Annotated in this window: 41 protein-coding genes (1 of these 41 running past the window's edge); 23 read left to right on the forward strand and 18 right to left on the reverse strand. The window is 65.3% G+C overall.

The genetic code is table 11. The features are described from left to right. From Q7C30_RS14530 to Q7C30_RS14540, 3 genes are all read left to right on the forward strand, one after another. A partial coding sequence (locus Q7C30_RS14530; RefSeq protein ID WP_317871895.1) for a non-ribosomal peptide synthetase occupies positions 1-5,812 on the forward strand: 5,812 nt, incomplete at its 5' end. Between the two features lie 71 nt (positions 5,813-5,883). Then, a complete protein-coding gene (macA, locus tag Q7C30_RS14535) occupies positions 5,884-7,041 on the forward strand; it encodes a macrolide transporter subunit MacA (RefSeq protein WP_317871896.1) in 1,158 nt (385 codons plus the stop codon). A gap of 8 nt (positions 7,042-7,049) precedes the next feature. Further along, a complete protein-coding gene (locus tag Q7C30_RS14540; RefSeq protein WP_317871968.1) occupies positions 7,050-9,050 on the forward strand; it encodes a MacB family efflux pump subunit in 2,001 nt (666 codons plus the stop codon). Between the two features lie 14 nt (positions 9,051-9,064). Here the strand turns inward: Q7C30_RS14540 and Q7C30_RS14545 are convergent, their stop codons facing one another. The 8 genes from Q7C30_RS14545 to metH all read right to left on the reverse strand — a co-directional run bounded on the left by Q7C30_RS14545 (position 9,065) and on the right by metH (position 22,573). Then, on the reverse strand, positions 9,065-9,730 hold the full coding sequence (locus Q7C30_RS14545; protein WP_317871897.1) for a LuxR C-terminal-related transcriptional regulator: 666 nt from the start codon (positions 9,728-9,730) through the stop codon (positions 9,065-9,067). A gap of 230 nt (positions 9,731-9,960) precedes the next feature. Continuing rightward, positions 9,961-11,376, reverse strand: coding sequence for a TolC family protein (locus tag Q7C30_RS14550; RefSeq protein WP_295483939.1), 1,416 nt, complete (start codon positions 11,374-11,376; stop codon positions 9,961-9,963). Further along, a complete protein-coding gene (locus Q7C30_RS14555; RefSeq protein WP_317871898.1) occupies positions 11,373-14,552 on the reverse strand; it encodes an efflux RND transporter permease subunit in 3,180 nt (1,059 codons plus the stop codon). Before Q7C30_RS14555 ends, Q7C30_RS14550 begins: the two co-directional genes overlap by 4 nt. A gap of 12 nt (positions 14,553-14,564) precedes the next feature. Beyond that, a complete protein-coding gene (gene mexE / locus Q7C30_RS14560; RefSeq protein ID WP_317871899.1) occupies positions 14,565-15,806 on the reverse strand; it encodes a multidrug efflux RND transporter periplasmic adaptor subunit MexE in 1,242 nt (413 codons plus the stop codon). A gap of 211 nt (positions 15,807-16,017) precedes the next feature. Next, on the reverse strand, positions 16,018-16,335 hold the full coding sequence (locus tag Q7C30_RS14565) for a DUF2388 domain-containing protein (protein WP_295483933.1): 318 nt from the start codon (positions 16,333-16,335) through the stop codon (positions 16,018-16,020). An 89-nt stretch (positions 16,336-16,424) separates the two neighbouring features. After that, positions 16,425-17,252 carry a formylglycine-generating enzyme family protein gene (locus Q7C30_RS14570; RefSeq protein ID WP_317871969.1) on the reverse strand — a complete coding sequence of 276 codons (828 nt, stop codon included), beginning with the start codon at positions 17,250-17,252 and terminating at the stop codon, positions 16,425-16,427. Positions 17,253-17,361: 109 nt separating this feature from the next. Then, positions 17,362-18,654: an aminotransferase class V-fold PLP-dependent enzyme gene (locus Q7C30_RS14575; RefSeq protein WP_317871900.1), complete on the reverse strand. Its 1,293-nt coding sequence runs from the start codon at positions 18,652-18,654 to the stop codon at positions 17,362-17,364. Between the two features lie 211 nt (positions 18,655-18,865). Further along, entirely contained in the window at positions 18,866-22,573 is a 3,708-nt protein-coding gene (gene metH, locus Q7C30_RS14580) for a methionine synthase (RefSeq protein WP_317871901.1), read from the reverse strand. 173 nt (positions 22,574-22,746) lie between these two features. Here metH and Q7C30_RS14585 point away from each other — a divergent pair, with 173 nt between their 5' ends. The 3 genes from Q7C30_RS14585 to nfuA all read left to right on the forward strand — a co-directional run bounded on the left by Q7C30_RS14585 (position 22,747) and on the right by nfuA (position 26,829). Further along, on the forward strand, positions 22,747-25,047 hold the full coding sequence (locus Q7C30_RS14585; RefSeq protein ID WP_116888425.1) for a fatty acid cis/trans isomerase: 2,301 nt from the start codon (positions 22,747-22,749) through the stop codon (positions 25,045-25,047). A 112-nt stretch (positions 25,048-25,159) separates the two neighbouring features. Then, positions 25,160-26,185 carry an acyltransferase gene (locus tag Q7C30_RS14590; RefSeq protein WP_029613565.1) on the forward strand — a complete coding sequence of 342 codons (1,026 nt, stop codon included), beginning with the start codon at positions 25,160-25,162 and terminating at the stop codon, positions 26,183-26,185. A 59-nt stretch (positions 26,186-26,244) separates the two neighbouring features. Continuing rightward, entirely contained in the window at positions 26,245-26,829 is a 585-nt protein-coding gene (gene nfuA, locus Q7C30_RS14595) for a Fe-S biogenesis protein NfuA (protein WP_029613566.1), read from the forward strand. Positions 26,830-26,896: 67 nt separating this feature from the next. Here nfuA and Q7C30_RS14600 read toward each other — a convergent pair whose 3' ends face one another. After that, the gene (locus Q7C30_RS14600) at positions 26,897-27,754 is read right to left on the reverse strand and encodes an SDR family oxidoreductase (RefSeq protein ID WP_317871902.1); all 858 of its coding nucleotides are present in this window, start codon (positions 27,752-27,754) and stop codon (positions 26,897-26,899) included. Positions 27,755-27,929: 175 nt separating this feature from the next. Here Q7C30_RS14600 and Q7C30_RS14605 point away from each other — a divergent pair, with 175 nt between their 5' ends. The 3 genes from Q7C30_RS14605 (at position 27,930) to Q7C30_RS14615 (ending at position 31,373) form a co-directional block, all read left to right on the forward strand. Beyond that, on the forward strand, positions 27,930-28,457 hold the full coding sequence (locus tag Q7C30_RS14605) for a hypothetical protein (RefSeq protein WP_317871903.1): 528 nt from the start codon (positions 27,930-27,932) through the stop codon (positions 28,455-28,457). 84 nt (positions 28,458-28,541) lie between these two features. Further along, positions 28,542-30,395 (forward strand): ABC transporter ATP-binding protein, encoded by a 1,854-nt coding sequence (locus Q7C30_RS14610; RefSeq protein ID WP_317871904.1) that lies wholly within the window; start codon positions 28,542-28,544, stop codon positions 30,393-30,395. A 33-nt stretch (positions 30,396-30,428) separates the two neighbouring features. Continuing rightward, entirely contained in the window at positions 30,429-31,373 is a 945-nt protein-coding gene (locus Q7C30_RS14615; RefSeq protein ID WP_317871905.1) for a LysR family transcriptional regulator, read from the forward strand. Between the two features lie 10 nt (positions 31,374-31,383). Here the strand turns inward: Q7C30_RS14615 and Q7C30_RS14620 are convergent, their stop codons facing one another. From Q7C30_RS14620 to Q7C30_RS14635, 4 genes are all read right to left on the reverse strand, one after another. Next, positions 31,384-32,568, reverse strand: coding sequence for an MFS transporter (locus Q7C30_RS14620; RefSeq protein WP_317871906.1), 1,185 nt, complete (start codon positions 32,566-32,568; stop codon positions 31,384-31,386). A gap of 104 nt (positions 32,569-32,672) precedes the next feature. Continuing rightward, entirely contained in the window at positions 32,673-33,926 is a 1,254-nt protein-coding gene (locus Q7C30_RS14625; RefSeq protein ID WP_317871907.1) for an arsenic transporter, read from the reverse strand. A gap of 7 nt (positions 33,927-33,933) precedes the next feature. Next, complete coding sequence (locus Q7C30_RS14630) at positions 33,934-35,184, reverse strand: MFS transporter (RefSeq protein WP_317871908.1); 1,251 nt, start codon at positions 35,182-35,184, stop codon at positions 33,934-33,936. A gap of 175 nt (positions 35,185-35,359) precedes the next feature. Further along, the gene (locus tag Q7C30_RS14635; RefSeq protein WP_317871909.1) at positions 35,360-36,130 is read right to left on the reverse strand and encodes an SDR family NAD(P)-dependent oxidoreductase; all 771 of its coding nucleotides are present in this window, start codon (positions 36,128-36,130) and stop codon (positions 35,360-35,362) included. A 120-nt stretch (positions 36,131-36,250) separates the two neighbouring features. Here Q7C30_RS14635 and Q7C30_RS14640 point away from each other — a divergent pair, with 120 nt between their 5' ends. The 4 genes from Q7C30_RS14640 to Q7C30_RS14655 all read left to right on the forward strand — a co-directional run bounded on the left by Q7C30_RS14640 (position 36,251) and on the right by Q7C30_RS14655 (position 40,617). Continuing rightward, entirely contained in the window at positions 36,251-36,556 is a 306-nt protein-coding gene (locus tag Q7C30_RS14640) for a DUF6482 family protein (RefSeq protein ID WP_029613572.1), read from the forward strand. Between the two features lie 200 nt (positions 36,557-36,756). After that, positions 36,757-37,476 carry a gluconate 2-dehydrogenase subunit 3 family protein gene (locus Q7C30_RS14645; RefSeq protein WP_317871910.1) on the forward strand — a complete coding sequence of 240 codons (720 nt, stop codon included), beginning with the start codon at positions 36,757-36,759 and terminating at the stop codon, positions 37,474-37,476. 37 nt (positions 37,477-37,513) lie between these two features. Next, entirely contained in the window at positions 37,514-39,283 is a 1,770-nt protein-coding gene (locus Q7C30_RS14650) for a GMC family oxidoreductase (RefSeq protein ID WP_295481810.1), read from the forward strand. Positions 39,284-39,294: 11 nt separating this feature from the next. After that, positions 39,295-40,617, forward strand: coding sequence for a cytochrome c (locus tag Q7C30_RS14655; protein ID WP_317871911.1), 1,323 nt, complete (start codon positions 39,295-39,297; stop codon positions 40,615-40,617). Positions 40,618-40,673: 56 nt separating this feature from the next. Here Q7C30_RS14655 and treS read toward each other — a convergent pair whose 3' ends face one another. Beyond that, positions 40,674-42,743, reverse strand: coding sequence for a maltose alpha-D-glucosyltransferase (gene treS / locus Q7C30_RS14660; protein WP_317871912.1), 2,070 nt, complete (start codon positions 42,741-42,743; stop codon positions 40,674-40,676). A 93-nt stretch (positions 42,744-42,836) separates the two neighbouring features. Beyond that, positions 42,837-43,931 carry a catalase family protein gene (locus tag Q7C30_RS14665; protein ID WP_317871913.1) on the reverse strand — a complete coding sequence of 365 codons (1,095 nt, stop codon included), beginning with the start codon at positions 43,929-43,931 and terminating at the stop codon, positions 42,837-42,839. Positions 43,932-44,144: 213 nt separating this feature from the next. Here Q7C30_RS14665 and pstS point away from each other — a divergent pair, with 213 nt between their 5' ends. From pstS to Q7C30_RS14695, 6 genes are all read left to right on the forward strand, one after another. Next, positions 44,145-45,173 carry a phosphate ABC transporter substrate-binding protein PstS gene (gene pstS, locus Q7C30_RS14670; RefSeq protein WP_039578172.1) on the forward strand — a complete coding sequence of 343 codons (1,029 nt, stop codon included), beginning with the start codon at positions 44,145-44,147 and terminating at the stop codon, positions 45,171-45,173. A 72-nt stretch (positions 45,174-45,245) separates the two neighbouring features. Next, positions 45,246-46,214 (forward strand): phosphate ABC transporter permease subunit PstC, encoded by a 969-nt coding sequence (pstC, locus tag Q7C30_RS14675; RefSeq protein WP_295481818.1) that lies wholly within the window; start codon positions 45,246-45,248, stop codon positions 46,212-46,214. After that, positions 46,211-47,104 carry a phosphate ABC transporter permease PstA gene (pstA, locus tag Q7C30_RS14680; protein WP_039578166.1) on the forward strand — a complete coding sequence of 298 codons (894 nt, stop codon included), beginning with the start codon at positions 46,211-46,213 and terminating at the stop codon, positions 47,102-47,104. Before pstC ends, pstA begins: the two co-directional genes overlap by 4 nt. Positions 47,105-47,178: 74 nt before the next feature. Continuing rightward, a complete protein-coding gene (gene pstB / locus Q7C30_RS14685; RefSeq protein ID WP_233630991.1) occupies positions 47,179-47,940 on the forward strand; it encodes a phosphate ABC transporter ATP-binding protein PstB in 762 nt (253 codons plus the stop codon). Between the two features lie 94 nt (positions 47,941-48,034). Then, positions 48,035-48,733, forward strand: a complete 699-nt coding sequence (locus Q7C30_RS14690; protein WP_295481819.1) for a hypothetical protein — start codon at positions 48,035-48,037, stop codon at positions 48,731-48,733. Beyond that, positions 48,733-49,341 (forward strand): hypothetical protein, encoded by a 609-nt coding sequence (locus Q7C30_RS14695; protein ID WP_317871914.1) that lies wholly within the window; start codon positions 48,733-48,735, stop codon positions 49,339-49,341. Before Q7C30_RS14690 ends, Q7C30_RS14695 begins: the two co-directional genes overlap by 1 nt. A gap of 22 nt (positions 49,342-49,363) precedes the next feature. Here Q7C30_RS14695 and Q7C30_RS14700 read toward each other — a convergent pair whose 3' ends face one another. The 3 genes from Q7C30_RS14700 to Q7C30_RS14710 all read right to left on the reverse strand — a co-directional run bounded on the left by Q7C30_RS14700 (position 49,364) and on the right by Q7C30_RS14710 (position 52,996). Then, complete coding sequence (locus Q7C30_RS14700; protein WP_317871915.1) at positions 49,364-50,497, reverse strand: MFS transporter; 1,134 nt, start codon at positions 50,495-50,497, stop codon at positions 49,364-49,366. Positions 50,498-50,564: 67 nt separating this feature from the next. Continuing rightward, a complete protein-coding gene (locus Q7C30_RS14705) occupies positions 50,565-51,056 on the reverse strand; it encodes a DUF1543 domain-containing protein (protein WP_317871916.1) in 492 nt (163 codons plus the stop codon). Beyond that, positions 51,041-52,996: an ATP-binding protein gene (locus Q7C30_RS14710; RefSeq protein WP_317871917.1), complete on the reverse strand. Its 1,956-nt coding sequence runs from the start codon at positions 52,994-52,996 to the stop codon at positions 51,041-51,043. Before Q7C30_RS14710 ends, Q7C30_RS14705 begins: the two co-directional genes overlap by 16 nt. Positions 52,997-53,233: 237 nt before the next feature. Here Q7C30_RS14710 and Q7C30_RS14715 point away from each other — a divergent pair, with 237 nt between their 5' ends. From Q7C30_RS14715 to Q7C30_RS14730, 4 genes are all read left to right on the forward strand, one after another. Next, a complete protein-coding gene (locus Q7C30_RS14715; protein WP_317871918.1) occupies positions 53,234-55,024 on the forward strand; it encodes a GGDEF and EAL domain-containing protein in 1,791 nt (596 codons plus the stop codon). Between the two features lie 87 nt (positions 55,025-55,111). Beyond that, positions 55,112-56,446 carry a PAS domain-containing methyl-accepting chemotaxis protein gene (locus tag Q7C30_RS14720; RefSeq protein WP_317871919.1) on the forward strand — a complete coding sequence of 445 codons (1,335 nt, stop codon included), beginning with the start codon at positions 55,112-55,114 and terminating at the stop codon, positions 56,444-56,446. A gap of 40 nt (positions 56,447-56,486) precedes the next feature. Further along, entirely contained in the window at positions 56,487-56,795 is a 309-nt protein-coding gene (locus tag Q7C30_RS14725) for a chorismate mutase (protein WP_317871920.1), read from the forward strand. An 87-nt stretch (positions 56,796-56,882) separates the two neighbouring features. Further along, positions 56,883-57,671 carry the 5' portion of an FdhF/YdeP family oxidoreductase gene (locus Q7C30_RS14730; protein ID WP_317871921.1) on the forward strand. It continues 1,566 nt past the right edge of the window, so 789 of the gene's 2,355 nt are visible here — the first part of the coding sequence; its start codon is at positions 56,883-56,885; its stop codon lies beyond the right edge, outside the window.

The following is a 57,671-nucleotide window of genomic DNA, read 5'->3' on the forward strand; positions in this document are numbered from 1 at the left end:
ACTGCCGAGTGTCGAGCTGCACAACCTGTACGGCCCGACCGAGGCGGCGGTGGACGTCAGCGCCTGGCACTGCGCCGAGCCGCTGGCGCAGACGCCGGACAACACGCCCATCGGCAAGCCCATCGCCAACACCACGCTGTACGTGCTCGATGCGCAAGGCCAGCCGGTTCCGCAAGGCGTGGCCGGCGAGCTGTACATCGGTGGCGTGCAGGTCGCCCGTGGCTACCTGAACCGCGACGACCTGAGCGCTGAACGCTTCATCGACGACCCGTTCGGCACCCGACCCGGCGCGCGCCTGTACCGCACCGGTGACCTGGCCCGGCATCTGGCCGACGGCACCCTGGAGTACCTGGGCCGCAACGACGACCAGGTGAAGATTCGCGGGTTGCGCATCGAGCTGGGCGAGATCCAGGCTTGCCTGACCCGTGTCGAGGGCGTCCAGGAGGCGGCCGTGCTGGCGCTGGACGTGCCGCCTTCGGGCAAGCGTCTGGTGGCCTACTACACCGGCGTCGAGCAGGACACCCAGGCGCTGCGCGCCGCGCTGTTGGGGCAACTCCCGGAGTTCATGGTGCCGGCGCAGTTCCTGCACCTGACGCGCCTGCCGTTGAGCCCCAACGGCAAGCTCGACCGCAAGGCGCTGCCGCAGCCCAAGGTCGAAGCCTTGCAGCAACAGGCCTATCACGCCCCGCAAGGGGCTGAAGAAACCCTGGTCGCTGAGCTGTGCGGTCAGTTGCTGGGGCTGGAACGTGTGGGGCGGCACGACAATTTCTTTACGCTGGGGGGCCATTCGCTGCTGGCGGTAACGCTGGTCGCCCGCCTGCGCGCGCGCGGCCTGGCGCTGGATATCCAGGCCCTGTTCAGCGCGCCGGACCTGGCGGCGCTGGCCGCCACGCTGCAGCCGCTGGAGCAGGTGCAGGTACCGGCCAACCGCATCGCCGCCGACTGCACCCGTATCACCCCGGAACTGCTGCCTTTGGTCACCCTGGAGCAGGAGGCGATCGAGCGGATCGTCGCCCAGGTCGAGGGCGGCTGCGCCAATGTCCAGGACATCTACCCGCTGGGACCGCTGCAGACCGGCATGCTCTTCCATCACTTGGCCCACGAGGGAGAAGCGGCCTATGTGTTGCAGGCCGAATTCCGCCTGGCCGACCGCAGTCGTCTGCAACGTCTGCACCAGGCTTTGGATCACGTGATCGCGCGGCACGACAGCCTGCGCAGTGCATTCCACTGGCAGGGCCTGGCCGAGCCGGTGCAGGTGGTCTGGCGCCACGCGCCGCTGCAGGTGGTGCAGGCGGGGGATATCGCCGATGTCCGCCAGTTCGACCTGGGCCGGGCGCCGCTGCTGCGCCTGGTGCACCGCACCGACCCGGACAGCGGGCGGATCGACGCGAGCCTGCTGTTCCATCACCTGGTCATGGACCATGTGGCCCTGGCACTGCTGCGCAGCGAACTGCAAGCCTGTCTGCTCGACCAGGCTCAGCAACTGCCGGCGGCCGTGCCCTATCGCAACTACATCGCCCAGTTGCAGCACAGCCACGATCCGGCACGCGCCGAGGCGTTCTTCCGTGAACAGTTGGCGGACATCGACGAACCGACGCTGGCCTATGGCGGCCACGCCCGCCCGCACTTGGACGCCGTGACCGAGCACCATCAGCGACTGGACGCTGCGTTGAGTCGCCGGGTGCGTGAGCTGGCGCGCCAGCAGGGCGTCAGCGCTGCCAGCCTGATGCACCTGGCCTGGGCCCAGGTGCTCGGGCAATTGAGCGGGCGCGACAGCGTGGTGTTCGGCACCGTGCTGCTGGGCCGGCTGCGCGGTGGCGAGGGGGCCGAGCGGGGCCTTGGCGTGTACATCAACACCTTGCCGCTGCGCCTGAACTTGGCCGGGCAATCGGCCCAGGCCGCGTTGCAGCAGGCCCATGCCCGTTTGACCGGGCTGCTCGCCCATGAGCAGGCGCCGCTGGCCCTGGCCCAGCGCTGCAGTGCGCTGCCCAACGGCGCGCCGCTGTTCAGCGCGTTGCTCAATTACCGGCATGGCACCCCGGCCGGCGCACACGACGACGAACGCGCGGCCTGGGACGGCATCGAGGTGGTGCAGGCGCAGGAGCGCAGCAACTATCCGTTGGCGGTGAGCATCGACGACTTTGGCGAAGGCTTCAGCCTGACGGCGCAGACCGAGCCCGGTATCGATGCGCGGCGCCTCTGCGGCTATCTGCAGCAGGGGCTCGAGGCGCTGTTGCAGGCGCTGGAAGGCGAGCGCCAGGCGGGGCTGGAACAGCTTTCGGTGGTGCCTGCCGACGAAGCGCAACGCCTGCGCGAACGCTTCAATGCCAGCGAACGCCGCTACCCCCGTGACCTGGCAGTGCACCGCCTGTTCGAGCAGCAGGTGGCGCGCCATCCGCTGGCCGTGGCGGCGCGCGAGCAGGACCGCAGCCTGACCTATGCCGAACTCAACGCCCAGGCCAATCGCCTGGCCCATTACCTGATCGAACAGGGCGTGGCGCCGGGTGACCACGTCGCGCTGCTGTTGCCGCGTTCGCTGGAACTGCTGCAAGCGCAGTTGGCCGTGGCCAAATGCGGGGCAGCCTATGTGCCGCTGGACATCCAGGCGCCCGCCGAGCGCCAGGGCTACATGGTGCAGGACTGCCAGGCCGTGGCGCTGATCTGTGCCAGCGACGCGCGCCTGGGCTACCGTGCCCGGCGCATCGACCTCGACCGGCTGGACCTTTCCGGCCAGCCGGAGCACAACCCCGGTCTGGCCCAGGGCGGCGACAGCGTGGCCTATGTGATGTACACCTCCGGTTCCACCGGGGCGCCGAAGGGCGTGCGCGTGGCCCATCGCGGCATCGTCCGCCTGGTGCTCGACGACGGCTACGCCGATTTCAGCGCCCAGGACCGTATTGCCTTCGCCGCCAACCCGGCCTTCGATGCCAGCACCGTGGAGGTCTGGGGCGCCTTGCTCAACGGCGGCCAGGTGCTGGTGATCGACCCGGACACGCTGCTCGACCCCGTGCGCCTGGGGCGTGCGCTGGACGAGGATGGAGCGACGGTGATGTTCGTCACCACCGCGCTGTTCAACCAGTACGTGCAGATGATCCCGGAGGTGCTGGCTGGGCTGCGGGTGCTGATGTGTGGTGGCGAGCGCGCCGACCCCGAGGCCTTCCGCAGCCTCTTGGCCCAGGCCCCGGCGTTGCGTCTGGTGCATTGCTACGGCCCCACCGAGACCACCACCTACGCCACCGCCGGACAGATCCGCGAGCTGCCGGCAGAGGCCGAGCAGGTGCCCATCGGCACGCCCATTGGTGGTACCCAGGTGCATGTGTTGGACGCCCATCGGCGCCCCGTACCACTGGGCGCGGTGGGCGAGTTGTACATCGGCGGCGACGGCGTGGCGCTGGGCTACCTGAACCGCCCCGAGCTCACCGCCGAACGCTTCCTTGACGATCCCTTCAGCGCGCGGCCTGGCGCGCGGCTGTACCGCACCGGCGATCTGGGCCGTTGGCGCGACGACGGCCAACTCGAATGCCTGGGGCGCAACGACGATCAGGTGAAGATCCGTGGCTTGCGCATCGAACTGGGCGAGATCGAACACCACCTGGCCCAGTGCCCCGGCATCAACGAGGTGGTGGTCATGGCGCAGGGGCTTGCCCCGGGCCAATCGGCGCGTCTGGTCGCCTGGTTCACGGTCCAGGACCCGAGCCTGGAGGTCGGCACCGTGCGCAGTTGGCTGCAGGCGCGTTTGCCCGCCTACATGCTGCCCTCGGCCTGGCTGCGGCTCGATGCACTGCCTTTGACCAACAACGGCAAGATCGACCGCAAGGCCTTGCCGCAGCCTTCGCCCCAGGACCTGCTGGAGAGCCTGTACCAGGCACCGGCCACGGCGCTGGAGCGGCAGTTGGCCGCGCTGTGGGCGCCGGTGCTGGAGGTCGAGCGGGTGGGGCGGCATGACAGCTTCTTCGACCTGGGCGGCCACTCGCTGTTGGCGATCCGCTTGATCGGCCTGCTGCGCGAGCAGGGGCTGACGGTGTCGCTGGCCGAGCTGTTCCAGCACCCCAGCGTGGCCGCCCTGGCGCAGCACCTGGACAGCGGCGAAGACGCAAACGTCGAGGCCTTGGTCTGCGTGCGTGCCGAGGGCCGCGAGCCTGCGCTGTTCCTGATTCACGAATTCAGCGGCATGGACTTCTACTTCCCGGTGCTGGGCCGCGCCCTGGACGGCGACTTCCCGATCTACGGCGTGCCGGGCCTTGCCTTGGGGCAGGCGCAGCCTGACACGCTGGAAGCCTTGGCCCGCGCGCAGATCGAGCGCATTCGCCAGGTACAGCCGCAGGGGCCGTACCGCCTGGCTGGCTGGTCCTTCGGCGGCCTGCTGGCCTATGAGATCGCCGCGCAACTGCTCGGGGCCGACCAGCCCGTCGAGTTTCTGGGCCTGATCGACACCTGGCAGCCGCGCTGGGTGGACCAAGGCAAGGCGCGCTGGCAGGGGGCACGGGTGCTGCAACGGCAGTTGCTGCTGCATTGCGCCGGCTACTGGCAGGGTCAGGGCGCCGAGGGCGCCGCGCAGTTGGCCCAGGTACAGGCGCTGGATGACGGGCAGGCGTCGTTCGCCGTGTTGCTGACGGCCTGCCGCGAGCAAGGCTTGCTCTATCCCGAGCTGGCCACGGCCGACGATGAGCAATTGCAGTGGTTCTTCGAACGCGAACTGGCCCATGCCCACGCCATGGCGCATTACCGTCCCGAAGCCTTGGGGATCGCCATCCATCTGTTCCAGGCCTGCGACAGCCGCCGTCACCATGGCGACGTGGCGCACTTGGGCTGGGACCGTACGGTGCCGGCGGGCCAGTTGCGCTGTATCGAAGTGCCGGGCGATCACCTGAGCATGATGCAGGCGCCGCACGTGCAGGCGCTCGGCTGCGCGCTGGGCGAAGCCTTGCAGGCCGCCCGTGGCGGCGAGTGTGCGCCATGGGCCGATGTCCAGCCGCTGGTGGCGATCCAGAGCGGGCAGAGCGGATACGCCCCGGTGTTCTGCCTGCCGGGTGCGGGCGACAGCGTCACCCGCTTCATCGGCCTGGCCGAAGCGCTGGGCAGCGAGTGGCCGGTGTACGGTCTGCAATCGCGCGGGCTGGACGCTGCCGCTCCGCCGCACAGCAGCATCGAGGCGGCGGCAGCCTGTCATGTGCGGGCCATCGAGGCGCTGCATCCGTACGGGCCGCTGAACCTGGTCGGGCATTCGTTCGGCGGCTGGGTGGCGCATGCCGTGGCGGTGCGTTTGCAGGCACAGGGGCGCGAGGTGCGCTCGCTGACCCTGATCGACAGCGAAGCGCCTGGCAGCGACAGCGTCTGTGGTCGGCCCTACACCGCCACGGCGGCGCTGCAACGGCTGATCGAGTCGCTGCAACTGTCCAGCGGGCGCGACTTGCAGCTCGACCGCGATGCCTTCGCCGCACTGGACGACGCGCAGCAACTGTCGACCTTGCACCAGGCCATGGTGCGGGTCGGCTTGATGCCCGCGCGGTCTTCGCTGCAGGCCCTGCAGGGCATCGCCCGCACGTTCGCCAGCGCGCTGCGCACCCCGTACCTGGCGCCGGGTGTCTACAGCGGCCCGGTGAGCCTGGTGCTGGTGGCCGACGCGACCCTGGATGCCGCCGGCAACCAGCGCGAGCAGGCCGCCATGCAGGCCGGCTGGCAGCGTGTACTGCCGCAATTGACGCTATGGCACGGCCCGGGCAACCACTACAGCATCCTCAAGACGCCCGAGGTATTCAGCCTGGCGGCCTGGTGGCATGACGGTCAGCGCTTGGTACGGGTGACTCCTTGATCGCGTCGGGGCCGGGCAGCCCCCGCGCTGCCCAGCCCCACGCCTGCATTGGCAATGGAAAACGAGTGCTTATGGACAAGAATGGATTTCGCAAGGTCGGCCTGGCCTGCGCTCTGGCCCTGGTGGCCGGCATCGCCCTGTACGCGGTGCAGGCGCCGGCCAAGGCGCCGCGCTACATCACCGCCACGGTCGAACGCGGCGACATCGAGAATGCGGTATTGGCCACGGGGGTGCTCGAAGGCATCCGCCAGGTGGATGTCGGCGCCCAGGTATCCGGGCAGTTGCGCTCGTTGAAGGTCAAGCTGGGCGACAAGGTGAGCAAGGGCCAGTGGCTGGCCGAGATCGACCCGCTGGTGCTGCGCAACACCCTGCGCCAGGCTCAGGTCGACGAGGAAAAGCTGCAGGCCGAGCGGCGCTCGACCTTGGCCCGGGTCAACCAGACGCGGCGCGTGTACGAGCGCTACCAGGCGCTGCAGGACGACGAGTCGATCTCGCGCCAGGACTTCGAGAACGCCGAGTCCGAGTATCAGGTGCAGCAGGCCACCCTCAACTCGCTGGACGCGCAGATCAAGAGCGCCCAGGTGCAGATCGACACGGCCAAGGTCAACCTGGACTACACCCGCATCAGCGCGCCGATCGACGGCGATGTGGTGGGCATCGTCACCCAGCAAGGGCAGACCGTGATCGCCCAGCAACTGGCGCCGGTGATCCTCAAGCTCGCCGACCTGGACACCATGACGGTCAAGGCGCAGGTCTCGGAAGCCGACGTGATCCACATCACGCCGGGGCAGCCGGTGTACTTCACCATCCTCGGCGAGGACCGCCGCTACTACGCCACCTTGCGCGGCACGGAACCGGCGCCGCAGAACTACCTGGAAAGCAGCGACCGCAGCGGCGGCGCCGCGCCCAAGCAGAACACCGCGGTGTTCTACAACGCGCTGTTCGAGGTGCCCAACCCCGACCATCGCTTGCGCATCGCCATGACCGCCCAGGTGCGCATCGTGCTGGCCACCGCCGAAGCGGTGCTCACCGTGCCGGTGGCGGCGCTCGGGCCGGGCGAGGGTGAGGGTCGCTTCGCCGTGCGTGTGCTCGATGACAAAGGTTTCGCCCAGGTGCGCCAGGTCCAGGCCGGGATCAACAACAACGTCAGGGTCGAGATCAAGCAAGGCCTGGCCGAAGGCGACCGGGTGGTGATCGGCGAGCCGATCGGCGATGCGGCGGGGGCGTGAGCATGAACATGAACGTCGCGCCCGGTGCGCAGCGCACACCCGTGCAGATCGCCGCGCAGCCGTTGCTGCGCCTGGAGGGCGTGAGCCGCCGTTTCATGGCGGGAGACCGCGAGTTTCTCGCCCTGCGCCACATCGACCTGGACATTCACGCCGGCGAGCTGGTGGCGATCATCGGCGCCTCCGGTTCGGGCAAGTCGACGCTGATGAACATCCTGGGGTGCCTCGACCACGCCAGCGCCGGTTCCTACCAGGTCGATGGTCAGGAAACCCGCGACATGGATGACGAGGCCCTGGCCGCGTTGCGCCGGGACCATTTCGGCTTCATTTTCCAGCGTTACCACCTGCTGCCGCACCTGGACGCGCTGCGCAACGTCGAGATTCCCGCGGTCTACGCCGGCACGCCTTCGGCGCAGCGTCACCAGCGCGCCGAAGAGCTGCTGCGGCGCTTGGGCCTGGGCGGGCACTTGAGTCATCGCCCCAGCCAACTGTCGGGCGGCCAGCAGCAGCGGGTGAGTATCTGTCGCGCCTTGATGAACGGTGGCGAAGTGATCCTTGCCGACGAGCCGACCGGGGCGCTGGACACCGCCAGCGGCAAGGAAGTGATGGCGATCCTGCTGGAACTGCACGGTGCCGGGCACACGGTGATCCTGGTGACCCACGATCCGAAGGTCGCGGCCCACGCCCAGCGGATCATCGAAGTGAGCGATGGGCAGATCGTCAGCGACCGGCGCAACCCGGCGCAGGCGGCGCCCGCTGCGGTGGCGGCCGAGCCCCAGCGCCAGGGCCGTCCGACGCGGCGTCTGGTGGCCAACCTGGGCCTGTTCCGCGAGGCCTTCAACATGGCCTGGATCGCCTTGGTCTCGCACCGCATGCGCACCTTGCTGACCATGCTTGGCATCGTCATCGGCATCACGTCGGTGGTGTCGATCTCGGCCATCGGCGAAGGCGCCAAGGGCTACGTGCTCAAGGACATCCAGGCGATCGGCAGCAACACCATCGACATCTATTCGGGGAGCAACTTCGGGGACAGTCGAGCCAAAAGCATCGAGACCTTGGTGCTCGGCGACGTGCAGGCGCTGAACCAGCTGTACTACGTCGACAGCGCCACCCCGGTGATCGGCCGCAGCCTGCTGGTGCGCTACCGCAACATCGACCTGGACGTGCAGCTCAACGGTGTCAGCGAGCGCTATTTCCAGGTGCGCAACATCGAGCTGGCCGCCGGCATCGCCTTCAGCGAGAGCGATGCCCGGCGCCAGGCCCAGGTCGTGGTGATCGACCACAACACGCGCCAGCGGCTGTTCGGCGCAGGCGTCGATCCGCTCGGTCAAGTGATTCTGATCGGCAACCTGCCGTGCACGGTGATCGGCGTGACCAAGGACACCAAGAACCTGTTCGCCGCCGGCAATGCGCTGAACGTCTGGGTGCCCTACGAGACCGCCGCCGGGCGGGTGCTCGGCCAGCGTCACCTGGACAGCATCAGCGTGCGGATCAAGGACGGCATTCCCAGCCAGCGGGTGGATCAGGAGGTCAACGCGCTGATGCTGCAGCGCCATGGCAGCAAGGATTTCTTCACCAACAACCTGGACAGCATCATGCAAACGGTGCAGAAGACCAGCCGCTCGCTGACCTTGCTGTTGTCGCTGATCGCGGTGATTTCGCTGGTGGTCGGTGGCATCGGGGTGATGAACATCATGCTGGTGTCGGTCACCGAGCGCACCCGTGAGATCGGCATCCGCATGGCGGTGGGGGCGCGGCAGTCGGATATCCGCCAGCAATTTTTGGTGGAGGCGGTGATGGTGTGTCTTTTTGGCGGGCTGGTGGGCATCGGCCTGTCGTATGGGATCGGCTACCTGTTCACGCTGTTCGTCCAGCAGTGGCAGATGGTCTTCTCACCGGCATCGATCGCCACGGCATTCGCCTGCTCCACCTTGATCGGCGTGCTGTTCGGCTTCGTACCGGCACGCAACGCGGCGCGCCTGGACCCCATCGAGGCGCTGGCGCGGGATTGAGTCGAGCATGGGCGTCAGTTCGCGGCCGGGCCTTGGGGGTCGGCCGCGTACATCCACTTCATCAGCGAGTGACGCCCGCCGATGCCCAGCTTGATCGCGGCGCGGCGCAGGTAGCTTTCCACGGTGTTGACCTTGAGCTGCAGGTGCTCGGCCTGCTGTGGCGCGGTGCGTCCTGCCAGCAGGCCCAGGCACACCTGCAATTCGCGGTTGGACAGGGTCAGGCCGGCCTGGTCGAGGCGTTCCTGGAAGCGCCGTTGCAGGTTGTCGGCGCTGTTGCGCTCGGCAAGGTTGGGCTGCAACGCTTCCAGGTGCTTGTGCAGCATGGGCAGCAGCAACGGCGAGATGTCCAGCAGGCGGTCGCGCTCGCAGGCCGAGAACGCCGCGTCGTCGGCGCGCAGCACGTGCAGTTCGTAGTGATAGTCGGGGGTACGCCGCACCAGGTGCAGACGCGCGGGGGCGACCAGTTCCAGCCCGTCCTGTTCGGCGCCGCTGAACACGGTTTCGCTGAGCAGGGTGGTGCTGTGGCCGTTGGCGCTGGAGGCCGGGCGTACCTGGCGGATGTGCGTGGCGTCGACGCTCAGGTGGGTTTGGATCAGGTCATGCAGCAGGCGCGGAAACTGGCGGCTGCCGGTGCTGGCAATGACTTTGCCGACTTGCGGGAAGAACAGGTGCGAATTCATCGTGGCATCCATGGGTGGGTGAATCGTCCTGGTGTTGCTGTCGGATAATAGCACATAGCTATCATTCCGATTGGCGTAGGTCGCTATCCTAGTACAACGATTCAGTGGGAGCCTTAACAAATGGCCGTGCTGGAGTGGCTGGATAAAAAGAGCCCCGCTGACCGAGGCCAGCGGGGCTAAGGGCTGGTGGAGATCCACCAAAGGAGTCGTTGCAGGCGCTGCCGGGGTCGTTACTTCACGCTGGCGACGGTCTCCGGCTGCCAGCCGCCCCCCAGGGCCTTGTAAATCGAGACGATGCCGCGGTACAGCTCCACTTCGCCCTGGGCCTGGGCGTCTTCGGCCGCCAGTTTTTCCCGTTCGGCATCGAGCAGCACCAGGTAATCGGCGGTGCCTTCGCGGTAGCGGATCGAGGCCAGCTCCGCCGCCTTGCGGCTGGCGTCGCTCTGGCGCATCAGCGACAGCAGGCGCTGCTGGCGCTTGCCGTAGTCGCTGAAGGCGTTCGACGATTCTTCCAGGGCCAGCAACACCTGCTGCTCATAGCTGGCCAGGGCACCCTCGGCGTCGGCCTTGGCGCCGCGCAGTCGCGCACGCACGCTGCCCAGGTCGAAAGCCGCCCAAGTGATGCTCGGGCCCAATGCCCAGGCGTTGGCTGCCGAAGCGCCGATCTGCGAACCGCGTCCGGCGGTGAAACCCAGGAAGCCGCTGAGGCTGACCCGGGGGAACAGGTCGGCGGTGGCCACGCCCACATCGGCGGTGGCGGCGGCGAGCTGGCGCTCGGCGCGGCGAATGTCCGGACGGCGGCGCAGCAGCTCGCCCGGATCACCCACCGGCAGGGCCTTGGCGATGGCCGGCAGTTGCCTGGGCGAGAGGTCCACGCTCAGGGCGTCCGGGCGCTGACCCAGCAGGGTGGCGATGCGGTTGCGGGCGCGCACCTGTTCGGCTTGCAGTTGCGGCACGCTGGCCTCGACCGCCGCCAGCCGCGCGTCGGCGCGGACCACGTCCAGCTCGTTGCCCACGCCGGTGTCGCGCAGGGTCACGGTGATGCGCCGCGAATCCTGCTGGGTCTGCAGGTTGGCCAGGGCGATGGTTTCGCGCAACTGGGCGCCACGCAGTTGACCATAGGCGTCGACCAGCTCGGCGATCAGGCTGACCTGCAACTGCTGCAGATCGGCAAGGGCTGCGTCTTCGCGGGCCGCGCTGGCCTCGATGCGCCGCTGGATGCGGCCGAACAGGTCGAGCTCCCAGGCCATGTCCAGGCCCAGGTCGTAGCGCTCTTGGTTGACCCGGCGATCAGTCTGACCCGGCACCTGGCCCTTGCCGATCTCGCTGCTGGCGCGGCTGGTGACCACCGGCAGGTCGTCGTTGTCGGCGTCCTCGCGGATCGCCCGCGCGGCCTTGAGTCGGGCGAAGGCCACGCGCAGGTCGCGGTTACCCTGCAGCGACGCCTGCACCAACTGGTCCAGGGTCGGGTCGTCGAACTGTTTCCACCAACGGCTTTCGAAGCGGCTGCGGTCCAGGGTCTGCGCCGCTGCGGCGCTGTCCAGCCGCGCCGGGGCGGTGTCCGGCGCGTGGTAGTCCGGGCCCACCGCACAGGCCGCCAGGGCCAGCGCCAGCAGGCTCGGGGTCAGGGGTTTGAGCAGGCTCATGCAGGATTCTCCAGGGTGTGCGCAGGCTCGGCGGTGCCAGCCTGACGGCGGGCGACCCGGCGGCGGATCAGGTTGAAGAACACCGGCGTCAGGAACAGGCCGAACACGGTCACCCCGATCATCCCCGAGAACACCGCCACGCCCATGGCATGGCGCATTTCGGCGCCGGCACCGGAGGAGAACACCAGCGGCACCACGCCCATGATGAAGGCGATGGAGGTCATCAGGATCGGCCGCAGACGCAGGCGGCAGGCTTCCAGGACCGCGGCCAGTGGGTCGAGGCCCTCGGCCTGTTTGTCCTTGGCGAACTCGACGATGAGGATGGCGTTCTTGCACGCCAGGCCCACCAGCACGATCAAGCCGATCTGGGTGAAGATGTTGTTGTCACCGCCGGAGATGATCACCCCAGTGATGGCCGACAGCAGGGTCATCGGCACGATCAGGATCACCGCCAGCGGCAGGCTCCAGCTTTCGTACTGCGCCGCCAGTACCAGGAACGCCAGCAGCACGCACAGCGGGAAGACGAACAACGCGGTGTTGCCGGCCAGGATCTGCTGGTAGGTCAGGTCAGTCCATTCGTAGGTCATGCCATTGGGCAATTCCTGCTTGAGCAGCTTCTCGATCGCCGCTTCGGCCTGACCCGAGCTGTAGCCGGGGGCTGCCGCGCCGTTGATCTCGGCGGTGATGAAGCCGTTGTAGTGCATGACCCGATCAGGCCCGGAGGTGTCGCTGACCTTGAGGAAGGTGGCCAGCGGAATCATCTCGCCCAGGTTGTTGCGCACCTTCAACTGGCCGATCTGCTCGGCGTCGAGGCGGAACTGTTGTTCGGCCTGGACGTTGACCTGATAGGTGCGACCGAAGCGGTTGAAGTCGTTGGTGTACAACGATCCCAGGTAGACCTGCAGGGTGTCGAAGATGTCGTTGATCGCCACCCCGTGGGTCTTGGCCTTTTCCCGGTCGATGGCGGCATCGACCTGCGGCACGTTGACCTGGTAGCTGGTGAACAGCCCGGCCAGTTCAGGCACCTCGCGGCTTTTGGCGATGATGTTCTGGGTTTCCTTGTACAGCGCCTCGTAGCCCAGGTTGCCGCGGTCCTCGATCTGCAGGCGGAAGCCGCCGATGGTGCCCAGGCCCTGAACCGGCGGCGGTGGGAAGATCGCGATGTAGGCGTCCTGGATGTCGGCGAACTGCGCGTTCAGCGCCGCAGCGATGGCACCGGCCGACTGGCTGGGGTCGCGACGCTCGTCGAACGGCTTGAGCGGGGTGAACACGATGCCGCTGTTGGGGCTGTTGGTGAAACCGTTGATCGACAGGCCCGGGAAGGCCACCGAGTCGGCCACGCCGGGTTGCTTGAGGGCAATCTCGCTCATGCGCTTGATCACCGCCTCGGTGCGGTCGAGGCTGGCAGCGTCGGGCAGTTGCGCGAAGGCCACCAGGTACTGCTTGTCCTGCGCCGGGACGAAGCCGGTCGGCGTCGAGGAGAAGCCCAGGTAGGTCAGGCCGATCAGGCCGGCGTAGACGAACAGGGCAATGCCGCTGGAGCGGATGACCCGGCGCACGCCGCCCACGTAGTGATGACTGGCGCGGTCGAAGAAGCGGTTGAAGGGGGCGAACAGCCAACTGCCCAGCAGCCGGTCGAGCACCCGCGAGAAACGGTCCTTCGGTGCGTGGTGCTCTTTGAGCAGCACGGCCGCCAGGGCCGGCGACAGGGTCAGCGAGTTGAACGCCGAGATCACCGTGGAGATAGCAATGGTCAGGGCGAACTGCTTGTAGAACTGACCGGTGAGGCCGGAGATGAATGCGGCCGGTACGAATACCGCGCACAGCACCAGGGCGGTGGCGATGATCGGCCCGGTGACCTCGCTCATGGCTTTCTGCGTGGCCTCCAGGGGCTTGAGGCCCAGGGCGATGTTGCGCTCGACGTTTTCAACCACGACGATGGCGTCGTCCACCACGATGCCGATGGCCAGCACCAGGCCGAACAGCGACAGGGCGTTGAGCGAAAAGCCGAACAGGTGCATCACTGCAAAGGTGCCGATCAGCGATACCGGCACCGCCATCAGCGGGATGATCGAGGCGCGCCAGGTCTGCAGGAACAGGATCACCACCAGCACCACCAGCACCAGGGCTTCGAACAGGGTGTGCACCACCGCTTCGATGGAGCCACGGACGAACACAGTGGGGTCGTAGACGATGCTGTAGTCCATGCCCTCGGGGAAGTCCTTCTTCAGCTCGGCCATCTTGGCCCGCACTTCGTCGGAGATCTCGATGGCGTTGGAGCCAGGGCGTTGGAAGATCGGGATGGCCACCGCCGGCTGGTTGTTCAGCAGCGAGCGCAGGGCGTATTGGCTGGAGCCCAGCTCGACCCGAGCGATGTCTTTCAGGCGGGTGATCTCGCCGTCGGCACCGGCACGGATGATGATGTTCTCGAACTCTTCCTCGCTGACCAGGCGGCCCTGGGTGTTGATCGACAGTTGGAAGCTGGTGGAGCCGGGCGCGGGCGGCGCGCCGAGCTGGCCGGCGGCGACCTGGCGGTTCTGCTCGCGGATCGCCGCGACCACGTCGCTGGCGGTGAGGTTGCGCGAGGCGGTCTTGTTCGGGTCGAGCCACACGCGCAGCGAGTAATCGCCCATGCCGAACAGTTGCACGTCGCCCACGCCGCCCAGGCGCGCCAACTCGTCCTTGATGTTGAGGATGGCGTAGTTGGACAGGTAGAGCATGTCGTAGCGCTGGTCCGGCGAGGTCAGGTGCACGACCATGGTCAGGTCGGGCGAGGCCTTGTCGACGGTGATGCCGATGCGTGTGACTTCCTCCGGCAGCTTGGGCTGGGTGCGGGTCACGCGGTTCTGTACCTGCACCTGGGCGTTGTCCAGGTCGGTGCCCAGGGCGAAGGTGATGGTCAGCGTGAGCTTGCCGTCGGCGGTGGATTGCGAGGACATGTACAGCATGTTCTCGACCCCGGTGATCGCCTGTTCAAGCGGCGCGGCGACGGTTTCGCCGATGACCTTGGGGTTGGCGCCGGGGAAGTTGGCGCGCACCACCACCGTGGGTGGCACCACTTCGGGGTATTCGCTGATCGGCAGTTGGAACAGCGAGATCGCACCGGCGATCAGCAGGACCAGCGACAGCACGGCGGCGAAGATCGGCCGGGTGATGAAGAATTTCGAGAAGTTCATGGGTGTAGTCCCTTAACCGCGCGGTGCCGGGGCACTGGCGACTTTCACGGTCGAGCCGGCCACGGCCGGTGCGCGGTTACTGGCTTGCAGCGCCTCACGCTGACGGGCGAGGGTGGCCAGGGTGTCGTCGCTGGCCATCGGCGTTTCCTGGGGCGTGACCGGCGAGCCGGGACGCACGCGCTGCAGGCCCTTGACGACGATGCGCTCGTCCTTGTTCAGGCCGCTGCGCACGATGCGCAGGCCTTCGAGCTTGGGCCCCAGTTCCACCGCGCGGTAGGTGGCCTTGTTGTCTTGGTCCATGACCAGCACGAATTTCTTGCCCAGGTCGGTGCCGACGGCTTCGTCGTTGATCAGCATGGCGTCGTACTGGGCGCTGCCGACCAGCTTCAAGCGGGCGTACAGGCCGGGGGTGAACTGGCCGTCGCGGTTGTCGAACACGGCGCGCCCACGGATGGTGCCGGTGCGTGGGTTGACCTGGTTGTCGACGAAGTTCATCTGGCCCAGGTGCGGGTTGCCGGCTTCGTTGGTCAGGCCCAGGTACACCGGGGTGCTCTGGCCGCGCTGGCCCTGGCGAGCGAGCTGGGTGTACTTGAGGTAGACGCGTTCGTCGGCGTCGAAATAGGCGTAGACCTTGTCGGTGGAGACCACGCTGGTCAGCGGCGTGACGTCAGCGGTGACGATGTTGCCGGCGGTGAACTCGGCGCGGCTGACGCGGCCACTGATTGGCGAGGTGACGCGGGTGAAACTCAGGTTCAGGCGGGCCAGGTCCAACTGCGCCTGAATGGCTTCGACCCCGGCACGCGCTTCGGCGGCGGCGCTGCTGCGCGACTCGGCCAGTTCGGCGGAGATGGCGTTGCTGTCGCGCAGGCGCTCGCCGCGACGGGCTTCGTTGGCGCTGCGGGTGGCACTGGCCTTGGCTTGTTGCAGTTGTGCTTCGAGGCGGCGGACTTCGGCCTGGAAGGGGCGCGGGTCGATCTGGAACAGCAGGTCGCCCTTGTTGACCTGGGCGCCTTCGGTGAAGGCGACGCGGTCGATCCGTCCGGAGACGCGCGGGCGCACCTCGACGGTTTCCGGCGCTTCCAGGCGGCCGGTGAATTCGTCCCATTCGTTGATCGGCTGCTCGATCACCTTGGCCACGCTGACGGTGGGCGCGGCGGGTGCTTGCGTGGCGTCAGGGGTCTTGCCGCAGGCGCTGATCACCGCCACTGCCAGGGCAGCGAGGGGAAGGCGCAGGGCCTTGAATGAAGGTTCCATGGAGAACTCCGCCAATGTAGGAATAGTGGGCGGATTCTGCGAGCGTCAGGCGGCGGTAACGAATCGAATGACTCGAAGGTCACTATCAAGCTGATTGATAGATTGGCTGAATGGATCGATAGCAGAGTGGCGAATGGGGCGGCAGGTCGAGTGCATCTGCGGTCTGACGCTGCTGTGCAGGAGCGGGCGAGCCCGCTCCTGGATAGGCGGGTTACTGTTCTGCCAGCAGGTCATCCTGCGACAGCAGCGCCTGGGCCAGCTCTTCGTCGCTGACCTGCAGGCCGGGATGACTTTGCCGCGCCCGCTGCAGCGCGGCGTCGACATAGACCCCACGGATCGCACCACCGCTGGCCACGAACGATGACAGTTCGTCGCGGGCAGGGATGATCCGTTTGTCGTCCTTGAAGGTGGAATACAGCGACGCCGAGACACCCGCCGAGGTCGCGACGTCGCGGCCATCGACGCGGGCCAGCGCCGAACCTGCGGGAATGCACAGCACCAGTGCCGGGACAAGCAGCGCGTAACGCATGATCAATCCTCCAGAAGCTTCACGGGATGTACTGCATGCACGTATGAGCGGCGCGTTCCCGGCACAGTTCGATTTTTTTGCAGGTGAGCTCAGCGCTCGCGCACCACACGGAAACCCAGCCAATCGCCGCGCAGGGTCGAACTGCGTTCGTTGCGGTTGCCGGAGCGCGAGAAGATCGGCGCCTCGGTGTAGTCGTTGCCGCGAATCACCCGACGGTCGGCGCATTCGCTGCTTTTGGTCTGCGGGCTGCCGTCGGTGGGCGCCGTGGCGTAGCTGTCGACGTAGCAGTCGCGGGTCCACTCGTAGACGTTGCCGTGACCGTCGTACACGCCGTAGGGATTGGGTGGGTAGCTACCGGCAGGCGAGGTGTAGGAGAAACCGTCCTTGGGACCGTAGGTGTTGGCGTGCTTGGCGATGCTGTACTCCTCGCCTTCATCGAAGGGGAAGGGGAACGGGCCGCTGCTGCCGCCGCGAACGGCATACTCGCGCTGGGCTTCGCTCTGCACCTTGTAGACGTGGCCGGTCTTCTTCGACAACCACGCGGCGTAGGCTTCGGCCTCATGGAAGTTCAGGCACACCGCTGGCTGCTTGTCGCCCTGGGGGTAGCGCGGCTTGCCGGCAATGCATTCGCGACCGGGGCGGGTGTCGCCGTTGGGCACCTGGTAACCGCTGCTGCGCAGGTAGGCCTTCCATTCGCCGTTCTGGACCTGGAAGCGGCTGACGGCGAAGGCTTTCTTGAACGTCACCTCGTGCAGCGGGCATTCGTCGGGCTGGTGCCCGAGTTCGTCATCGGGGGTGCCCATGGTGAAGGTGCCTGCTGGCAACACCACCATTTCCGGGCAATCCTTGCAGTCCTTGAACACCTTGCCTGGCTGAGCGGGGCTGGCGGCCAGGGCGCTGGCGGACAGGCCGGTCATCAGTACCAGGCCCAGGGCCAATGGCAGGGCGGACAGGGGGCGGGGAGGCTGTGGAGTCATCGCGGGTCTCGCTGTCTGAAGGGGGAAACGGGGCACGCCACAGGCGGGCCTACAGGCGTTTTTCGAGGATGGCCATGAAGCGGTCCAGTTCGCGCTCGTCGTTGAGCAGTCCCGGCGCGGTCCGCACCACCGGGCCGACGTCACGGTCCACGGCATCGGCGACCACCCGGTTGGCCATCAGGTAGGCCGCTACCTGGTCGCTGTCCTGGCCCTTGACCCGGAAGAAGCTGAAACCCGACGACAGGGCCGGGCGCTGCGGCGTGACCAGTTCGATGCCGGGCAAGGCCAGCAGGCGCTGCTTGAGGTCGCTGTTGAGCTGGTGAATGCGCGTTTGCACGTCCGCCTTGCCCAGTTGCAGGTGCAGGTTGAACGCTTCGTCCACGGCCCAGCGATGCTCGAAGGCGTGGTAGCCACCCGGGGTCATGCTGGTGGCGAAGTCGCTGTCCTGGGAGAAGGTGGGGATGATCGGCGTCAGGTGCTCGAGCGTTTGCGAGGCGGCGCAGATGATGCCGGTGCCGCGTGGGCCGAACAGCCATTTGTGGGTGCCGGCGATGAAGTAGTCGCAATGCATGGAGGGAAAGTCGAGGTCTTCCACGCCGAAGCCATGCACACCGTCGACCACGTAGAGAATGCGGTCCTTGTCGTCGCGATTGCGGTTACGCTCGGCGACCAGTTGGCCGATCTCGCCGATCGGGAGCTTGACGCCACTGCCGGACTGCACCCAGGTCATGCCCAGCACGCGGGTGTTGTCGCGAATGCCGGCAGCGATGTTGCCGAGGATTTCATCGGCGGACACGTTGGCGGGCTGATCGAACAGCGCAATGCGCCGCACCTGGGTGCCTTCGCGCTGGCTGCGGTAGGCCAGCACGTGTTTGGTAGCGTAGTGCTCATGGGGGGTGATGAGGATTTCCTGGTCCGGGCGCACCTGCAGGCCGCCGAAGATCAGGGTCAGGCCTTCGGTGGTGCTGCCGGTCAGGGCGATCTGGCCGGGACGGGCATTGAGGTAGCGACCGGCGGCTTGGCGTACCCGCGCTTCGTGCTGCCATACCTCTTCGCGATCCCAGTCCATGGCCAGCCCTGGATTGCGGTCCAGGTGGGCGCGGTAGCGGGCGATGGCCTCGGTCACCGGACGCGGGTGGGAGGTGATCAGGAAGTTGGAGAAGTGCAGGTAGTCGGGGTCCTGGTCGAACAACTGGCGCAGGCGCTGCCACTTGTCCTGGGTCTGGGGTTGGATGTGCGGCGGCGCGGTGGCGGCCTGGGCGCTGTGCTGCAGGGCGCTGCCGAGGGGTAGGGCTGCGGCCAACAGGCCGGCTTGCTTGAGAAAGGTTCGGCGGTCGTTCATGGCAGGGCGTGGCCCGAAGGCGCCGTGCGCGGGTGGGGGATGCAAAGGGGTCGTGTCATGGCCTTCTCGCGGCTCGCCATCGTCAGGGCAGGTGAGGTACCTGTTGTGAGGGATGGACGAGCCTGCGCGGAAGGAATTTAGGAGGGTGGTAGCGGCAAGCGGCAAGCGGCAAGCGGTGAGCGGTGAACCGCGAACCGCTGTGCCTACAGGATCAGGCCTCGTAGCCCAGGTTCGGTGCCAGCCAGCGTTCGCTGACGCTGATGTCCTGGCCTTTGCGAGCGCTGTAGCGCTCGATCTGGTCCTTTTCCACCTTGCCGACCGCGAAGTACTGCGCCTGCGGGTGGGCGAAATACCAGCCGCTGACGGCGGCCGCCGGGAACATGGCGAAGTGCTCGGTGAGGAACACGCCGCTGGGGCCGGTTTCGCCGATGGCGGTGCCGTCGAGCAGGCGGAACAGCGTGGCCTTCTCGGTGTGGTCCGGGCAGGCGGGGTAGCCCGGGGCCGGGCGGATACCGCTGTACTGCTCCTTGATCAGCGCCTCGTTGTCCAGTTGCTCGTCCTGGGCGTAGCCCCAGTACTGCTTGCGCACCCGGGCGTGCAGCCATTCGGCGCAGGCCTCGGCCAGGCGGTCGGCCAGGGCCTTGACCATGATCGAGCTGTAGTCGTCGCCCTTGTCTTGATAGGCCTTGGCCACTTCCTCGGCGCCGATGCCGGCGGTGGTGATGAAGCCACCGACATAGTCGGTGACGCCGCTGTCCTTCGGCGCGACGAAGTCGGCCAGCGACCAGTTCGGCTTGCCGTCGGGCTTGATGGTCTGTTGGCGCAGGTGGTGCAGGGTGGCCAGGGTCTGGCCGTGGTCGCCGTACACCTCGATGTCATCGTGCTCGACCTGGTTGGCCGGCCAGAAGCCGAACACCGCACGGGCGCTGATCAGTTGTTCGCTGATCAGCTTCTCGAGCATGTCGCGGGCGTCCTGGTACAGCGCCGTGGCGGCTTCGCCGACCACCTCGTCGGTGAGGATGCGCGGGAACTTGCCCGCCAGGTCCCAGGAAATGAAGAACGGCGTCCAGTCGATGTACTCGGCCAGTTCGCGCAGGTCGATGTCTTCCAGCACCTTGACGCCGGTGAAGGTAGGGACTGCCGGCTGGTAGGCGGCCCAGTCGTAGTGGGGCTTGGCGGCGATGGCCTGGTCGTAGCTCAGGCGTTCGGTGCGGGCGCTGCGGTTGGCGGTGCGCTCCCGCACTTCCACGTATTCCTGACGGGTCTTGTCGACGAAGGCGCCCTTGAGCTCCTTGGACAGCAACTGGGTGGCCACGCCCACGGCGCGCGAGGCGTCGGTGACGTAGATCACCGCGTCGTTGGCGTACTTGGGCTCGATCTTCACCGCCGTGTGGGCTTTGGAGGTGGTGGCGCCGCCGATCATCAGCGGCAGGTGGAAGTCCTGGCGCTGCATTTCGCGGGCTACGTGGACCATTTCGTCGAGCGACGGGGTGATCAGGCCGGACAAACCGATGATGTCGCACTTCTGCTCGCGGGCGGTCTGCAGGATCTTCTCGGCCGGCACCATCACGCCCAGGTCGACGATGTCATAGCCGTTGCAGCCGAGCACCACACCGACGATGTTCTTGCCGATGTCGTGCACGTCACCCTTGACCGTGGCCATGAGGATCTTGCCCTTGGCCTCGGGCTTGTCGCCTTTTTCGGCTTCGATGAACGGAATCAGGTGCGCCACCGCCTGCTTCATCACCCGCGCCGACTTGACCACTTGCGGCAGGAACATCTTGCCGGCGCCGAACAGATCGCCGACCACGTTCATGCCGCTCATCAGCGGTCCTTCGATGACCTCGATCGGCCGCGTGGCCAACTGCCGGCATTCCTCGGTGTCTTCGACGATGTAGGCGGTGATGCCCTTGACCAGCGCGTGTTCCAGGCGCTTGTCCACCGGCATCGAGCGCCACTCTTCGTTTTCCACTTCCTTGGTGGCGCCGCCGCCTTTGTAGTCGTCGGCGATGGCCAGCAGGGCGTCGGTGCCCTCGGGGGTGCGATTGAGCACCACGTCCTCGACCTTCTCGCGCAGCGCGGCGGGGATCTCGTCGTAGATCTCCAGTTGACCGGCGTTGACGATGCCCATGGTCAGACCGTTCTGAATGGCGTGGTAGAGGAACACCGAGTGGATCGCTTCGCGTACCGGGTTGTTGCCACGGAAGGAGAACGACACGTTGGACACGCCGCCCGAACTCAGCGCGTGGGGCAGGTGGTCGCGGATGTAGGCGCAGGCTTCGATGAAGTCCACGGCGTAGTTGTTGTGTTCCTCGATGCCGGTGGCGACGGCGAAGATGTTCGGGTCGAAGATGATGTCTTCGGGCGGGAAGCCCACCTCGTTGACCAGGATGTCGTAGCTGCGCTGGCAGATTTCCCGCTTGCGCGCGGCGGTGTCGGCCTGGCCGACCTCGTCGAAGGCCATCACCACCACGGCGGCGCCGTAGCGTTTGCACAAGTTGGCGTGATGCTTGAATTGCTCGACGCCTTCCTTCATCGAGATCGAGTTGACGATACCCTTGCCCTGGATGCACTTCAGGCCCGCTTCGATCACCTCCCACTTCGAGGAGTCGATCATGATCGGCACGCGGGAGATGTCCGGCTCGCCGGCGATCAGGTTGAGGAAGCGCACCATGGCCGCCTGGGAGTCGAGCATCCCTTCGTCCATGTTGATGTCGATCACCTGGGCGCCGGCCTCGACCTGCTGCAGCGCCACTTCCAGGGCTTCGGTGTAGTTCTCTTCGCGGATCAGCCGGGCGAACTTGGCGGAACCAGTGATGTTCGTGCGCTCGCCGACGTTGACGAACAGCGACTGGCGATCGATGGTGAACGGTTCCAGGCCCGACAGCCGGCAGGCCTTGGGAATGTCAGGGATGGCCCGTGGCGGGTACTTGGCCACGGCCTCGGCGATGGCCTGGATATGGCCTGGGGTGGTGCCGCAGCAGCCGCCGATGATATTGAGGAAGCCACTGGCGGCGAACTCCTCGACCACCGCCGCCATTTCCGCCGGGGTTTCGTCGTACTCGCCGAAGGCGTTGGGCAGGCCGGCGTTGGGGTGGGCGGACACCTGGGTGTCGGCCTTGGCCGAGAGCTCTTCCAGATAGGGGCGCAGGTCCTTGGCGCCGAGTGCGCAGTTCAGGCCTACCGAAATAGGCTTGGCGTGGCGTACCGAGTTCCAGAAGGCTTCGGTGGTCTGCCCGGACAGGGTGCGGCCGGAGGCGTCGGTGATGGTGCCGGAGATCATGATCGGCAATTCGACCCGATCTTCCTCGAACACCTGCTGCACGGCGAAGATCGCGGCCTTGGCGTTGAGCGTGTCGAAGATGGTTTCGATCAGGATCAGGTCCGCGCCGCCTTCGATCAGACCGCGGGTGGCCTCGGTGTAGTTGAGCACCAGTTCGTCGAAGGTGACGTTGCGATAGCCTGGGTCGTTGACGTCCGGGGAAATCGAGCAGGTGCGGCTGGTGGGGCCGAGCACGCCCGCGACGAAACGTGGGCGGTCCGGGGTTTCCAGGGTCTTGGCGTCCGCCACCTGGCGGGCGATGCGCGCGCCTTCGACGTTGAGCTCGTAGACCAGCGCTTCCATGCCGTAGTCGGCCTGGGACACCTGGGTGGCGTTGAAGGTGTTGGTCTCGAGAATATCGGCGCCGGCGTCCAGGTACGCCTTCTCGATGGCGGCGATCACCTGGGGCTGGGTCAGCAGCAGCAGGTCGTTGTTGCCCTTAACATCGCTTGGCCAATCGGCGAAGCGCGTGCCACGATAGTCCTTTTCCTCCAGACGATAGCTCTGGATCATGGTACCCATACCGCCGTCCAGAATCAGGATACGCTCCTTCAGTGCGTGCTGAAGTGCTTGGAGACGAGCGCTGCGGTCGGGCATGAGAACTAACCTGGTCGGACGAAGATCGGAAGTGCGGGATAATAACAAAGCTGCACGGATTTTAGGTGCATCGGCCAATTGCATGAATTTGATTCATGTTGGCGATGCCAGGCGCAGACCCGTTGGAAACACAGACAATCGTGACAGCTCTCAAGAACCAGGACACTGCGCACATGGTGCAACGTTTTATCGCCGCTTCCTTTGCCTTGCTGCTCGGTGGCGCCGCATGGGCCCAAGCCCCTCAATCGAGCCCGAGCATTTCCTACACCCGGGACATCCAGCCGATCTTTACCCAGAAGTGCGTGGCTTGCCACGCCTGCAACGATGCCGCCTGCCAGCTCAATCTGGGCAGCGCCGAGGGCGTGCAGCGCGGCGCCTCGAAGGTGCCGGTGTACCAGGGCGAGCGCAGCGAGGCGGTGCCGACCACGCGGTTGTTCTACGACGCCCAGGGTGAAGAGGCCTGGCGCAAGAAGGGTTTCTACTCGGTGCTCGACGCCCAGGGCAGCCAGGCGGCGCTGATGGCGCGGATGCTCGAGCTGGGCCACAAGACCCCACTCACGCCCAATGCCAAGTTGCCGGACGAGATCGTCCTGGGCCTGGAGCGCAACAACATGTGTCCGCTGCCCCACGAGTTCGACGCCTACGCTGGCGCCCATCCCAAGGAGGGCATGCCGTTGGCGGTCACCGGGCTCACCGATCAGGAACACCAGACCCTGCAGCGCTGGCTCGCCGCCGGCGCGCCGGTGGAGTACCAGCCGATCCAGCCAAGCGCCAGCGAGGCCAGCCAGATCGCCGAGTGGGAGGCACTGCTCAACCGCCCAGGCGCCAGCGAAGCGCTGGTCGGTCGCTGGCTGTACGAGCACCTGTTCCTGGCGCACATCTATTTCACCGGCGGCGAGCCGGGTCACTTCTTCCAGTGGGTGCGTTCGCGCACGCCCAGTGGCCAGCCGGTGGACCTGATCGCCACGCGGCGGCCCAACGATCCGCCGGGTAGCGATTTCTACTACCGATTGATGCCGGTGCAGGGCGTGATCGTGCACAAGACCCACATCACCTACCCGATGGGTCCGCAGAAGCTCAAGCGCGTCAAGCAGCTGTTCTACAGCGGTGATTGGCAGACCACTTCGTTGCCAGGCTATGGCCCGCAGCGCCGCGCCAATCCGTTCGAGACCTTCGAAGCGATCCCAGCGGTGGCGCGCTACCAATTCATGCTCGACAACGCCGAATACTTCGTGCGCACCTTCATCCGCGGCCCGGTCTGCCGTGGGCAGATCGCCACCGACGTGATCCGCGACAACTTCTGGGCGCTGTTCCAGGAGCCGGCCCACGACCGCTACGTCACCGACGCGGTGTACCGTGGCCAGGCGACACCGCTGCTGGCCATGCCTGGACAGATCGACGACGTCGGCAGCGTGTTGAGCCTGTGGCGCGCTTACCGCAACAAGCGCAACGACTACGAAACCCTGCGCCGCGAGGCCTATGCCGAAATGCCGCCACCGAGTTGGTCGACGCTGTGGGCCGGCAATGACAACGCCTTGCTGAGCATCTTCCGCCACTTCGACAGCGCCTCGGTGAGCAAGGGCCTGATCGGCGATGTGCCGACCACCATGTGGCTGTTCGACTACCCGCTGCTCGAGCGCACCTATTACCAGTTGGCGGTCAACTTCGACGTGTTCGGCAACGTTTCGCACCAGTTGCAGACGCGCCTGTACTTCGACCTGATCCGCAATGGCGCCGAGGTCAATTTCCTGCGCCTGATGCCCGCCGAGAAGCGCGGGGCGATCCTCGACGATTGGTACCAGAACAGCGGCAAGGTGAAGATGTGGCTGGATTACACCGACATCGACACCGACACGCCCAGCGGGCTGCAATTGGACAAGCACCACGCCGAACGCGATTTCGGCCTCAAGCTGCTGCAACGCACCGCCAGCCTCAACGCGGCCCCCGACCCGATCAACCGCTGCACCGGGGCCTATTGCTCGCGGCCGCAGATGAACGCGCAGTTCCGTGACGTCGAGCAGTCGCTCAGCCGCCTGGTGTCGCGTCCGGCGGCCGGGCTCAAGGTGATCGGCCAACTGCCCGAGGCGACCTTGCTGCGCATCGAAGGGCAGGGCGGTCAGCGCCAGGTCTACAGCCTGCTGCGCAACCGCGCCCACAGCAATGTCGCGTTCCTGCTCGGCGAGGCCTACCGCTACCAGCCGGGTCTGGATACCTTGACCCTGTACCCGGGCGTGCTGAGCAGTTACCCCAACTTCATGTTCAACATTCCGGCCAGTGAGGTGGCGGCATTCGTTGACGCCATGGAAGCGGCGCGCGACGACACCGGCAAGTTCGAGCGCATCGTCGAGCGCTGGGGCATTCGCCGCAGCCATCCGCAGTTCTGGCAGTACTTTCATGACCTGAGCACCTTCATCGAGGAAACCGATCCGGTCGAAGCCGGGGTACTGGACATGAACCGCTACGAGAACCTCTGATCGGACCTTTCCGGGTCGACTGTGGTCGGACAGGTGGGTGGCCCGGCCGTGGCAGCAGCTCAGCGCGCTGCCACGGCCGGGCCTGAATGCACCGACAATCGCAGGACAACCCATGCTGTATTCGCTTCAGGCGCTGCGCGCGTTCGCCGCCTGGGTGGTGGTCTGCCACCACTTCATGCAGATCTTCTTCGACTTCCATGCCGACGGCCCCGTGGGCCGCCTGCTCGCCGAGCGCGGTGCGGTGGGCGTGGACATCTTCTTCGTCATCAGTGGTCTGGTGATCTACCTCTCGACCCGCGACAAAGACATCGCGCCCCGCGAATTCCTCCTCAACCGCGTGCTGCGCATCGTCCCGGCCTACTGGTTCTACACCTTGCTCATGGCCGTGATGCTGCTGGCGGCCAGCCGCTGGATGCCGCATCAGGTGTTCGACTGGCAGCATCTGCTGCTGTCGCTGTTGTTCGTGCCGTCCGAAAACCCCGGTGGCTATGGCCTCTATCCAACGCTCAACGTCGGCTGGACGCTGAACTTCGAGATGTTCTTCTACCTGCTGTTCGGCCTGGCCTTTCTGGTGCGCCAGCGCCATCACCTGATTCTGGTCACCGCTGCGTTGCTGCTGGTCAGTGAAGTGCTCGGCCGTCTCGGCGTGCTCAGCCGCTTCTACAACAACGACATCATCTACGAGTTCGTGCTGGGGATCGGGCTGGGTGTGCTGTACCGCCGTGGTTTGATTCGCGAGGGACTCTGGCTGCCTTTGGCGGTGCTGGTGGCGGCCGGCTTCGCGTTGTATCGGCTCGACGCCTCGCAACGCCTGCTGCACTGGGGCTTGCCCAGTGCCATGGTGGTGCTGGCGTTCATCGCCCTGGAGCCGTACTTTCGCGGTAACCGGGTGCTCAAGGCGCTGGGCGATTGTTCCTACTCGGTGTACCTGATCCACGTGCTGGTGCTCTGGGCCGGCTGGTTCGTCAGCCAGCGCCTGGCGCTGAACCCGTACCTGGTGTTCGCCGTCTGCGTGCCGGCCATCGGCTTGCTGTCGTGGTTCAGTTACCAGTGGCTGGAGTGCGGCCTGTACCGGCGATTGAAGGCGCAGTTCGCCACGAACCAGGCTGCACCGGCGCTATCCCGAGTCAAATACTAGGACTTTGTCCGATGCCGGGCTTTGGCGTACACTGCACGGCAAGTCTGTGAGGAACTTCCATGAGCGCTATAACCATTACCGACGCCGCCCATGATTATCTGGCCGATCTGCTTTCCAAGCAGAACACGCCCGGGATCGGCATCCGCGTCTTCATCACCCAGCCGGGCACCCAGTACGCCGAGACCTGCATCGCGTATTGCAAGCCGGGCGAAGAGAAGCCTGACGACACCGCCGTGGGTCTGAAGAGCTTCACCGCTTACATCGATGCCGTCAGCGAGCCGTTTCTCGAAGACGCGCTGGTGGACTACGCCACCGATCGCATGGGCGGGCAACTGACCATCAAGGCGCCAAACGCCAAGGTGCCGATGGTCAACGAAGACAGCCCGCTCAACGAGCGCATCAACTACTACCTGCAGACCGAGATCAATCCGGGGCTGGCCAGCCACGGGGGGCAGGTGAGCCTGATCGACGTGGTCGAGGACGGTATCGCCGTGTTGCAATTCGGCGGCGGTTGCCAGGGCTGCGGCCAGGCCGACGTGACGCTCAAGGACGGTATCGAGCGCACGCTGCTCGAGCGCGTGCCGGAGCTGAAAGGCGTACGCGATGTGACTGACCACAGTCAGAAAGAGAACGCCTACTACTGAGTCCAGTGGAAGGCGTGACGCATTGGGGCCGCATTGTGCGGCCCCAATCGCATTCAGTGCAAAGCCCTCACAGGATCGGCTTGCCGCCGGTCACCGCATAGCGCGACCCGGAAATGTAGCTGCTCTCGTCCGAGCCCAGCAGCACATAGATCGGCGCCACCTCTACCGGCTGTCCCGGCCGTCCCAGCGGCGTTTTCGAGCCGAAGTTGCGCACCGCCTCATCCGGCATGGTCGCGGGGATCAAGGGTGTCCAGATCGGGCCTGGCGCCACGCTGTTGACCCGGATGCCCTGCGGGCCGAGCATCTGCGCCAGCCCCGCACTGAAATTGGCGATGGCGCCTTTGGTGGTGGCATAGGCCAGTAGGCTTGGCGACGGGTCGTCGGAGTTCACCGAACTGGTGTTGATGATCGAACTGCCGCGCGGCATGGACGGCAGCGCCGCCTTGCAGATGCGGAAGATGGCGGTGATGTTGATGTCGAACGTCTTCACCCACTCCTCGTCGTCGATTTCGTCGAGGGTTTCATGCGACATCTGGAACGCCGCGTTGTTGACCAGAATGTCGATGCGCCCGAACTGCCCGACGGTTTTGCTGACGATGTCGTGGCAGTGCTGTTTCTGCGCCAGATCGCCCGCCAGCAACAGGCACTGACGACCTTCGGCCTCCACCCATTTGGCGGTGTCCTTGGCGTCTTCGTGCTCGTTAAGGTAGGCAATGGCCACATCGGCGCCCTCGCGGGCATAGGCGATGGCCACCGCCCGGCCGATGCCGCTGTCACCCCCGGTTATCAGCGCCTTCTTACCCGTCAGCCGACCGCTGCCGGTGTATGACTGTTCGCCGCAATCGGGTACGGGGTCCATGATCTTCTGGCTGCCGGGCACGGTCTGCGGCTGCGAGGCGAACGGTGGGGTGGGGAAGTTGCGCATGGCGGTCACTCCTGCTGAAGGAAAAGGTCTCTTTGCCTATGAAGCGAGCCAGTGCTCAGGGTTGGAACGGATCTACGCCTGCCACGACAGACGGTCGGCGGGCGATTGATCTGAATCTTTCTCGCGCGCCTGTCTCTATCCTCTATCGAGTCACACAACGATCAGGAGCGATCGCGTGCCACGCATCATCACCCCCGCCACCCCCGAGCATGAAATCTCCAGCGAGCGCGAAGCACGGATGTTCGGCTCGCCGAAAGAGCGCCTGGATTTCTATCGCCGGGAAATCCAGTACGAGACCACCATCCTGGCCAACCGCACCGACGCCTACCTCACCGCGCAATCCTTCCTGGTCATCGCCTTCGTCTCTGCCATGAGCAACCTCAACGAGCGCTGGGGGCAGATGTTCACGTTGCTGGTGCCGCCCTTCCTGGCGCTGCTGGGCGTGCTCAGTTCGCTCAACGCCTGGCCGGGGATCCATGCCGCCTACAAGATCATCGACCACTGGCAGCTCAAGCAGAGCAATCTACTGCGCAGCGAACCGCTGATGGGCCTGGCCTACGACGAGTCGCCGCTGTTCGCCGAGGCCGAGACCTCACGGGCGTCGCATCGCAAGTCGCTGCTGTTTTCCCTGCGCACGCCGTGGATCTTCCTGGCGTTCTGGGTGATTTTGGGCGGTTACGCGCTGTTCATTCAGCTGGGTTGACGGACCGCCTTCACATTTCACTTACAGTCAGCACGGCCGTCCATCTGGCAGAATCCCTTCCTTTTCCTGTGTCTGGAGACCTTCATGCTGCGTGTACTCGAACGCTGGCTTGACCCTTTCCCGCCCGACGAGGCCCCGCCACCGCCCATGGGGCTGGCGCGCTTCATGTGGGCCTGCACCCGCGGCGCGCGCGGCTACATCGTCGCCCTGGCACTGCTGAGCGCCGCGGTGTCGGTGTATGAAGCCTGGCTGTTCGCCTTTCTCGGACAAGTGGTGGACCTGCTGGCCAAATGGCAGGTCGGCGAAGCCGTAACCGCCGAGGAGACTCGCGTGCTGTGGGGCGTTGGCGCCGTATTGGTGATCAGCATCGCGCTGGTGGCCGCACGCACCATGGTCCAGCACCAGGTCCTGGCGATCAATTTGCCTCTGCGCCTGCGGTGGGATTTCCACCGTCTGATGCTTCGCCAGAGTCTGTCGTTCTTTTCCGATGAATTCTCCGGGCGGGTAACCACCAAGGTGATGCAGACCGCCCTGGCGGTGCGCGAGGTGCTGTTCACCTTGATCGAGATCCTGCCGGGTATCGGGGTGTACTTCGTGGCGATCATCGCCTTGGCGGGCGGCTTCGCGCCCAAGCTGATGCTGCCGTTCGTGGCCTGGTTGCTGCTGTTCGGACTGACCATGCTGTACTTCGTGCCGCGCCTGGGCAAAGTGGGGCAGGAGCAGGCCAACGCCCGCTCGTCCATGACCGGGCGGGTGTCGGACGCCTACACCAACATCACCACGGTCAAGCTGTTCTCCCATTCCAAGCGCGAGGCGCATTTCGCCCGGGCGGCGATGGAAGACTTCAAGCACACCGGTTTCCGACAGATGCGCCTGGTCAGCCAGTTCGAGATCGCCAATCAGGCGCTGGTGGTCGGTTTGATCTTGAGTGCTGGCGGCTATGCCCTGTGGCTCTGGCACCAGGGCCAGGTTGGCGCCGGTGCGGTGGCAGCGATCACCGCCATGGCGCTGCGCATCAATGGCATGTCGCACTGGATCATGTGGCAGATGACCTCGCTGTTCGAGAGCATCGGCACCGTGCAGGACGGCATGGCCACCCTGGCCACCGGTCCCAAGGTGCAGGACGCGCCCGGTGCCGGTGTGCTGCAGACCCAGGGCGGAGCCGTGAGCTTCGACAACGTGCACTTCAACTACAACGGCGAACGTCAGGTGCTCGATGGCCTGAGCCTGGAGATCCAGGCCGGCGAGAAGATCGGCCTGGTGGGCCGCTCCGGGGCCGGCAAGTCGACCTTGATCAACCTGCTGCTGCGGTTCCACGACGTCGACCGAGGACAGATCCGCATCGACGGCCAGGATATCGCCCAGGTCACCCAGGACAGCTTGCGCAGTGCCATCGGCATGGTCACCCAGGACACCTCGCTGTTGCACCGCTCGATTCGCGACAACATCGCCTACGGCCGGCCTGACGCCACCGAGGCGCAGATTCGCCAGGCCGCCGTCGACGCCCAGGCCGATGACTTCATCCGCCAGCTCAGCGACCGCCAGGGCCATACCGGCTACGACACCCTGGTCGGCGAGCGTGGCATCAAGCTCTCCGGCGGCCAGCGCCAGCGCGTGGCGATCGCGCGGGTCATGCTCAAGAACGCGCCGATCCTGCTGCTCGACGAAGCCACCAGCGCGCTGGACTCGGAGGTGGAAGTGGCCATCCAGGAAAGCCTCGACGAGATGATGCAGGGCAAGACAGTGATCGCCATCGCCCACCGCTTGTCGACCATCGCTGCGATGGACCGGCTGATCGTGATGGACGAAGGGCGCATCATCGAGCAGGGCACCCATGCCGAGCTGCTGGCGCGCAACGGCACCTACGCCCGGCTTTGGCAGCATCAGAGCGGAGGCTTCCTCGGCGAAGACCAGGGTGTGCTGGAGGCCGCCGAATGAGCCAGAGCCGGTCGTCTACGCAAGGACCTGCCCATGCACACCTCTGAGCGGCTCAAAGGCCTCGACGTGTTCGTCGCGGTGGCCGAGTGCGCCAGCTTCACTGCGGCGGCAGAGCGCTTGAACCTCACCGCCTCGGCGGTCAGCAAGAGCGTGGCGCGCCTGGAGGCACGGTTGGGCGTGCGGTTGTTCGAGCGGACCACCCGCACCCTGGCACTGACTGAGGCCGGGGTGACCTTCCAGCGCACCTGCACCCGCGTGTTGGCCGAGCTGGAGGACGTGGAGTCGGCGTTGCTCAACGACAGCGAAACGCCGCAGGGTAGGGTACGCATCGACTTGCCGGCGTCTTTCGGACGCCTGCACGTGCTGCCGCTGATCCTGGATTTTCTGCACCTGTTTCCCAAGGTCGATCCGCATGTGTCCTTCACCGACCGTTTCGTCGATCCGGTGGCCGAAGGCATCGACATCGTGGTGCGTATCGGTGGTCCCGATGCCTGGCCAGCCAGCCTCGGGCACCAGTTCCTCGGTGCGCAGCGCCTGGTGTTCTGCGCCGCACCCCGGTATCTGCAACGCCATGGCGAGCCCCGCGACCAGGCCCAATTGCACGACCATGCCTGCGTGGTCTATGGCCAGCGTGATGGCGGTGTCGGGCCCTGGTACCTCAAGGGCCGCGAGGCCGGGGACATCGAACGACGCAGCATGCCTTCGCGCATCGCCGTCGGCGATGGCGAAGGCGAGGTGGCGGCCGTGCTGGCGGGGCTCGGCATCGCCCAGTTGCCCACCTGGCTGACCCAACGGCACATGGAGCAAGGCAGCGTGGTGGAGGTGTTGCCTGAACTGTCCACCGATGGCTTGCCGATCAACCTGGTCTGGTTGAAAAGCCGGGAAAACCTGCCCAAGGTCCGCGCCCTGCTCGACTACCTGGCGCCGCGCCTGTGCGCCCACGGTAGACGGCCTGCGCCGCCTGATACGGCACAATGAGCGCTGCCGGTCAGGGCGCGAGCCGCCGAACCACCGCCAACAGCACCAAGGCCAGCAGCGCGACGCAGGCGGCCACGTAGCCCAGGTAGTCGGTGCCCAGGTGCGTCAGGGTCAGCCCGCCGATGATTGCGCCCAGGCCGATGCCGGCATTGGCCGCCGACACGTTGCTGGTGCCCGCCAGGGCCTTGGCCTGCGACACGCACGCCATCACCCGCACCTGACAGATGGGGTACAGCGCGGTGTTGGCGATGCCCCACAGCCCCAGCACGGCGCACAGCAGCACGGTGGAGTGGGCGACGGGAACCAACGCTGCCATGCCCAGCGCCAGCAGGATCAGGAACAGCCGTGTGGCATTGAGCGGCGAGCGATCGACGAGCTTGCCGCCGATCCAGTTGCCGATCAGCCCCACCGCACCGAAGCCCATCAACCACCAGCCGACCTGCGCGGGCGGCACGCCAGCCACGCGCTCCAGTAGATCGGCCAGGTAGGTGTAGCCGATGAACATCGCCGTGAAAACCACCACCGACAGCAGCACATTGCCCACGAAATAGGCGTCCTTGAAGATCGTCGCCTGCTGGCGCAGGTCCAGTTTCGCCGTGCGGGCGACCTGGGGCATCAGCCACCACAGGGCCACGGCCATCAGCAACGACAGCCCGGCCAGCACCCAGAACGCCCCGCGCCAGCCGATCAGCGTGGAGGCGACCGTGCCCAGCGGAATGCCCAGCAGCATGGCCGCCGAGATGCCCAGGTATACCCTGGCAACCGCGCGCCCGGCGTGCTGTTTTCCGGCCAGATGCCCGGCGGTTTCGCTCGCCGTGCCCCAGAACACCGGCAGCGCCATGGCCGGCACGATGCGGGCGATGGCCAGCACGGTGAAGTTTTGCGCCACGGCGGCCAAGGCGTTGGTCGCCGCGAACAGGCACAGGATCGCGATGAACAGGCGCTTGCGGTCGAGGTGGGAGAGCGCGGCGGTCAGGGGCGGACCGAGCAGCATGACGGTGAAGGCGAACAGGGTGACCAGTTGCCCGGCGGCTGAAACCGACAGATCCAGATCGCGCGCGATCTGCGGCAGCAAGCCGACGATGAGGAATTCAGTGGTGACAATCAGAAAAGCCGAGAAGGCCAGGATCGCGATGCTGATCCCGGTCTTCTGCGTGGAGGGTGCTGCCAGAGGGGGCGTTTGGTAGACGGACATGATCGGGCTCTATGTAAAGGCCGATCAGTCTATTCGTTAATCCATTTCCCTTTTCTGGCATTAATTCCCGGAACTGATGAACTGAATTCACTAATTAGCCCTCGCTACAACGTCAGTGCCAGCAGTGCCGCCAGCAGTGCTGGCGGCATGACTACCATGCCCAGGCGCAGGAACTGCCAGGCGCCGACCTGTTCGCCTTCACGGCGAATGGCGACCAGCCACAGCAGGGTGGCCAGCGAGCCGGTGATCGACAGGTTCGGCCCCAGGTCCACGCCAATCAGCAGCGCTGCGGTGGTCTGCACCGGCAGTTCGGCAAGGTGCCCCATGGAGCCGGCGATCAGCCCGGTGGGCAGGTTGTTCATCAGGTTGCTGGCGATTGCCACGCCAATGCCGGCGGCCCAACTTGCCTGGGTCGGTGCGTCGTGAGCCAGCGCCGCCAAGGACTGGGCCAACTGACGGATCACGCCGGTCTGGGCCACGGCTTCGACCAGCACGAACAAGCCCGCCACCAGAGGCAGGACGCCCCAGGCCACATGCCGCAGTACCGGCATCGGGCTGCGCCGCTGGCTCAGGTGGATCAGGGCGGTGGTCGCCACCCCGGCACAGAACGTCGGCAGGCCCAGCGGTGTATCCAGGGCTGAAGCCAACAACAGCAGCGCGCCCGTCAGCACGATGCCGAGCGCGCACAGGCGCGCGCCCCGCGACAGCGGTTGCGGGTCGATGCTCAGCGCCAGTGGCTGGCTGATCTGCCGGCGCTGGGTCAGGCGCAGGGCCAGGTAAGTCAGCACGATGGCCGCCAATGACGGCAGGCTGAACTGACGCAACCAGTCCAGCAGCGGCGGCATCTGGCTGCCGAACACCACCAGGTTGGCCGGGTTGGAGATCGGCAGCACGAAACTGGCGGCGTTGGCGATGAACGCGCAGATGAACAGGTAGGGCAGGGGATTGGCTTTCGCTGCCTTGCACGCTGCATACACGGCAGGGGTGAGCACCACGGCGGTGGCGTCGTTGGACAGGAACACGGTGACCAGGGTGCCGACCAGGAACACCAGGTCGAACAGGCGCTGGCCCGAGCCGCGCGCGTGCACCACGGCATAGCGGGCCAACCAGTCGAACAGCCCTTCCTGGCGCGCCAGTTCGGCCAACACCATCATGCCGATGAGGAACAGATAGACGTCGCCACCTTCGGCTACGGCGTGCAGCGCGGCGGGTAGCGGAATCAGCCCCAGCACGGTCAGCAGCAGCGCACCGCCCAGTGCCCAGACGTATTCGGGGATGCGCCATGGGCGCAGGATGACGCCGCCGGTGGCCAGCGCGGCCACCGTCCAGATGATCAAGGTGCTTGTAGAAAAACTCATCGGTCGTTCAGTTTCCAGCGGGGGTCGGCATGACCGTCGGCGTATCGCTCGAACGGGGGTGGGTTTCCGGCAGGGCCACCAGCACCAGCACGAAGGCCACGGCGGCGATTCCGGCCAGGGTCAGAAAGGCCGCATCATAGCCTGAGGACTGCACCACCAGGCCAGCGATGCCGGGGCTCAACGCTGCGCCCAGGCCAAAGATCGCGGTCAAGGCGCCGAGGCTGACGTTGAAGCGGCCGGTGCCCTCGGTCAGGTCCTTGACGATGATCGGGAACAGCGCGCCGAAAATCCCGGCACCAATGCCGTCGAGCAGTTGCACCCCGACCAGCCAGAACGGATTGTCCGAGACCACGTACAGCGCACCGCGCAGCGGCAGAATCAGGAAGCCCACTAGCAGAAATGGCTTGCGTCCCCAGTGCTCGGCCTTGGCGCCCACCAGCAGCGCCATCGGCACCATCACCAGTTGTGCGGCGACGATGCAGGCCGAGGTCAAGGGCGTGGCCAGGCGCAGGTCCACCTGCGACAGCTTCTGGCTCACCAGCGGCAGCATGGCTGCGTTGGCCAGGTGGAACAACGCGCAGCACACGGCGAACAGCAGCAGGGTACGGTTGTGCAAGAGCAGCTTGAAGCCGGCGGGCGCAGCGTCCCCGGCTGGCCCGTGGCCCAACCCCCGCGCCACCTGGTGATCGATCGCCGCTGCCGGAATGCGGCTCACGGCGATGACACTGGCCACCGTCATCACTGCCATCAGGTAGAACACCACCACCGGCCCGTACAGATAGGCCAGCCCCCCCGCCAGCAGCGCCGAGAAGGCGTTGCCGGCATGGTTGAACGATTCGTTGCGCCCCATGCGCCGGGTGAATGCCTTGGGCCCGGTGATGCCCAGAGAAATGGCAGCGATGGCCGGTGCGAACACCGAGCCGGCCAGGGCGCTGATGGTCTGGGTCAGGGCCACCAGGCTGAACGAGGCCATCAGCGGCAGCAGCAGGCAACTGCCGGTCACCAGCAGGGCCGCGATCACCACCACCGCCCGTTTGGCCGGGGTGCGGTCGATCAGCGCTCCGGCTGGGGTCTGCGCCACCAGCGCGGCGATCCCGGCCAGGCTCATCACCAGGCCGATGCTCGCAGGCTGCCATTGGTGCACGGCCAGCAGGTAAATCGCCAGGTAGGGGCCCAGGCCGTCACGGACATCGGCGAGGAAGAAGTTCAGCCAGTCCAGGCCGCGTTGGTGCGAAGCGAGAGGGATGTGGTTGTCCAAGATGGCATCTCGATGAGGCCCAAGAGCAGGACACGGGCCGCGCGAGCGGCGGCGCCGTGAGTCGGTGCAAACGAAGTGAACCCAGGTGGTCGATGAGTGGGGTGGCCGTCGGCTCCTGATCAGGCAGTCTCTGAGCACAATGACTGTGGCGTCAGGCGATAGGTTCCAGGCCCGCTCACCACTCGATCGGCTGCCCGTCCCAGGCCAGGAACGCACCGTTGTGCGCAGGGCCGTGACGGGCGACCAGGTCCAGCAGGCGCTCGGCCGTGAAGGCCGGTTCGAACAGTCGCTCTGCCGGCACATTGGCTTGGAAGGGCTGGGACAGGTCGGTGTCGGTGGTGCCGGGGTGCAGCATCAGCACCGTCGACAGCGGATTCAGTCGCCGCAACTCGATGCTCGCGGTGCGCAGCAGTTGATTCAGCGCCGCCTTGCTGGCCCGGTAGCTGTACCAACCGCCGAGGTGATTGTCGCCGATGGAGCCGACCCGCGCCGAGAGTGCGGCAAAGGTGGCCGGATGCTTGCGCAGCAGTGGCGCGAGGTGCTTGAGCAACAGGATCGGCGCGAAGCTGTTGCTGAGAAACGCCGCCTGCAGGCTAGCCAGGTCCAACTGCGCCAGTGACTTTTCGGGCCGGGCCGGCGCCTCATGCAGGACGCCCAGGGTGCACAGCACCAGGTGCAGATGGCTGCACTGCTGGCGCAGGGCGCTGGCCAGGTCGGCCAGTGCCGACTCGTCACGGGCATCGCAGTCCAGCAGCACCAGGCGGCCAGGGTGTTGTTGCGCCAGCGTCTGAAGCGCCTGGCTGGCGGAGGCTCGACGCGATACCGCGAATACCCGTTCGACATCGCTGCGTGCCAGCAGGCGTTGGCACAGCGCGAGACCGATGCCGCGACTAGCGCCGCAGACCAGCACCTGACCTGGACCTGGCAGCTCTGCAATCAATGCCATCTTCGACTCCTGTCGATCTCATGAGATTTTGGGAATTAATCGGGCTGAGCTTGTACAAATAATCAAGCGTGTACAACTTTGCACGCTGATCATCCTAGACCGATAGGCGTGCGAGGTCCCATGAACATTCAGCAACTGAACGAGATGGCCGCGGCCGGCCGCATCAACGAACTGGAAGTGCTGTCCCTGGAAGGCGGCTTCTACGTGCTGCGTGCGTTCACCGGCGACGGCCCGCTGTCGCTGCACGACGAACACGGCGAGGTGATGCGCCTGCGCTCTACCACCGAAGTACGCCAGGTGCTGGCCGATACCCCGACGCTGCCGTGCTGGCTGGTGCAACACGTGGTTCACGACGAAATGTGCGGCTTGCGCGACGGCCCGCTGGCGCCGCTGCGGGTGCCGCTGTCGATGGATCGTCCGTGGTGATGGCAAATGGCTGACAGCTTGGCGGAACGATGTCGCACGTAAGCGGGTCCACTTTGGGTAACATTTTGTAACTCGACGCGCCAGGGCCTGTATCCCTGCCGCGCGTTATCCAACGCCTGCACGCTGCAATTCGTTTTCGTGCCCCTGCTTGGAGCAGGCCGGCACAGCGATGCTGAGTGCTTGGTCACAGGTGGAAACCAATGTTGTCAGCCAAACAATCTTCACGCCGCAAGTTCCTGCTGTCGTCCTTGATCGCCTTGCCGGCGCTAGGCGTCACCGTCAAGGGCCTGAGCGCGGCGCTGGCCGCCGAGATGATCGCGCCGAGCCTTGAGCGCTATTCCCCGACCTTTTTCAGCCGCAGTGAGTGGACCTTTCTGCTGGCTGCCTGCGACCGCCTGATCCCCGCCGACGGCCGTGGTCCCGGCGCATTGGAAACCAATGTACCGATCTTCATCGACCAGCAACTGGCAGCGGGCCTGGGCAGCGAGGTCTACCTGCAAGGCCCCTTCGAGCCCCAGGCGCCGGCGACGTTAGGCTATCAGTTGCCCTACACCCTGCAGGAGATTTTCCACAAAGGCATTTCTGCCGTGGAGCACGCTTCGCTGGTGAACTATGGCCATCCCTTTGCGCTGTTGTCGCTGGGCGCGCAGGAGCAGACGTTGCATCGCCTGCAGGCGGGCGAGATCGACTTCGCCGAGCACGGCGAGCCGTTGATGAGCAGCACGTTGTTCTTCAACGAGCTGCTCAACCTGACCCGCCAGGGCTGGCTGGCCGACCCGATCTATGGCGGCAACAAGGGCATGAAAGCCTGGGTCGCCATCGGATTCCCAGGCGCGCGGGCCAGCTATCTGGAGTGGGTGGCGCAGCACGAAGTGGTCTACCCGCTCGGGCCGGTGAGCCTGACGGGAGAGCGGGCATGAGCTGGGTTTCCGACGTTTTCGCAAGCAAGGGGTGTGCATGGCAACGCTAACCAATGACGAAGTCGACGTGGCTGTGGTCGGCCTGGGCTGGACCGGCTCGCTGATGAGCATCGAACTGGCCCAGGCCGGCCTCAAGGTACGCGCCTTCGAGCGTGGCGAGGACCGCCGCAATGCCGATTTCAGCTATCCCAAGCCGGCCGATCAGTATGCCTATGGGGTGCGCAACAAGATCATGCTCGCACCCAAGGATGGCGCGCTGACGGTGCGCCACAACCTGCAAGGCACCGCGTTGCCCACCCGCCAGTGGGGCGCTTTCGTGCCGGGCACTGGGGTCGGCGGCTCTGGTCTGCACTGGACTGGCGTGCTGATCCGACCCACGCCGACCGACCTCAAGCTCAAGACCTACGCCGATCAAGCCTACGCTCCAGGTGTGCTGCCCGCCGACATGCAGATCCAGGATTACCCCTTCACCTGGGAAGAGATCGAGCCGTTCCTCGACCGTTTCGACAAGATCTGTGGCCTGTCGGGCAACACCGGCAACCTCGGCGGGCAGATCATGGTCGGCGGCGACCCGTTCGAGGGACCGCGCTCCAGTCCTTTTCCACTGCCGGCGCTCGAGGACACGCTGAACAACACGATGTTCGCCCAAGCGGCGCGCACGTTGGGTTACCACCCATTCCCCAACCCGTCGGCCAATGTCTCGCGGGCCTGGAAGAACCCCTACGGCAATCAGATCGCGCCATGCAATTACTGCGGGTTCTGCAGCAAGTACCCGTGCCTGAACTACTCCAAGGCCTCGCCGCAGACCGCCGTGCTCGATGCACTCAAGCGCATGGACAATTTCGATTACCGGGTCAACGCCAATGTACTGCGGGTCGAACTGCACCCTGATGGCAAGACGGCCCGTGGCATCACTTACATCGACGGCCAAGGCAATGAAGTGTTCCAGCCTGCGCGGATCGTGGTGTTGGCCGCGTTCCAGTTCGTCAATGTGCGGCTGATGCTGCTGTCGGGTATCGGCAAGCCCTATGATCCGATCAGCGGCGAAGGCGTCATAGGTCGTAACTATGCGTACCTCAGCGTCGGCGACACCACCTTGTTCTTCAAAGGCCGGCGCTTCAACCCCTTCGCCACCGCCGGGGCCACCGGGCAGATGTTCAACGACATCTCTCCGGGCAACTTCGACGGGCCGGGCCTGGGCATCATCGGCGGCGCCAAGATCCACAGTTCCCAAGCCACCGGTGCGCCGATCGGCACCGCGCTGCCGGCCGGCACGCCGCAGTGGGGGCAGGCCTGGAAGGAAGGCATGCAGGACTGGTACGGGCACTCGATGAAGGTCAGCATTTCCACCGGCTGCATGTCCTACCGAGGCCACTACGTCGACCTCGACCCGACCTACAAAGACCCTTGGGGTCAGCCGCTGCTGCGTATCACCTTCGACTGGAAGCCCAACGAGCTGAAGTTGCAGCAGTACCTGCGCGGCATCGTTCGCGACATCACCCGCGAATTGGGACCTGACAGCTACAGCGAGAACTTCCTCGGCATGGATGACCACTGGGACATCACCAAGTACGTCTCCACCCACAACGTCGGCGGTGCGGTGATGGGCGACTCGCCACGCACCAGCGCGCTGAACCGCTATCTGCAGAGTTGGGACGTGCACAACGTGTTCGTGCCTGGCGGCAATGCCTTCCCGCAGAACTTCCAGGCCAATCCGACGGCGCTGATCGGGGCGTTGACGCTGTTTTCGGCCCAGGCCATCAAGGATCAGTACTTGAAGAACCCCGGCCCGTTGGTGCAGGCATGAGGGGGGCAGCGATGAAACACCGCAAGCGCTCGTGGCTGCTCAAGTTGCTGGTGCTGGTCCTGGTGGCGGCATGCCTGGCCTGGCTGCTGGCCGTCTGGCTGAACCGTGTGGGCGATGCCCAGGCGCAGATGAACGTGGCCGTCACGCCTGAGCTGATCGAGCAGGGCGCCTACCTGGCCAGGGTCGGCGACTGCGTGGCCTGCCACACGGCCCGCGAGGGCGGCAAAGCCTTCGCTGGAGGGCTGGGTATCGCGTCGCCGATCGGTACGCTGTACTCGACCAACATCACGCCAGACAAGCGTACCGGGATCGGTGACTGGACCTACGGTGAGTTCGAGCGCGCGTTGCGTCGCGGTGTCGGTCACGACGGCAGTGCGCTGTACCCGGCCATGCCGTATCCGTCTTACGCCAGGATCACCGATGCCGACACGCAGGCGCTCTATGCCTACTTCATGCAAGGCGTGCCAGCGGTCGAGCAGGCCAACAAGGCCAACGCTGTGCCCTGGCCGCTGTCGATCCGTTGGCCTCTGGCCTATTGGCGTGCACTGTTCGCACCCGCGCCGACGCCTGAAACGCCGGTTAGCGAACCGCGCGACATCGCCCGCGGTGCTTACCTGGTGCAGGGACTGGGCCACTGCGGTTCCTGCCACACGCCGCGTGCGCTGACCCTTCAGGAAAAGGCCTTGGACGAACGCTCACCTGTGTACCTCTCCGGCACCCAGCTCAACGGCTGGAATGTGCCAGCGTTGCGCGGCCTGCCGCACTGGAGCACGCAGGAACTGGTCGACTACCTGGGCACCGGGCGCAATGCCAAGGCCGCGGTGGCCGGCGAAATGACCGACGTCATCCTGCACAGCACCTCGCACATGAGCGACACCGACCTGCAGGCCATGGCGGCGTACCTCAAGTCGCTGGCGCCGACTGACACCGCATCTGGGCAGGACAATGAGGCGCGCAGTGCACAGACGGCGGCCAAGCTCACGGCGGCCAAGGATCTGACCCTGGGCGAGCGCCTTTACCTGGACAACTGCAACGCCTGCCACTTCGTCTCCGGCCGAGGTGCCGAGCAGGTGTTCCCGCGTCTGGACGGCGCCACCGTGGTGAATGCCCAAAGCCCGCAGGCGCTGATCCAGGTCATTCTTCAAGGCGCCAGCACCCCTTCGACCGCCCGAGCGCCTTCGGTGCTGCCGATGCCAGGCTTCGCCGAGCGACTCGACGACCAGGAGGTGGCGGAGTTGGCGTCGTTCCTGCGTCAGGGCTGGTCCAACCAAGCGGCGGCGGTCAGCGCTGATGAGGTGCGTGAAATCCGCCAGGCCATCAGCGCGAAGCCATGATGCAGTAGGGATGGGCAGCCCCGGCAATCGTTGCCTGCGGGGCTGCCAGCGCGACTTCAGGCGTGGTGGCCGCTGCTGTTGACGATACGCAGGCACAAGGCTTCGAACGGATCGAGGTTGATCAGCAGCTTGCCGTCCTCATCCAGGTCGCCTTCGACGGTTTCGTTGATCATGTCCACCACTGGGCCGGGATGGAAACCGGTCAGTTGCAAGGTTTCGCTGATGGGCTCGGCGCCGAAGTTCAACGCGCTGATCTGGGTGCCACGGCCCGCCGGCAACTCATGGACCATCACCAGCAAGCCGGGGCTGCTGACCTCGGGCACCAACACCTGGCGGCTGGCCGCGATGCCGTAGGCCTGACGCACGGCCAACAGCTTCTTGACCTGACTGGCGAACGAATCCGGGCGCTGCAACTGCTCATCCAGGCTGCCATACAGGCTGCGGGCGCGTGGCATGCCGCGCACTGAGGCCTGTGCGTCTGGATTCAGCCCCGCCAGGTCGTAGCCGCCCCGGTGAATCCAGCGCGTGTCGCCATCGCCCATGCGTTCGGCCACCGCTTCGGCGGGCAAGGGCAGGGCGCCGACCATGTCCCAGCCGGACACTGCCACCACCCCCGGCTGCATGGCGTTGTACATCACCAGCAACAGGTGCACCCGCTGGATCCGTTCGATATCGGCCGCGCCGATCTGCTCCAGGTCGCGAATCCCCAGTGCTGCGGTAATCAGGCTGACGGTGGTGCAGGAAATGCCGTTGGTGACGAAGCGCAGGTTGTAGGGCGCATGCTCGCCGGAGGCGCGTTCGTAGATCTCTTCGCGAATGTGCTCGCGCAACACGCTGCCAGGCAGGGTCTGGCCCTTGTACAGGTACATGTCATGAGCGTGCAGGGTCCAGAAATGCACCAGTTCGGCGGTCAGTTCGTCGTGGTTCTGCAAGGCGTGGATCAAGGAGGCCGGGTCGATGCCGAACGCGTGCATCTCCTTGAGCATCAGGCGCAGGAATTCGGTGTCGCCGGTGAGCAGCGCGTGCTGGTAGGCCGGGCGAGTGACGAAGTCATAAGACAAGTCGGCGCCGCCCTTGGACATCTGCGCGATGTCGTCCAGGGTCAGGTTCAGCTCCTGGAAGCTGAAGCCGCCGGCCTTGCGGATCATGCCGCCGATCAGTTGGTTGCCGGTCAGCGACAGCGGATGGCTTTCGGACCAGGCAGTGCCTTCAGCGCGAATCTCCACGCCGAGGAAGCCATTGGCATCCAGGCGCAGGCCGCGTGCGCCGAGGCAATCGAGCGCGTGCAGGGCGTCACCGATGATCATCTGCTGGGCCGCGAAGGTGGGGTCCAGCCAGTTCAACGACGGCTGGCCTTCCTTGAAATAGTGCAGATAAACCCAGCGTCGGGTCTTGCCATCCACCCCGACGATGGGCGGCGTGGCGCTCCAGTCGGTCTCCTTGACGCCGGGTTCGAAGAAGATCACCCGCTGCAACTGACCGACGATGTAATGGCGCTGCTTGAGTTCATCGCAAACGGCCGGCAGCAGGTTGACCGCGTCACGGCCCGGCGGCACGTCGGGCAGTAGCGGCCAGTCTTCTTCGCGAATCTCGACCATGTGGTAGAGACCGGGATAGCTGCCATGCCCCAGCTCGGCCAGGCGGAAGTCCGCGCCTTTGCCGGTGTGCGAGGGAATCAGGTCGTCGATGGTCACCGCATTGTGCGCGGCGGCCAGTCGGCTCATCTGCACCAGTTCCTGCTCGGTGCCGTACAACGGGTCGATATCGAAGCTGATGCGGTCGAAGTTGCCGTCGATGCTGGGGGTGGTCTGCCGAGCGCTGATACCGCCTGACTGCTTGATCGGGCCGGTGTGAATGCCCTGGATGCCGATTTCGGACAGGCGCTTCCACAGGGCTTCGTGGCCCAGGGCGGACAGCACGCTGCTACCCTCCGGGGCAATGATGGCGTCGGGGTAGACCGTCAGCCACACCGAGGCGATTTCGCTGGCGCGGCGCGGCTGGGCTTCGGCGTAGGGGTTCTGCCACAGCCGCGACTGGCCGGCATAGAGGCGGGCGCGCTGCTGAGAGGCTTGCAGCATCGAGCGCTCTTCCAGCCACTGGATGTAGGCATCATCGGGTCGGGTCATGCAAGGTTCCTCGGCGGCGTCCATGGGCAGTTTTTATGACGGCCCAGGACGCCAATCGTTCGTTCCGACCGCGTGTGCCGATCCAGTCGGACGCTAGCCTTTGGGCTCGTGGATCGGGCAACCGTTGTGACGAGCGCGGAACGCCGACGACATTTCATAAGAGGGCTTGCGCACGCGCATCACGCCGCCCAGTGGGCGGTGCGCGGCCAAGCCGTGCCAGGGGCTGAACGCCATCCCGTCGTCGATCGTCCTGACCTTGTCGTCGGACCAGGCGAACTGCGGTTTCACCTCGACGCGCGCGACCGTCACGTAGGGGCTGAGGTCTTCCGGCCACTCTACCGAGGCGTCTTCGATCGGCATCTTTTCCAGGTCGGTGGCCAATTGCACCCGCAGCTCCCACTCCCCGCCTTGTTGCTCGAAGTAGCGGGTCACGGCCGAGCGCAGACCGTTGGGATCACCGTCGAAGTCCAGGTGTTGGTCGGTCAGTGCGGTGAGCGCCGGGGACACCGGCACCAATGCCAGCTTGGCGTAGTGGTCGCCATACAGCAGCGGCGCCACGGTGGTGAAGGTTTCGCCAAGGATATGGGTCTGCGGATGCCCGCCCAGGCTCTTGAGCGTGCCGCTCTCGCCGCCCAGCGCCTCGATCACCGCCTCGGTGCCACGCAAGACGGCCGACATCACTTCTTTGGTGCGCGGCATCTTGTCGGTGGTCTTGGCCAGCAGTTTCAAGGTCTTGAGGAACTGCTTGGGCGTGGCGGCGGTGAAGGCCTTGGCGTTCTGCATGACGAAGTCCTGCGTGATGTCGCCTTCGCTGCCCGGCAGGCGCGGGCCCTCCACGCCGACCAGCTTGATCGCCAGGCCGCGTGGGGTAGAGACCTTGTCGTCGAGAATGTCGCCCGGATTGGTGGACAGGCGCAGGTACACCGGCAGCGTGCCGGGCTTGGCGAAGGCGCCCTGGGCCAGGTGCGGCGGCAGATTGTCGAGCACGGTCAGGGTGCCTTGCAGCAGGCCGTGGCCCTTGGCGTGGACGCTGCGGTCGGCGTGGCCGCGGTCCTCGAAGGTCTTCTGCATGATCGACCTCAGGGTGTCGGCCAGTTCCTGGCTGGTCTGCGCCTCGTCGTCGGGGATCTGCTCGAAGCCGGGCTCGAAGCGCAGCGGTGTGGAGGAAGCGGGGGCTTGGTCGGTCATCGAGATTCTCCAGGTCAGGACAGAGGGCATCACGGGCCCTTGGCGCTCTTTTTCGGTGCCTGAAGAGGGGACTGCGGCGGGGTTGCACAGGTTCGCATTGCAGGCATTTCGCCACGACCAACGGCGATGACCAGCAACTCTGCCATTCAATAGTCACAAAGTTGTCACACAGCTGCTGCACAGTGTCCCGGCCATCACACGGAGCGCTTTTCCATGATACGCCTGATGAAATCTGCTGCACTCGCCGTTGCGGTCTCGCTCAGCGCCACTTCGACCTTCGCTGCAGAGAACGTCCGCCTGACAGGTTCCGGCGCCAGCTTCCCGGCCCCGATCTACCTGACCTGGTTCAAGGATTTCAGCAAGAAGACCGACGGCGTCACCGTCGACTACCAGTCAAAAGGTAGCGGTGCCGGTGTCCAGGACTTCCTGAACAAGACCGTCGATTTCGCCGCCAGCGACTCGGCCATGAAAGACGAAGAAATTGCCAAGGTGGCAGAAGGCGTGCAGTTGCTGCCGATGACCGCAGGCGAGATCGTCCTGGCCTACAACCTGCCGGGCAACCCCAAGGGCTTGAAGCTGCCGCGCGAGGTCTACTCGGACATCTTCCTGGGCAAGATCACCCAGTGGAACGATCCGAAGATCGCTGCCGCCAACCCTGAGCTGAAACTGCCGGCCACGCCGATCACCGTCGTCGTGCGCGCTGACTCCAGCGGTACCACCGCGGTGTTCACCAAGCACCTATCGGCCATCAATCCAGACTTCAAGCAGACCCTGGGTGAGGGCAACACCGTCAACTGGCCGGCGACCGACAAGTTCATCAAGTCGCCGAAGAACGATGGCGTGACCGCCACCGTACGCCAGACTCCAGGTGCCATCGGCTACATCGAATACGGCTTCGCCAAGCTGGCCAAGGTCGACTTCGCTGCCCTGCAGAACAAGGCTGGCCAGTACGTCGTGCCGAACGCCGAAAGCGGTGCCGAGGCGCTGGCGGCGGTGAACATGCCGGAGAACCTGGTGGCCTGGCTGCCGGATCCGGATGGCGCCAAGTCCTATCCGATCACGTCCTACACCTGGATGATCTTCCGCAAGGACAACGGCAACCCGGCCAAGGCCAAGGCCATGCGTGAAATGGTCGAGTACAGCTTGACCGAAGGCCAGAAGATCGCCGACTCGATGGGTTACATCCCGCTGCCGGCGTCGGTGGTCGAGAAGGTTCGCAAGGCCGCCGAGAACATCAAGTAAGACTCGTCAGGTTGCGCGCGGCGTAGCGTGAGGCGCTCGTCGCGCGCCTTCCCCCTGTCCCGGAAACCATTCATGAACACACCCTTTGCCATTCCGGATAACCCCGATTCCGCCTGCCAGCCGCCTTCAGCGAAGGATTTCCTGGTCGACCGGACCTTCCGTGCCCTGGCCCGCATCGGCGTGGTGCTGGTGCTGGCGCTGGTCTTCGCGCTCATCTACGAGGTCGGGCGCAAGGCCCTGCCAGGTATGGAGAAGCATGGCTTCGACGTGCTTTTCGGCAGCGTCTGGGATGTTAACCAAGGCAAATACGGCATTCTGCCAGCGATCTGGGGCACGCTGTACAGCGCCTTGATCGCGTTGTTGATCGCCGGCTTCTTCGGCGTCAGCATGGCAATCTTCCTGACCCAGGACTTTCTTCCCCCGCGGCTGGCGGCGGTGTTTCGCACCATCGTCGAGTTGCTCGCGGCCATCCCCAGCGTGGTCTATGGCCTGTGGGGCATCTACGTGGTGATTCCGGCCATCCGGCCGCTGACCGCCTGGCTGAACAGCGAACTGGGCTGGATTCCATTCTTCGGCTCGTCGCTCAGCGGTCCCGGCCTGCTGCCAGCGGCGCTGGTGCTGGCGATCATGATTCTGCCCACCGTGGCCGCAGTGTCCCAGGATGCCCTGACCAGCGTGCCGATGAAGACCAAACAGGCCGCCTACGGCATGGGCACCACACACTGGGAAGCCATTCTCAAGGTCATGGTGCCTTCCGCTGCCACCGGTATCTTCGGCTCGCTGGTGCTAGGCCTGGGCCGTGCCCTGGGCGAGACCATGGCGCTGGCCATGCTGGTGGGCAACGCCAACACCATCACCCTGTCGCTGTTCGCCCCGGCCAACACCCTGGCGGCGCTGCTGGCGCTGAACTTCCCGGAGGCCGGCCCGAACGAGGTGGAGGTGTTGATGTACGCCGCCCTGGTCCTGATGTTCATCACCTTGCTGGTGAACGTCGTCGGATCGCTGATCATGCTCTACGCCCAACGGGGACATAAATCATGACCAACCTCACCACCCCCGTGGCCGCAATGCCGAGCCTGCAGCGCCGTTTCGAAGGCCGCGCCCTGCGCAGCCTGAGCCTGACCACCCTGGTGTGGTGCGTGGCTTTGCTGGCCAGCGTGCCGCTGATTTCCGTGCTGTACATGCTGATCACCCGCGGCGGTGCGCGGCTGAGCCTGGAGGTGTTCACCGAGCTGCCGCCGACCGGCTTCGAGATGGGCGGCGGCTTCGGTAACGCCATGGCCGGTACCTTCGTCATGGTCGGTATCGCCGCAGCCATCGCCGTGCCCGTGGGCATCCTCGCGGCGATCTTCCTCGCCGAGCTTGGCCCGGACAGCAAGCTGGCCAACGCGTCGCGCTTCGCCGCGAAGATGCTCACCGGCCTGCCGTCGATCCTCGCCGGCGTGTTCGCCTACGCCTTGGTGGTGATGACCACTGGCACCTACTCGGCCCCGGCAGGCGGCATCGCCCTGGCCGTGCTGATGCTGCCGATCGTGGTGCTGACCGCCGAGGAAGCCATGAAAATGGTGCCCAAGATCATGAAAGACGCCGCCTACGGCATGGGCTGTACCCGCGCCCAGGTGATCTGGAAGATCGTCCTGCCCACCGGTATGCCGGCGATCTTGACCGGGGTCATGCTGGCTGTGGCACGCGCCGCCGGTGAAACCGCGCCGCTGCTGTTCACCGCCTTGTTCAGCAACTACTGGATCTACCACGACGGCAGCCTGGCGGTGATGAACCCCACCGCGTCGCTGGCGGTACTGATCTACAACTTCTCCGGCATGCCCTTCGACAACCAACTGGAGCTCGCTTGGGCGGCCTCGCTGGTGCTGGTGATGATCGTGCTGGTCGTGAATATTCTCAGCCGTATTTTCGGCAAGCCTAAGTATTGAGTACGGGAGCCTATAACTTGAACGTATCGACTGCGCAACGTGCCGCACCGTTGGTCGACCAGGCACCAGTGGTGATGGACTGCAAGCTGGACAAGATCTTCTACGGCAACTTCATGGCCGTGCGTGACAGCCATGTGCCGATCGAGAAGAACAAGATCACCGGCTTCATCGGTCCCTCCGGCTGCGGCAAGAGCACCGTGCTGCGAAGCCTGAACCGCATGAACGACCTGGTGAAGGGGTTTCGCTTCGAAGGCCATGTGCACTTTCTCGGTCAGGATGTCTACGGCAAGGGTGTCGATCCGGTGGTGGTGCGTCGCTACATCGGCATGGTGTTCCAGCAGCCGAACCCGTTTTCGATGAGCATCTTCGACAACGTCGCTTTCGGCCTGCGCCTGAACCGCTACAAGGGCGATATCGGCGACCGCGTCAAGCACGCCCTGCAGGGCGCCGCGCTGTGGGACGAGGTCAAGGACAAGCTCAAGGTCAGTGGCCTGTCGTTGTCCGGTGGCCAGCAGCAGCGTCTGTGCATCGCCCGCGCCATTGCCACCGAGCCGGAAGTGCTGCTGCTCGACGAGCCGTGCTCGGCACTGGACCCGATCGCCACCCGGCGGGTCGAGGAACTGATGGTCGAGCTGAAGAAGGACTACACCATCGCCCTGGTCACCCACAACATGCAGCAGGCCATCCGTGTCGCTGACACCACGGCCTTCTTCTCGGTGGATATTTCCCAGGGCACGCGCACCGGCTATCTGGTGGAGATGGGACCGACCACCGAGATCTTCCAGAACCCGCGCGAGCAACTGACCAGTGACTACATCAGCGGCAAGTTCAGCTGACGGTCACTGGCCCGAGGCGGTCGAGGGGCGCAGGCCAGGGATGGCCTCTGCGTCCCTCGACCGCATTTCCATTTTGTGTAACCAGAGATTGAATATGCCTGCGACACGTCGTCTAGACCTGTCAGCCGTGGAACGCGCCCTGCGGGAGGTGCAGGGCCGTTTTGCCGAGCTGAGCCGCCACTTCACCGAGCCGCGTGATCCGTTCACCGATGAGGTGCTGAACAATGTGCTTGAAGGCTACGCGCTGATTGACGATTATGTCGCCCGGGGCGTCGACCTGTTCGATTTGCAGCAGGTGAACCTGATGCTGGAGATCAACGCTACCGTGCTCTGTGGCACCGATCCGGCCGATCGCCGCGAGTTCGCCCAGCATCTGGCCGCCACCGAAGCGCATTTCTTCAACAATGTCGAAGGTGGCATCAAGGACTTGTACAACTGGTACTGCTCCTACCGCAGCGACTCGGTGTGGAAGCGGGCAGCAGGTGTCTACGTGCGTATCCTGAGCAAGCCGCAATTGTTCATCGAAGGCAACAACCGCACCGGGTCGCTGATCGTCAGCTACCTGTTGATGCGGGCCGGGTTGCCGCCGTTCGTGCTCACGCTGGACAACGCCGAGGGCTATTTCAACCCGTCCTCGGTCATCCGCAACTCTGCCAAGCATGGTGTGAAAGCCTTGTACGAATTGCCCAAGATCAAGAAGAAGTACGCGGCCTTCCTCGAGGCGCAGGCCCCGGACGCCGATGTCTTCTTCGTGCACGGCGCCTCGCCGCGACTGTCCGGGGAGGGGCGCTGATGGCCCGTCATTGCAGGTTCGATCAATGGCGCAGCGGCAGCCGCAAGGCGTGCCAGGGCGTGGCCCGGCTGTTCAGACGCCCGCGCGTGCGCATCTCGTTCGATATCGACGACACGCTCGCCTGCCTGCCCGAGCACAGCCCGACCGAACACAGCAAGCTGCCCGACTGCGTGCACCGCTGGCTCGGCGAGCCGTTGCGACGCGGCACCCGTGAGCTGATGCGCGATCTGCGCCGCCAGGGCTACAGCATCTGGATCTACACCTCATCCGGGCGCAGCCCGGCCTATATCCGCCGCTGGCTGCTGCTGTACGGCATCCGTGTCGATGGCGTGGTCAACAGTGACCGGCATCAGCAGGTGTTGGCTGCCAAGGGCGTGGAAAAAGGCCCCTCGAAGCTGCCCTCGGCGTTCGACATCGACCTGCATGTGGACGATTCCGAAGGCGTTGGCATCGAAGGCGACGACCATGGCTTCCGCGTCGTGGTGGTCTGTCCCAAGGACGGCGACTGGACCCACAAGGTCATGGCGGCTGCCGCTGCCGTTCAGGCCCAGTTGGCCTGGCAGCAGCCGCTCAGGCACCGCGTGCCCGCGCAGCCGCTGCTGTCCTGACCCATTGATCGCTGCCGCGCGGTCAGCCTCTGGCTGATCGGGCGCAGTTGAGCGCGGCCAAGGCGATCGCCAGCGCCGCAGCCCCATACGCCCAGATCGCAGGCACCTGCGGAAGCAGCAGACCGGCAAGCATCGGCCCCAGGCCAGCACCGATATCGCGCCACACCGCATTGCCCGCCAGGGCCTGGATGCGCTCATGGGGGTTGCGCAAGGCTACCAAGGTCATCACCAGCGGTAGCTGCAGGGCGCGCAGCAGCAGTACGAAAAACGCACCGATGAACAGCCATTGGCTGGCGAACACCAGCAGCGCCAGCGCCGTGGCCAGTGACAGCAGCACCAGCATGCGCAGCGGCCCGAATCGATCGGCCAGGCGCCCGCCCAGCGGGCTGAACAGCATCTCGCTCAGGTAACGCACTGCCATCAGCACGCCAGCCACCAGCACGCCGGACTCGCCGACGTGCACCTGCGCATAGAGTGACAGGCCGAAGATGAACAGGCCGTCCAGCGCCACCCCCTCGATGAACGACCAGGTCGCGATGCTGTCCGGCAGGCGCAGCCGTCGGCCGCTACGCGCTGGAATCGAGTGCCCTTCGCCAGGCAGTGCCCGCGCGCGCCATAAGCCGAGGAAGGCGCTGATGCAGAGCACGAAGAACACGCTGCGCGGCCCCCAGGCCTGGGCCATGACCGCGCCCAGGGGCAGGGCCAGCATCGGCCCGATGGACAGCGTGGCCCTGGAGCGCCCGGCGCGGCGGGCTGCACCCTGCGCCTGGGCAGTGGCCAAGGTCTGGGTGCTGAGGTTGAAGGTGGCGAAGCACAGGCCCCAAACCAACCGCAGTACCAACAGTGCGGCGAACCCCGACAGCGTGGCGTTGCCCAGCGCGCAAGCGGCTGCGGCCCCTGCGGCCAGGCTGCACGCCGCGCGATCCCCGTGGCGGGCATAGAAGCGCACTACCCAGCCGTAGCCGACGATACGCACCAGGCGATTGGCGGCCAGCAGCACACCGGCCTGGGCCAGGGTGACGCCGAAATCCTCGGCGTACATCGGCAACAGCAGGTACAGCAGTACGTCACTGGGCAGGCACAGCCCCAGCACCTGGGCAGCGTTGCGCGAATCCCGGTCGGCGCGCAGGGTGGACGGCGGGGCGGCGGCGGACATGACAGGCTCGTGACAGGGAGAAGACCAGCAGAATAACGTCATCACCTGCGCAACGACACCGCGTTACTCAGATGACGATGTAATCGCTGCGTTGCACGACACCCCGGTGCAGGCCCTCGACCAGATGAAGATAGCGGCCGCCAACTTGGTCGATCGGCAGGCAGTCATCCACTTCCAACACCGCATCCGTGTGCGGCTTGGCCCAGCCGCTGCCCATGCGCTGCTTGCCGATGGCCTTGGCTTGAGCCTTGTCCGGGGCCGCCACCAGCAGATACCGGTGGGCTTCGCCGAATACCCCCCGTTCGTAGCCGCCCAGGTTGATGAAGAACAGCCGCATGGCGTCGGCAGCGGGCGCGGCATGACTCAGCTCGATGCGATAGTCATCGATACCGTCAACTTCGAGCCAAGAGTCGATATGCAGGCCCTTGGCACTCCCAAACCAGGCCTCGCGTAGCTGCGGGTAGGCGTCGGTGAGGGACGGCGCATGGGCGAAGACCACATCGTGGACTTCGATACGGGCACGGGGATGACGTCCACCGAGCATCACGACATAGAGCATGAGTCGTCCTTTTGAGGCGTGCCGTTTGGTCGATCCAGCAGTCTCCCGACGCTTGCCTGCAACTGATGGACGGTGAAGGGCTTGGCCAGACGTAACACCTGGCCTTGGCGGTACTCGATCTCTGTCGTTGCGTCGATGAAGCCGGAAATGAACAGCACTCGGGCCTGCGGGTGGATCGCTTGGGCACGGTCGGCCACTGCATCGCCCTTGATGCCACCGGGCAGGATCAGGTCGGTGACGATCAGTTCCAGCGCCGTCAGTTCGTCGATGCAGGTCAGCGCCTGCTCGGCTGTGGCCGCCTCGGTGACCTGCAAGCCCATGTCCCGCAGCACTTCGCCGACCAGTTCGCGAATTGCGGCTTCATCGTCCAGGACCAAGGCCATGCCCCGTGACCGATGTTCCGGGTGCATCACTTGAGGTGAGTCCTCAGCAATGTCCGTGGCCGTTGCGCCTTGGTACACCGGCAGGAACAGGCTGACCACCGTACCTTGGCCCAGCGCCGATTCGATCCTCGCAGCACCGCCGGCCTGGCGCACGAAATCCCTGACCAGCGACAAGCCCAGGCCGGTGCCCGAACCCAGGGGCTTGGTGGTGAAGAACGGTTCGAACGCCCGTTCGGCCACGCTAGGGGGCATGCCGCTGCCGCTGTCGCTGACGCGGATGAGCACGTACTCACCGGCGCGCAACTCGGCATCGGCCTGTTCGCTGTTCACTGTGCTCACGCCCACCTCGACCTGCAGGCGGCCGCCCTGGGGCATGGCGTCGCGGGCGTTCAGGCACAGGTTCATGACCGCGCTTTCCAACTGATGGACATCGCAATAGCAAAGGACGGTCGCGCAGGCGGCCAGCACTTGGAAGTCGATCTGTGGCGTCAGGGTTCTGCTGATCAGGTCTTTCATGTCGTCGATCAGCAGCGCTGGATCGACCGCTTCGCTGGCTGGCGGCTGGCGTCTGGCATAGGCCAGCAGGCGCTGGGTGAGCGAGCTGGCGCGCCGTGTGGCGGTCCTGGACAGGGTGACGTAACGCGGCAGCTCAGCGTGGCGACCCTGGGCCAGACGCTTTTCGATCATGTCCTGGGTGCTGGTGATGACCGTGAGCAAGTTGTTGAAATCGTGGGCCAGGCCGCCGGTGAGCTGGCCCAGCGCCTGCATCTTCTGGCTCTGCTGCAACTGCGAGCTGACCTGCTCGAACGCCTGCTGACGCTCACGGTATTGGGTGACGTCTCGGGCAATGGCGAAGTAGCGGCCAGCGCGTCCGGTGATACGCCAGTTCAGCAGCAGCGGCTGGCCATCGCTGCGCACGCTCTGGGTGTCCAGTTCGGCGATGCTGCGTTCGCTCAAGCTGCGCAGGGCATCGGCGATCTGCGAGGGCGCGATCAGGCTGTAGAACGCGCCGTCGCGCAGTTGCTGGTCGGACCAGCCGGTGTGGACCTCCCAGGCAGGATTCATCGCCAGCACCGCGCCGTTCTCGGACAAGGTGCAGATCAGGTCGGGCGACACATTCCAGACACCATCGCGCTCGTCCTTGCGTCGCTGAGCTTCGGCCGCCAGCCGGTGGTTGGCCTGACCCAGTGCCCTCAGGTTGCGACGAAACAGCGCACACACCACCGCCATGGCGAAGGTGACCAGGCCGAAACTGGCGCTGTTGGCCCACGAGCCCCAGTCTGCCTCGAAGCCGATCGGGCCGATGAAGAAGTATTGCGCCGCCAACACCGCCAGTGTGCAGCCGAGCGCCGACGGCCCGATGCCGAACCAGAAGCCGATCAGCATCAGGCCAGGGATGAAGAACAGGTAGGGCAGCGCCGTCGCCGGCATCTGCGAGCGCGCGAAGCTGCACAGGACCACGACGGCCAGTGCGCCCAGATAACGCATCAGAACACTGAGCTGTGCGCCGTTCCAGCGCTTGATGACACGGGCGGTCCATCCGATGAATCGGGTCAAATAACACTCCGGCTTACAGATGTTCAATCAATCGGCCCTGCGGCCGACAACCTCGGTATAGGGCGAAAATAGCTTGGCCCGGCGGACAAATAGGCTATTCGTGGCCCTCCGTCCAATAGTTTTTTTCACTGTGACTGCGTATGAACTCCGTTATGTTGCACCGCTGTTGTTTGTCTAAGCTGGCTATATGCCGCTATGCAACACCGTTTCTTGCTTATCCTGATATCTGGAGGTCCCATGGGAATTTCGGCAATTGCACAGGATGAACGCCTGCGGTTGGTCGAAGTGGACCGCCTGACGTCATCCATTCCAAACGGCTCGGACCCTGTGCTCAACAGCGTAGTGTCCATGCTCTGCAGCTACTTCGGTGTGCCCATCGCACTGGTCAGCATCATTGACCGCGACTACCAGGTGTTCAAAGCCCGCATGGGCATGGATGCCGAGCGTACACCACGGGAGTTGTCGTTCTGCGCCCATGGGCTGCTGCTCGACGCGGTGCTGGAAGTCTGCGACACCACTCAGGACGATCGCTTCGCCGATAACGCGCTGGTGACCGGCGATCCTCACATCCGTTACTACGCTGGCGCGTCCCTGGTGGTGAGCCCAGGGCTCAGCCTTGGCCGCCTGTGCATCATCGACCAGCAGGCGCGACCGACGTTGAATGCGCGTGATCGCGCATTGCTGGTCAATGCCGCTGACATCGTGGTCGCTCGCCTGAAGTCCATCCACAAACAGCATTTCTTCGATCAGATGACCGGCTTGCCCAACCGCAAGCGTTTCGAAGCCGACTTGAACGAGGTGCACGCCTTCAAGAGCCAGACGGCCGTGTTCATCGAGCCGATTTCCGCCTCGGCGATGGACGGCTTGGTCAAGGCGCTGGGCGTGGAATTCTTCGTGCAGTTCATGCTGGCGGTCAAAGAGGCGCTGTTCGAAGCGCTGCCGAGCGGCGCGCGCCTGTATCGGACCGGCACCCTGAGTTTTCTCACCGTATTGGAACGCTCCGATCCCGCGAGCCTGCAAGGGCAGCTCGACAGCATCGTCGCCGCGCTGGCCCGCCCACTGCATTGTGGCAGGGTGCCGGTCTTCGCCGACGTCGGGATCAGTTTCCTGCAGTTGGGCATCGAAACCGACGCCTCCATCGACAACCTTCGGCTGCTGGCCAGCATGACCGACACGGCGCGCCGCAGTGAGCGACGCTGGCTAGGCTACGACCCGCTGATCGATGCCAGCTTGCGCCGCAGCACGGTGTTGCTCAATGCCTTGGAGGGTGCGCTGATCGCACCGGATCAACTGCACTTGGTCTATCAACCGCGCATCGACCTGTCGGTCAATCGCTGCGTGGCTGTCGAAGCCCTGCTGCGCTGGACCCATCCGGCGCTCGGTTCGATCAGCCCTGCGGAGTTCATCCCCCTGGCGGAAACCACCGCGTCGATCCGCGGAATCACCCGCTGGGTGGTTCGCCATGCGTGCGAACAGCTCGCCGCTTGGCGCGCCGACGGTCTGGACATGGTGGTCTCGCTGAACATTTCCGCGCTCGATCTGGCCGACGGCCACTTGTTCGACGACCTCACCCGAGCCCTGCGCGAGTATGACGTCGACCCTCGCCACCTGGAGCTGGAATTTACCGAGAGTGCGCTGGTCACCGATTTCGACATGGTCCAGGAACAATTGCAGCGCTTCCGCACGCTGGGCGTGGCCATCGGCATCGACGACTTCGGCAGTGGCTACAGCAACTGGGTGTACCTGCGGAAGATTCCGGCCACCAGCGTCAAGCTCGACCGCTCGCTGCTGGCCAACCTGCAGCCGGGCAGTAACGAATGGCACATCATCCGCAACCTCGTCAGCCTGCTGCGCGACTTGCGCCTGACGGTGGTGGCCGAAGGCATCGAAACCGATCTGCATCACCATCTGCTGCGCGGATGGGGTTGCGATCAAGGGCAGGGCTATTACTACGCCAAACCGATGGCGCCGGCGGACCTTGCAGGTTGGCTGCAAAAAGGCGGCGTGTTTCCTGCCACCTTGAACTAGCGTGTTGTGTACACCCGATGACTTCCAGCGCTGAGGGTTGACGATCCTTGGCCCTACTCAGCCCCCTGCCAACTCAAGGGAAGTGACATGTTCAACGCCAACCTCAAGAAAGAGATCCACCGACTCCAACAGGAAGTGGAGCAACTGCGCAGCGCTGAACGCAGCCGAAGCGATCAGATGCTGGAAATCACCGTGGATCGCGACATGCAGATCACGGCGGTCAATGACAATTTCGCGCGGTTGGTGGGGGTGGAGACGTCGCGGCTGGTCGGCAAGTCCCTCGGCACCCTTGCACCCAGCTATGTGAAAGAGCTGCAGTGCTACAAGAACTTTATGTTGGCGCTGCGCAACGGTCGTGGGGTCAGCGATGATTACCGCTACATCGCGGCTGACGGCAAGATGGTGTGGATGCGCGCGGCCTGGTGTCCGACCAAAGCGGCAGATGGCACCGTGACCCACATGTCGGCCTACGGTATCGATGTCACCTCCGCGATCAACAAAGCGCGCGAGGACAATGAGTTCATCAGCGCGCTGTCGCGCTCTACTGCGGTGATCGAGTTCGATTTGGATGGCACCATCCTCAACGCCAACCAGAATTTTCTCGACACCGTCAGATACCCGTTGGCCGAAATCGTCGGCAAGCACCACCGCCTCTTCTGCGACGCAGCCTATGCCAACTCGCAGGAGTACCAGCAGCTGTGGCGCCAGCTCAACGAAGGGCATTTCGTCGCGGACCGCTTCAGGCGTCTGGACAAGTCCGGTCGCGAGCTGTGGCTGGAAGCCTCCTACAACCCTGTTCGCGACACGCGTGGCCAGTTGTACAAGATCGTCAAGTTCGCCACCGATATCACCGAGCAGGTCCATCGCGAAACGGAGGTCAGTTCGGCGGCCGGAGTGGCTTACGAAGTGTCCCGCAAAACGGATGAATCGGCGCGGCGCGGCGCCGAGGCGGTGACCGACACGGTGCAGACCATGAACCGGATCGTTACCCAGGTCAGCAGCGCTTCGGCCGGTGTCGAAGCCCTGGGCCATCAGTCGCAGTTGATCACCTCGATCGTCTCGACCATCGGTGGAATCGCCCAACAGACCAACTTGCTGGCGCTCAATGCGGCCATCGAGGCTGCGCGGGCCGGCGATCAGGGGCGCGGTTTCGCCGTGGTGGCCGATGAGGTGAGAAAGCTGGCAGGACGCACCAGTGTCGCCACCGAGGAAATCGTCGAGGTGGTGCAGAAGAACAATGCCTTGGTGGAAGAAGCGGTGTTGAGCATGGGCGAGAGCAGGAAGCAGGCCGAGATCGGCTTGTCCTTGGCCAGCCAGGCCGGCAAGGTGATTTCCGAGATCCAGGACGGTGCGCAAGAGGTGGTCACGGCAGTCGGGCGCTTCGCTACGCATATGGCCGCGGAGACTGACGTCAGGCAATAATGGGCGCTTGTCTCGACTTCAGGAAAAGGAAATCGCCCCGATGGATGCACCCTGCACCTCACTCGATCAGGTTCGCCAACGTATCGACCAGGTCGACCGCGAACTGGTGACGTTGCTCGCCAAACGGGGTGGCCTGGTTACCCTGGCCGCCCGTTTCAAGAAGACCACCGACGACGTGCGCGCACCGGCGCGGGTGGAGCAGGTGATCAGCAAAGTGAGGGGATTGGCCGAGCAGACCGGCGCTTCGCCGGTGGTGGTCGAACAGGTTTATCGCGCCATGATCGCGGCCTTCATCAATGAAGAGCTGGACACCCATGCCGCGTTGCAGGCAGACACCCGCACGCCGTGATTATGCCGCTCCACGGCGCTTGAACTTTAATTTGCAGGGCTTCCTCGAACGTTCAGACCCTCTGAACTCTGACCAGCGAGGCGGCCCATGTCGCTCATTCATCCCCAGGCGCACTACACACCTTATCGCTCGGCCGCTGGCGGCTGGGGCTCGGCCAGGTCGGTCATGGCCATCCTCTGGCGCGAGCAGGCCCTGGCCACCGCGCCCCGCGCGCTGCTCAAGCAGAACAAGCCCAAGGGCTTCGCTTGTGTGAGCTGTGCGTGGGCCAAGCCGGGCGATCCCCATGGCCTTGAAATCTGCGAGAACGGCGTCAAGGCCACTGCCTGGGAACTGACTCGCCACCGCACCGGCCCGGCCTTCTTCGAGGCCCATACGCTGACAGAACTGCGCACCTGGACTGACCACGCGCTCGAACAGCACGGCCGCTTGACCCACCCGCTGCGCTACGATGCCGCCAGCGACCGCTATCAGGTCACCACCTGGGAGCACGCCTACCGCGAGATCGGCGCGCAGTTGCGTCTGCTCGATCCGCAGCAGGTGGTCTTCTACGCCTCGGGACGGGCGTCCCTGGAAGCCTCGTTCATGTATCAACTGTTCGCCCGCGCCTATGGCACCAACAACTTGCCGGACAGCTCGAACATGTGCCACGAGAGCACCTCGGTCGGCTTGCAGGAGAGCATCGGCGTGCCGGTCGGCACCGTGACCCTGGCCGACTTCGAGCACACCGACTGCATCTTCTTCTTCGGCCAGAACGTGGGCAGCAACGCGCCGCGCATGCTCCATCCGCTGCAGGCGGCGCGCAAGCGACAGATCCCGATCATTACCTTCAACCCGCTGCGCGAGCGCGGCCTGGAGCGTTTCGTCAATCCGCAGTCG

It is taken from the genome of Pseudomonas sp. RAC1 (assembly GCF_030658255.1).
GTDB lineage: Bacteria > Pseudomonadota > Gammaproteobacteria > Pseudomonadales > Pseudomonadaceae > Aquipseudomonas > Aquipseudomonas boreofloridensis.

Bases quoted from the DNA above. Each gene is read 5' to 3' on its own strand.
- macA (WP_317871896.1), top strand. From the start codon at position 5,884: ATGGACAAGAATGGATTTCGCAAGGTCGGCCTGGCCTGCGCTCTGGCC.
- Q7C30_RS14540 (WP_317871968.1), top strand. From the start codon at position 7,050: ATGAACGTCGCGCCCGGTGCGCAGCGCACACCCGTGCAGATCGCCGCG.
- Q7C30_RS14545 (WP_317871897.1), bottom strand. From the start codon at position 9,730: ATGAATTCGCACCTGTTCTTCCCGCAAGTCGGCAAAGTCATTGCCAGC.
- Q7C30_RS14550 (WP_295483939.1), bottom strand. From the start codon at position 11,376: ATGAGCCTGCTCAAACCCCTGACCCCGAGCCTGCTGGCGCTGGCCCTG.
- Q7C30_RS14555 (WP_317871898.1), bottom strand. From the start codon at position 14,552: ATGAACTTCTCGAAATTCTTCATCACCCGGCCGATCTTCGCCGCCGTG.
- mexE (WP_317871899.1), bottom strand. From the start codon at position 15,806: ATGGAACCTTCATTCAAGGCCCTGCGCCTTCCCCTCGCTGCCCTGGCA.
- Q7C30_RS14565 (WP_295483933.1), bottom strand. From the start codon at position 16,335: ATGCGTTACGCGCTGCTTGTCCCGGCACTGGTGCTGTGCATTCCCGCA.
- Q7C30_RS14570 (WP_317871969.1), bottom strand. From the start codon at position 17,252: ATGACCGGCCTGTCCGCCAGCGCCCTGGCCGCCAGCCCCGCTCAGCCA.
- Q7C30_RS14575 (WP_317871900.1), bottom strand. From the start codon at position 18,654: ATGAACGACCGCCGAACCTTTCTCAAGCAAGCCGGCCTGTTGGCCGCA.
- metH (WP_317871901.1), bottom strand. From the start codon at position 22,573: ATGCCCGACCGCAGCGCTCGTCTCCAAGCACTTCAGCACGCACTGAAG.
- Q7C30_RS14585 (WP_116888425.1), top strand. From the start codon at position 22,747: ATGGTGCAACGTTTTATCGCCGCTTCCTTTGCCTTGCTGCTCGGTGGC.
- Q7C30_RS14590 (WP_029613565.1), top strand. From the start codon at position 25,160: ATGCTGTATTCGCTTCAGGCGCTGCGCGCGTTCGCCGCCTGGGTGGTG.
- nfuA (WP_029613566.1), top strand. From the start codon at position 26,245: ATGAGCGCTATAACCATTACCGACGCCGCCCATGATTATCTGGCCGAT.
- Q7C30_RS14600 (WP_317871902.1), bottom strand. From the start codon at position 27,754: ATGCGCAACTTCCCCACCCCACCGTTCGCCTCGCAGCCGCAGACCGTG.
- Q7C30_RS14610 (WP_317871904.1), top strand. From the start codon at position 28,542: ATGCTGCGTGTACTCGAACGCTGGCTTGACCCTTTCCCGCCCGACGAG.
- Q7C30_RS14615 (WP_317871905.1), top strand. From the start codon at position 30,429: ATGCACACCTCTGAGCGGCTCAAAGGCCTCGACGTGTTCGTCGCGGTG.
- Q7C30_RS14620 (WP_317871906.1), bottom strand. From the start codon at position 32,568: ATGTCCGTCTACCAAACGCCCCCTCTGGCAGCACCCTCCACGCAGAAG.
- Q7C30_RS14625 (WP_317871907.1), bottom strand. From the start codon at position 33,926: ATGAGTTTTTCTACAAGCACCTTGATCATCTGGACGGTGGCCGCGCTG.
- Q7C30_RS14635 (WP_317871909.1), bottom strand. From the start codon at position 36,130: ATGGCATTGATTGCAGAGCTGCCAGGTCCAGGTCAGGTGCTGGTCTGC.
- Q7C30_RS14640 (WP_029613572.1), top strand. From the start codon at position 36,251: ATGAACATTCAGCAACTGAACGAGATGGCCGCGGCCGGCCGCATCAAC.
- Q7C30_RS14645 (WP_317871910.1), top strand. From the start codon at position 36,757: ATGTTGTCAGCCAAACAATCTTCACGCCGCAAGTTCCTGCTGTCGTCC.
- Q7C30_RS14650 (WP_295481810.1), top strand. From the start codon at position 37,514: ATGGCAACGCTAACCAATGACGAAGTCGACGTGGCTGTGGTCGGCCTG.
- Q7C30_RS14655 (WP_317871911.1), top strand. From the start codon at position 39,295: ATGAAACACCGCAAGCGCTCGTGGCTGCTCAAGTTGCTGGTGCTGGTC.
- treS (WP_317871912.1), bottom strand. From the start codon at position 42,743: ATGACCCGACCCGATGATGCCTACATCCAGTGGCTGGAAGAGCGCTCG.
- Q7C30_RS14665 (WP_317871913.1), bottom strand. From the start codon at position 43,931: ATGACCGACCAAGCCCCCGCTTCCTCCACACCGCTGCGCTTCGAGCCC.
- pstS (WP_039578172.1), top strand. From the start codon at position 44,145: ATGATACGCCTGATGAAATCTGCTGCACTCGCCGTTGCGGTCTCGCTC.
- pstC (WP_295481818.1), top strand. From the start codon at position 45,246: ATGAACACACCCTTTGCCATTCCGGATAACCCCGATTCCGCCTGCCAG.
- pstA (WP_039578166.1), top strand. From the start codon at position 46,211: ATGACCAACCTCACCACCCCCGTGGCCGCAATGCCGAGCCTGCAGCGC.
- pstB (WP_233630991.1), top strand. From the start codon at position 47,179: ATGGACTGCAAGCTGGACAAGATCTTCTACGGCAACTTCATGGCCGTG.
- Q7C30_RS14690 (WP_295481819.1), top strand. From the start codon at position 48,035: ATGCCTGCGACACGTCGTCTAGACCTGTCAGCCGTGGAACGCGCCCTG.
- Q7C30_RS14695 (WP_317871914.1), top strand. From the start codon at position 48,733: ATGGCCCGTCATTGCAGGTTCGATCAATGGCGCAGCGGCAGCCGCAAG.
- Q7C30_RS14700 (WP_317871915.1), bottom strand. From the start codon at position 50,497: ATGTCCGCCGCCGCCCCGCCGTCCACCCTGCGCGCCGACCGGGATTCG.
- Q7C30_RS14705 (WP_317871916.1), bottom strand. From the start codon at position 51,056: ATGCTCTATGTCGTGATGCTCGGTGGACGTCATCCCCGTGCCCGTATC.
- Q7C30_RS14715 (WP_317871918.1), top strand. From the start codon at position 53,234: ATGGGAATTTCGGCAATTGCACAGGATGAACGCCTGCGGTTGGTCGAA.
- Q7C30_RS14720 (WP_317871919.1), top strand. From the start codon at position 55,112: ATGTTCAACGCCAACCTCAAGAAAGAGATCCACCGACTCCAACAGGAA.
- Q7C30_RS14725 (WP_317871920.1), top strand. From the start codon at position 56,487: ATGGATGCACCCTGCACCTCACTCGATCAGGTTCGCCAACGTATCGAC.